Below are 56320 nucleotides of genomic sequence, written 5' to 3'. Positions count from 1 at the left end.
GAGGAGCTCGCCATGAGTGAAACAGCCCAGGCCAAGGAAAAGCTGGCAGCGGATTTCCGCGCCGTGATGGACGACATCGACGCGCTGATGACGGCCACGACCAACAAGGCAGACGGCGAGGCCCGAGCCTTGCGCGCACGCATCCAGGACCAGCTGGCCGGTGCCAAGGAAAAGCTGCTGGACGCCCAGCACGAGGCCGTGCAGCGCGCCAAGGACGCAGCAGCCGCCACCGACGACTACGTGCACGCCAAGCCCTGGCAGGCCATTGGCGTGGCGGCGGCGGTGGGCTTGGCTCTTGGTGTGCTGATCGGCCGCCGTTGAAGCCGGCGAGAGTCACTTGACTGACTCGAAGGAACCCGTCTCCGGGCCGCTGCGGCGGCTCGGCACGTCGCTGCTGACGCTGGGGCGCATCCGGCTTGAACTGCTGGCCATCGAGGCGCAGGAGGAGAAGGAGCGCATCGCCGGCCTTGCCTTGTGGGCCGTGCTCGCGGCGCTGCTGGCGGGTTTCGGCCTGCTGATGCTGCTGCTGCTCATCGTCGTGGCGCTGTGGGACAGCCATCGCCTGCTGGCCCTGGCCGCTGCGACGGCGGTGCTGCTCGCAGCGGCGGCGGTGGCGCTTGCCAAGCTCAAGGGGCTGCTGGCCCAGCCGACAACGCTGTTCCAGTCGAGCATCGCCGAACTGCGCGAAGACGCGGATGCACTCCGCCGCCGGCCGTGATTCCGCGCATTCCCCAGGACCCGCAGCAGCGCGCCGAGCGCAAGGCCAATCTGCTGCTGGCCTCCGAGCTGCTGCGCGGCCAGGTGCAGCGGGATGTGAACGACCTCGGCGAGCGGGGTGATGGCCTGGTCAACCGTGTGCTGACCGTGCGCGGCTGGCTGTCCGACCCCACGGTGCTGGCGGTGGCCGGTGGCGGCGCGGCCTTCTTTGCCGCAGCGGGGCAGAAGCGGCGCGGCCAGTTCTGGCGCGGGCTGCGCTGGGCCTGGCTGGCGTGGCGGCTGCTGCGACGGCGCTGAGTCAGCCTTCGGCGTCCAGCCGCTTCATCCGCTCGCTCTGCCAATAGACATCGTCTCCGCCCAGCCCATCGAGGTTGGCGCGGTTGAGCACGCGGCTCAGCACGAAGAGCAGGTCGGACAGGCGGTTCAGGTACTGGCGCGGCGCGGCGCGAACGGTCTCGCCGGCGGCCACGGCGAGGACGGCGCGTTCGGCGCGACGGGCCACCGTGCGGCAGACATGGGCGATGGCCGCGCTGCGCGTGCCGGCCGGCAGGATGAATTCCTTCAGGCGCGGCAGGTGCTCGTTGTAATGGGCCAGCGCCTCGTCCAGCCGCAGCACGGCAGCGTCCTTCAGCAGCTCGCCGCCGGGCCAGGAGAGTTCGCCGCCGAGGTTGAACAGCTCGTGCTGGATCGTCACCAGCAACTCGCGGATGTCGTCGGGCAGCGGCTCGGCCAGCAGCACGCCCAGGTGGGAGTTCAGTTCGTCGACATCACCCATGGCCTGCACGCGCAGGTGGGTCTTGGGCACGCGGCTGCCGTCGGAAAGACCGGTGGTGCCGTCGTCGCCGGTGCGGGTCGCGATTTGAGAGAGGCGGTTGCCCATGGCGGTCAGCTGGAGTGCGAAACCGCCATTCTCGTCAGTGCCGGCGGCCGCCGCTGCGGTGGAAGGCGGGCTTGTGCACGGGCGCGTCGTGGGGCTTGAAGCCCTGGGCCGGCGTCCAGCGCGGCGCGGGGGGCGCGTCATGCGGCGGCGGTGGCTCGCCGAAGACATCGCGCCAGCGTGCTGCCAGCACGTCGAAGCGCGTGGCGCCGGCAACGATGAGGACGATGGCGGCGATCAACAGCAGCCAGGTCAGGGTGGGGTCCATGCAGATCTCCCGGGGTTGGCGGTGGGGTGATGCTGGCACCGCGAGGCGGGCGCTGCAACACAATCTTGGCCATCGCCCGTGGAGCCGCTCGTGAACGCGCCCGAACAACACTTCTCCTCCGCCCCGCCGCTGCCCGCCGCCTTGATCGATGCGCTGCGAGCTGAGTTCGCCGAGCGTTGCTCGACGGCACTGGCCGTGCGTGAGCAGCACGGCCGCGATGAGTCCATCTTCGATGTGCCGCCGCCGCAGGCCGTCGTGTTCGCCGAGAGCGAGGCCGAGGTGGCGCGCGTGGTGGCCTTGTGCGCCGAGCACCGCGTGCCCGTCATCCCCTATGGCGCGGGCTCGTCGCTGGAAGGCCATCTGCTGGCCGTGCGGGGCGGTGTCAGCCTGGACGTGTCGCGCATGAACCGCATCCTGCGCATCGACGCCGAGGACCTGACCGTGACCGTGCAGCCCGGCGTCACGCGCAAGGCGCTGAACGAGGCGCTCCGGCACGAGGGCTTGTTCTTTCCCATCGACCCCGGCGCCGATGCGTCCCTCGGCGGCATGGCCGCCACGCGCGCCAGCGGCACGAACGCGGTGCGCTACGGCACGATGCGGGAGAACGTGCTGGGGCTGCGCTTCGTCAGTGCTAACGGCGAAGTCGTGCGCACCGGCTCACGCGCGAAGAAGAGCAGCGCTGGCTACGACCTGACGCGGCTGCTGATCGGCAGCGAGGGCACGCTCGGCGTCATCACCGAGCTGACCGTCAAGGTGCACCCGCTGCCCGAGGCCGTATCGGCGGCGGTGTGCTTCTTCCCCAGCATCGACGCGGCCGTGCGCACGGCCATGCAGATCATCCAGATCGGCGTGCCCATCGCCCGCTGCGAGCTGCTGGACGCGAACGCGATCAAGGCTGTGAACGCGCACGACAAGCTGGGGCTGAAGGAGGCGCCCATGCTGCTGATGGAGTTCCACGGCAGCGAGGCCGGCGTGGCCGAGCAGGCGGCGACCGTGCAGGACGTGGCGGCCGACCACGGCGGCGAGGCTTTCGAGTGGGCCACCACGCCCGAAGCCCGCACGCGGCTGTGGACGGCGCGCCACCACGCCTACTTCTCGGCCCTGCAGACGCGGCCCGGCTGTCGCGCGCTGACGACCGATACCTGCGTGCCCATCTCCCGCCTGGCCGAGAACATCAATGCCAGCGTCACCGAGGTCGAAGCCGCCGGCCTGCCCTACTTCATCGTCGGCCATGTGGGTGATGGCAACTTCCACATGGCCTATCTGCTGGACCCGCATCTGCCCGAAGAGCTGGCGACGGCCGAGCGGCTGAGCGCGCAGATGGTGGCGCGCGCCATCGCGTTGGAGGGCACGTGTACCGGCGAGCACGGCATCGGCCTGCACAAGCAGGGTTTCCTGCTCGACGAGACGGGGCCAGAGGCGGTGGCGGTGATGCGGTCGGTGAAGGCGGCGCTGGACCCGCTGGGCATCCTGAATCCCGGCAAGATCTTCCCGCTCTAGACGAGCCGCGAGGTAGCCGATGGCGGTTTTGGTATCGATCCCACGAAACATTTCATCGCGACCGATCTTTTAGCCGTTTCATGGGAGGCCGTGGCGGACTAAGCGCAAGTGAGCACCGCGTCAATCCGGGAAAAGAGAGTGCCCGTTTGATTGCGCTACCAGAAAATGGTGCGCAACGATAAAAACCGGAGACGCGCTTGAAGAACCTGTCCATCGCCTGTCTCGTCTGGGGTGTGGCGTTTGCCGGCCTTGCCGCAGCATCACCGCAAGCCGAGGCGGACGCCCAGGCTCGCCAGATCGTTTCAAAGCTGACGCTCGACGAGAAGACCGAGCAACTGCTCAATGGCGCGCCGGCCATCCCGCGCCTGGGCATCCCGGCCTACAACTGGTGGACGGAGTCGCTGCATGGCGCCTTCGGCCCGGGTGCCACGACCAACTTCCCGCAGCCCGTGGGCCTGGCCGCGAGCTTCAACGACCGGCTGATGCACGACGTGGCGGCCGCCATCAGCACCGAGGTGCGGGCCGTCTACGCGCTGGGGCGCCACAAGCCCAACCCGAACAAGATCGGCGGCGCGCTCAACACCTGGTCGCCCAACATCAACATCTTTCGCGACCCGCGCTGGGGGCGGGGCCAGGAGACCTATGGCGAGGACCCTTTCCTGACGGCCCAGCTCGGCAAGGCCTTCGTGCACGGCATGCAGGGGCCGGACCCGACGCGGCCGCTGGTCACCGCCGCGCCCAAGCACTTTGCGGTGCATAGCGGGCCGGAGTCGACGCGGCATTCGGTGGACGTGTGGGTGTCGATGCAGGACCTGGAAGACACCTACCTGCCCGCCTTCCGCGCCGCGATGGTGGATGCGCAGGCCGGCTCCATCATGTGTGCCTACAACCGCGTCAACAGCGAGCCCGCCTGCGCCAGCCACAGCCTGCTGGTGAAGACGCTGCGCGAGGACTGGAAGTTCACCGGCTATGTGGTGTCGGACTGCGATGCCGTCGTCGACATCCATGCCAATCACAAATACGCCCCCGATGCCCCGGCGGGCGTGGCGTTGGCGTTGAAGGCGGGCGTGGACAGCGAATGCAACGGTGCGACGCTGTCCAACACGCCCGGCCTGGGCGAGCGCTACAAGCAGGCGCTGGCGCGCGGCTACATCCGCGAGGCCGACATCGACACGGCGCTGGTGCGCCTGTTCTCGGCCCGCATCCGCGTCGGCGACCTGCCGGGCCTGGCCGAGCGCCAGTTCCCAGCGGGCAACCGCATCAACGCGACCGATCACCGCGCGCTGGCGCTGCGCTCGGCCATCGAGGGCCTGGTGCTGCTGAAGAACGACGGCGTGCTGCCACTGAAGGCGTCGGCGCGCATCGCCGTCGTCGGCCCGCTGGCGGATGCCCGGCGTGTCATGCGCGGCAACTACTCGTCGGGCCAGACCGGGCCGACGCTGACGGTCGCCGAGGGCCTGCGCCAGCAGTTCCCGGCGGTCACGCTGGTGCCGTTCGGCCCGACCATCACCGACGGCGACCCCGTGCCGGCCAGCGCCTTCGTCGCGCCCGACGGCAGCCCGGGGCTGCGCGCCAGCTACTTCAACCTGCAGCCTGGCTCGCCCAGGGAGCCGGGCAAGCGCCGCTTCCAGGCCAAGGCCTTTGCCAGCCACGGCGTGACGCAGATCGACTCGCGCGCAGGCGACTTCGCCGAGGCCGGTGACGTGACGCGCACGGTCTGGACGGGCTTTTACGTGGCGCCCGAGACCGGCAGCTACCGGTTGGGCATTGCGGGCGTGAAGGGTCATGTGCGTGTGGCCGGCCGCGACGTCACGCTGGCCAAACGCCCGACGCGCTGGGCCGAGCCCGTGGCCTTGACGCAGGTGGACCTGAAGAGGGGTGAGCGCTATGCGCTGCAGTTCGAGACCGAGTCCGGCGTGGGCGCGCCTCCCGGCATGATCTGGAAGCGCGTCTCGCGCCAGCCGCTGGCCGACCTGCGCGCGGGCGTGCAGGGTGCCGATGTGATCGTCGCCGTTGTTGGCCTCACGTCCGACCTGGAAGGCGAGGAGATGCCCGTCAAGATCGACGGCTTCACGGGCGGCGACCGCACCAAGATCGACCTGCCGGCCGATCAGCGCGCCTACCTGCAGGAAGTGGCCAAATCGGCCAAGCCGGTGGTCGTGGTGAACCTCAGCGGCAGCGCCATCGACCTGTCCTGGGCCCATGCCAACGCGGCCGCCGTCATGCAGGCCTTCTATCCCGGCGAGGGCGGCGGCCAGGCCATCGCGCAGGTGCTGGCCGGCGCGGCCAACCCCGCTGGCCGCCTGCCGGTCACGTTCTACAAGAGCGCGGACGACCTGCCGCCCTTCGACGACTACCGCATGGCCGGCCGCACCTACCGCTTCTTCGACAAGCCGGTGGTCTATCCCTTCGGCCACGGGTTGAGCTATTCCAGCTTCCGCTACGAACCCGTCAAGGTGGAGGTGAACGACGACGGCAAGGCGCCCAGCCTGGTGGTGAGCACGGCCATCACCAACACCAGCGCGCGCGACGGCGACGAGGTGGCGCAGCTCTACCTGGTGCCGCCGCGCTTCGAAGGCAGCCCGCGCCTGGCGCTGCGCGGCATGCAGCGCCTGCACCTGAAGGCCGGCGAGCGGCGCGAGGTGAGCTGGCGGCTGGAGGCGCGTGACCTCAGCTTCGTCGACCGCGACGGCGTGCGCCAGGTCATGCCCGGCAGCTATGGCCTCAGCGTGGGCGGCGGCCAGCCGGACACCGGCGCGCCGTTCGAGCGTGCGAGCTTCTCGCTGGCGCAGCGGCTGACGCTGCCACGTTGATTCCCCCCCATCCAAACAAGGCAACTCCCATGCGAACACTGCGTTCCACCCTTCTCGCTGCCAGCCTGCTGCTGGCCGCCACCACCGGCGCCGTCGCGCAGGACGGCACCATCTATCCGCTCGCGGCCATCGCCGAGCCCAATGCCATCAAGCTCGGCACCGGCGGTGTCGCCAACCAGCCGGCGTCGGAGAGCTGGTTCAAGCAATGGGGCGAGCCCATGGTGCGCAACGTCACTACAGCCACGCTGACGCCTTATCTGCCCGCACCCGGCAAGGCCAACGGCGCGGCCGTGCTGGTGGCGCCGGGCGGTGGCTTTCGCTGGCTGTCCATCAACAACGAGGGCTGGAAGGTGGCCCAGGCGCTGGCCGACAAGGGCATCGCGGCCTTCGTGCTCAAGTACCGCCTGCACCCCACGCCCGACACGGTGGACGCGTTCAAGCAGTCCATGGACCGCATGTTCTCCTCGTTGAACGACGCCCCGGGCACTCCCCGCCCGGCCATGCCCAGCCTGGACAACCAGCTCGCCGACGCCGAGGCCGCCTATGCCCTCATCGTTTCGCGCGCCAAGGAGTGGGGCGTGGACACCCAGCGCCTGGGCATGATGGGCTTCTCCGCCGGCGCGGGGCTGACGATGCACAGCACGCTGAACTCCAAGACCATGAAGCTGGCCTTCATCGCGCCGATCTACGGCGGCATGGGCCCGGTGGACGTGCCCAAGGACGCGCCGCCGATGTTCACCGCCATCGCGGCCGACGACTTCCTGTTCAAGGGCCAGTTCGGCGTCGTCAAGTCCTGGTTCGACGCGGGCAAGCCCGTGGAGTTCCACCTGTACCAGAACGGCGGCCACGGCTTCGGCCTGGGCTACCCGGGCAACACGGCCAACGGCTGGTTCCCGGTGTTCCACCACTGGCTGGATGTGAACGGTTTCCTGAAGGCCAAGGCGGCGCAGTAGGGGGTCGGCCGGGCGCGTGCCCGCCTTGCATGGCGCCAGAATGCGGCGCATGCAACGCCGCACCCACCTCTCGCTCCTCGCCGGCCTGGCCGTCGCGCCGCTGGCCACGCCCGCCCTCGCCGCCCCGCAACCCGACTTCGCCGCGCTGGAGCGCAGCGTGCAGGGGCGGCTCGGCTTCTTCGCCATCGACACCGGCAGCGGCCGCACGCTGGGCCACCGGGCCGACGAGCGCTTCTCGATGGCCTCCACCTTCAAGATCCTGCTGGCCGCGCGCGTGGCCCAGGGCGTGGAGGGCGGGCGCTGGACATGGGACGACGAGGTCTCTCTGCACAAGAGCGAGCGCATCGCCCACTCCCCCGCCTTCGACCGCCTGCTGCCACGCGGCCGCGCGACGCTGGCGCAGCTGGTGCAGGGCATCGTCGTGGAGAGCGACAACCCCTGCGCCAACATCCTGCTGCGCCACTGCTGCGACTCGCCCGCCGGACTGACGATGTGGCTGCGCCAGCAGGGCGACGAGGTCACGCGGCTGGACCGCTGGGAGCTGGACCTGAACGAGAACGCACCCGGCGACCCGCGCGACACCAGCTCGCCGCGCGCGTTCGCGAAGACGCTGGGGCACCTGCTGCTGGCCGACGGCCTGACGCGTTCCAACCAGGCGCGGCTATGGGCCGACCTGCAGGCCTCGCAGACCGGCCTGAAGCGGCTGCGCGCTGGCGTGCCCGATGCGGGCTGGCGCGTCATCGACAAGACCGGCACGGGCTATCGCGGCGCGGTCAACGACGTGGGGCTGGTGTTTCCGCCGGACGGCCGCTCGCCGTGGGTGGTCGTTGCGCTGCAGTCGGACTCTCGTGCGTCGACCGATGCGCTGTCGGTCGTGCTGGCCGGTGCGATGGCCGAGATGGTCAAGGCCTGGGGCTGAGACGCTTCGTTGCGCGCCTAAGCATCGGCGGCGCCTGGCGTCGCACAGTGGCGGTTCATCGAGAAGAGGAGCCGTCATGCCCGCCATCACCTGCTTCATCCGCTACGAGATCGACCCGCTGCAGCGCGAGGCTTTCCGCCGTTATGCCGAGAACTGGGGCCGCATCATCCCGCGCCTGGGCGGCCGGCTGCTCGGCTACTGGCTGCCGTGGGAGGGCACGAATCACGAAGCCTGGGGCCTGGTCGGGTTCGACTCGCTGGCCGACTACGAGGCCTACCGTGCGCGGCTGAAGGCCGACCCCGAGGCGCGGGCCAACTTCGAGTTCGCGCAGGCACAGTGTTTCATCCGGCGGGAGTGGCGCACTTTCTGTGAGGATGTGCGGCCATGATCGCCGTCATCTTCGAAGTCCAGCCCACCGCCGAGGGCCGCCAGGCCTACCTCGACCATGCTGCGGCATTGAAGCCGCTGCTGGAGCGCAGTGACGGCTTCATCTCGGTGGAGCGCTTTCAGAGCCTGACGCAGCCGGACAAGCTCTTGTCGCTGTCCTTCTGGCGCGATGAAGACGCGGTGCGCGGCTGGCGCGAGATGGAACGCCACCGCGAGGCGCAGGCGGCCGGGCGGGGTGGTTTGTTTGCGGACTACCGGTTGCGCGTGGCCCATGTCGTGCGCGACTACGGCTTGAATGACCGCGAGCAGGTGCCGCGTTGACCGCTGCGCAGCCTCGCCTGGCCCGCGTCGCGGCTGCGATTGCCGACCCGACGCGGGCACGCGTGCTGGCCCTGCTGCTGGACGGCCGCCTGCACACGGCGGGCGAGCTGGCCACGCATGCGGGCGTCACGGCTGCGACGATGTCCGCCCACCTGAAGCTGCTGGTCGACGAAGGCCTGGCGCGCGTGCGGCCGCAGGGGCGGCATCGCTACTTCGGCCTGGCCGATGGCGACGTGGCGCATGCGCTGGAGGCGCTGCTGCGCGTGGCCGATGGGCGCGACGCCGAGCCCGCAGCCGATGTGCGCCGCTGGCAGAAGCCCGCGATGCGCGGGCTGCGGCATGCGCGCAGTTGCTATGGGCATCTGGCCGGCGAGTTGGGCGTGCGGCTGCATGATGTGCTGCGCTCGCGAGGCTGGGTCGAACGGGCGGGCAGCGCCGAGCGGCTGACGGTCAAAGCGCGCGAGGCGCTGCAGGCGCAAGGACTGGCACCTCTGGACTCGGCCACCCCGTCAGCCGGCCGGGCGCTCTACCCCTGCGTGGACTGGTCCGAGCGACGCGAGCATTTCGCGGGCGCCGAAGCCGTGGCATTGATGGAGGCGCTGCTGTTGCGCGGTTGGCTGCGCCGTCATGACACGTCGCGCGAACTGGTTGTGACGCCGACGGGCCAGCGGGAGTTCGTCGACGGGCTGCTGGCGGGTTGAGCCGCGCGCGGCCCGACGCCGCAGCCGCGTTGGCGCAGAGCTTGCTATTCATGCGGCGCCACCATCCGCCGCATCCGCATGCCCATCTATCCCCGTCTTCCTGCCGCCCTGCTCGCGGGTTTGTTCTCCGCGCCCGCACTGGCCGCCGAGCAGGTCCCGGTCGCCCAGATCAGCGCCGGCGACACCGCGTGGCTGCTCAGCGCCACCGCGCTGGTCCTGCTGATGACGCTGCCGGGCCTGGCGCTGTTCTATGCCGGCATGGTGCGCAAGAAGAACATCCTGGCCGTCATGGCCCAGACGCTGGCCTGCGCCGCGCTGGTGACCGTGCTGTGGTTCGCCTGCGGCTACAGCCTGGCGTTCGAGCCGGGGCCGGCCGGGCTGGAGCGCTGGATAGGCGGCCTGGGCGGTGCGGGCCTGGGCAATGTGCTGCATGACAAGGCGGCCGGCCTGGTCAGCGTGCACCCGCTGATGCCCAGCGTGCCGGCGGCGGTGTTCGCGCTGTTCCAGCTGAGCTTCGCCATCATCACGCCCTGCCTGATCATCGGCGCGGTGGCCGAGCGCATGCGCTTTGCCAGCCTGCTGGCCTTCCTCGGGCTGTGGTCGCTGTTCGTCTACGTGCCGGTGGCGCACTGGGTTTGGGCGCCTCAGGGCTGGCTGGCCCAGCTGGGTGCGCTGGACTTTGCCGGCGGCACGGTGGTGCACATCAATGCCGGCGTCGCGGGCCTGGTGGCCGCCTGGATGCTGGGCCCGCGCGTGGGCTTCGGCCGAGCTGCGCTGACGCCGGCCAACCTGGCCTACACGATGGCGGGTGCCGGCCTGCTGTGGGTGGGCTGGATGGGCTTCAACGGCGGTTCGGCCGGCGCGGCGGATGGGCGGGCCGGCATCGCCGTCCTCAACACCCAGGTTGGCGCCGCAGCCGCCGCCCTGTCGTGGATGGCGGCGGAGTGGGTGACGCGGCGCACGCCGACGCTGCTGGGCCTGTGCAGCGGCGCCGTGGCCGGCCTGGTGGCCATCACGCCGGCCTGCGGCTTTGTGACGCCGGGGTCCGCCGTGCTCATCGGCGTGGTGGCCGGCGCGGCCTGCTACTGGGGCGCCACCGGGCTCAAGCACTTGCTGCGCGCCGACGACTCGCTGGACGTGTTCGGCGTGCACGGCGTGGGCGGCATCGTCGGCGCATTGATGACCGGCCTGCTGGCGGACCCGCGGGTGGGCGGCGTGACGGGTTCACTGGGCACGCAGGCCGTCGCGGTGCTGGCCACGGCGGCCTTCAGCGCCGTCATGACGGCGGGCCTGCTGGTGCTGGTCTACCTGCTGCTGGGCGGGCTGCGCGTGGACATTGCCCGTGAGCAGCAGGGGCTGGACCTCAGCCAGCATGGCGAGCAGGTGGCGTGATGGCGAGCGACAGCGAGAAGCTGGCCGTGGCCGCCCACCTGCACGTGCTCATGCGGCGCAAGATGGGCCGCGTGACCGACGTGGAATGGCTGGTGCGCAACGCGGACTACGCGCGGGAAATCATCCGCCTGGCCTGCCAGCAGGCGGAGCACCCGGAGGTGGCCGATTGGGGCGCAAGGCTGGGCGCCATGCTGTTCCCCAAGGCGCCGCCGTCGGCCCCGGCGCCGGTGACCGCCAGTCCCAAGGCGGTCCCTGCGCTGCGCTACGTCGGCGGCTTGCGCTGAACCGGGCTGGTTCGGCCCGCCGCCCCCGCCGGCAGAATCCCGACTTTGCTCATCACTCGGGACTCACACCATGGCTTGGCTGTTGCTTGTCGTCGCTGGCCTTCTGGAAGTCGGCTGGGCCATCGGCCTGAAGTACACCGAAGGCTTCACGCGCCTGTGGCCCACGGTGGGGACGGTGGGTGCCATGGTGCTCAGCATCGGGCTGCTGGGCGTGGCGATGAAGACGCTGCCCGTGGGCACGGCCTATGCGGTCTGGGTGGGCATCGGTGCGGTGGGCACGGCGGCGCTGGGCATCCTGCTGCTGGGCGAGGTGGCGAGCGTGGGCCGGCTGGTCAGCCTGGGGCTGATCGTCGCCGGCATCGTCGGGCTGAAGCTGGCGTCCTGAGCTTCAGCCGTGCTGCGCCGGCACGTTCCAGCGCCGCGTCACGTCACCGCGCTGGTTGACGCTTTCCAGCTGCACGCCGAAGCCCCACAGCCGGCCGACGTGCTTGAGCACTTCCTGTGCGTTGTCGTGCAGCGGGCGGTTGAGGTGTTGCACATGGCGCAGCGTCAGCGACCGGTCGCCGCGCAGGTTGACGTTCCAGACCTGGATGTTGGGCTCGCGGGTGGAGAGGTCGTACTGCCTTGAGAGCGCCTGGCGCACGTGGCGGTAGCCGCCTTCGTCGTGGATGGCGGAAATCTCGTATTCGCTCTTGGCCTCGTCGTCGAGGATGGAGAAGAGGCGGAAATCGCGCATGATCTTCGGGCTCAGGTACTGGCCGATGAAGCTCTCGTCCTTGAAGTTGCGCATCGCGTGGTCCAGCGTGGGCAGCCATTCGCTGCCAGCGATGTCGGGGAACCAGTCGCGATCCTCGTCCGTCGGGTTCTCGCAGATGCGGCGGATGTCGGTGTACATCGCGAAGCCCAGCGCATAGGGGTTGAGGTTGGCGCCCGGGTGCTGGTAGACGACGTTGGTGTGGGACTTGAGCCACTCGATCATCATGCCGTCGCTCAGGTAGCCGTCGTCGTACATCTGGTTGAGCAGCCGGTGGTGCCAGAAGGTGGCCCAGCCTTCGTTCATGACCTGGGTCTGGCGCTGCGGATAGAAGTACTGCGCGATCTTGCGCACGATGCGCACGATCTCGCGCTGCCAGGGCTCCAGCAGCGGCGCGTTCTTCTCGATGAAGTACAGCAGGTTCTCCTGCGGCTCGTCGGGGAAGCGGCGGCTCTCGGCGGCTTCGTCGGGGCGGTCGGGCTTCCTGGGCAGCGTGCGCCAGAGGTCGTTGATCTGCGACTGCGCATGCTGTTCGCGGTCCTTCAGGCGCGCGCGCTCTTCAGCCAGCGACAGCTTGGCGGGGCGGCGGTAGCGGTCCACGCCGTGGTTCATCAGCGCATGGCAGCTGTCCAGCAAGGTCTCGACGGCGTCCAGGCCGTGGCGCTCCTCGCACTCGGCGACGTAGTTCTTCGCGTAGACGAGGTAGTCGATGATGGACGAGGCATCCGTCCACATGCGGAACAGGTAGTTGCCCTTGAAGAAAGAGTTATGGCCGTAGCAGGCGTGGGCGATGACCAGGGCCTGCATGGCCAGCGTGTTCTCCTCCATCAGGTAGGCGATGCAGGGGTCGGAGTTGATGACTATCTCGTAGGCCAGGCCCATCTGGCCGCGCTTGTAGTTGCGCTCGGTGGCGATGAACTCCTTGCCGTAGCTCCAGTGCCGGTAGTTCACCGGCATGCCGACTGAGGCGTAGGCGTCCATCATCTGCTCGGAGGTGATGACCTCCAACTGGTTGGCATAGGTGTCCAGGCCGAAGCGCTGGGCCGTCTGCTTGATGACGGCGTGGTATTCCTCGATGAGGTCGAAGGTCCAGTCGTTGGGCGAGGGCAGTGGCTGGCTGGGCCGGGTGGCCAGCGGCTTCATGCGCTGCAGCGGCACGTGCTGGCGGCGGTCGGCCATGCCGCGCGGCGGCGTGGCGGCGCGTTCCGGGTGGCGGCGATCCTCTTGGGTGCTCATGTGCTGGCCCCCTCTTTCTTGAAAAGCTCACGGAAGACGGGATAGATCTGCGAGGCCTCCACGGCCTTGCGCATCGCGAAGTGGCGCGTGTCTTCCTGCAGCTTCTGGTATTCCTCCCACAGGTTCTGCTCGGGCTCAGCCACCTGCACATAGGCGAAGTAGCGGCACAGCGGCAGGATCTTGTCGGCCAGCAGCTCGCGGCAGCGGCCGCTGTCGTGGTGCCAGTTGTCGCCGTCGCTGGCCTGGGCGCCGTAGATGTTCCACTCGGTCGGCGAGTAGCGTTCCTTGATGATCTGCTCCATCAGCACGAGCGCCGACGAGACCACGGTGCCGCCGGTCTCGGTGGCGTGGAAGAAGTTCTGCTCGTCGACCTCCTGCGCCTGCGTGTGGTGGCGGATGAAGACGACGTCGATCTTCTCGTAGTGCCGCGTCAGGAACAGGTAGAGCAGGATGAAGAAGCGCTTGGCCAGGTCCTTGCGGCTTTCGTCCATGGAGCCGGACACGTCCATCAGGCAGAACATGACGGCGCGCGTGGTCGGCACCGGCACGCGCACGCGCGAGCGAAAGCGCAGATCGATGGGGTCGAGAAAGGGGATGGCCTGCAGGCGCTCGCGCAGGTGCTGGATGCGCTCGCGCGTCTCGGCCAGCAGGCGTGGCGTCTCGGGGCGGTCTTCCTTCAGCAGTTCCTGTTCGCGGGCCTCCAGCTCGTGCAGCTCGCGGCGCTTGTCCATGCCCAGCGCGATGCGCCGGCCGAGCGCGCCGCGCATGGAGCGCACGACGTGCAGGTTTGTGGGCGTGCCGTCGGACGAGTAGCCGGCGCGCTGGCTCTTCCACTCGGGCGTGTCAGCCAGCGTCGTGCGGGCGAGGTTGGGCAGGGCCAGGTCATCGAAGAAGACCTGCATGAACTCTTCCTTGCTGAGGTGGAAGACAAAGTCGTCCTCCCCCTCGCCCTGGTCGCTGGCCTGCCCGCCGCCGCCGCCACCGCCCTGCCCACCTTTGGGCTTGGCGACGCGGTCGCCCTTCACATACTCGGTGTTGCCGGGGCGGACGACCTCGCGCACGCCGCCGTCACCGTGGCCGAAGACGGGCTCGCTGAGGTCCTTCTTCGGGATGCGGACTTCCTCGCCGCGCTCCATGTCGCGGATGCCGCGACCGTCCACCGCGCGCTTCACCGCCTCACGGATCTGGTCCTTGTGGCGGCGCAGGAAACGCTCGCGGTTGCCGATGGACTTGTTCTTGCCCGACAGCCTTCGATCAATGATCTGTTGAAGCGACATCGAGCGCCTGCTTTCTTAACTGCTCTTCCTCACGCGCAGATACCACTCGCACAACAGCCGCACCTGCTTGGCCGTGTAGCCCTTGTCCACCATGCGCTGCACGAAGTTCTCGTGCTTCTTGGCGTCCTCGGCGCTGGCCTTGGCGTTGAAGCTGATGACGGGCAGCAGCTCCTCGGTGTTAGAGAACATCTTCTTCTCGATGACCGTGCGCAGCTTCTCGTAGCTGGTCCACAGCGGGTTCTTGCCCGCGTTGTTGGCACGCGCGCGCAGCACGAAGTTGACGATCTCGTTGCGGAAGTCCTTGGGGTTGGAGATACCCGCCGGCTTCTCGATCTTCTCCAGCTCGCCGTTCAGCGAGGCGCGGTCGAAGACCTCGCCGGTGTCGGTGTCGCGGTACTCCTGGTCCTGAATCCAGTAGTCCGCATAGGTCACATAGCGGTCGAAGATGTTCTGGCCGTACTCGGAATAGCTCTCCAGATAGGCAGTCTGGATCTCCTTGCCGATGAATTCGGCATAGCGCGGCGACAACTGCTCCTTGATGAAGCCGACGTACTTCTCCTCCAGCTCCTTGGGGAACTGCTCGCGCTCGATCTGCTGCTCCAGCACGTACATCAAATGCACCGGGTTGGCGGCCACCTCCGCCGAGTCGAAGTTGAAGACCTTGGAGATGATCTTGTAGGCGAAGCGCGTGCTGATGCCGCTCATGCCTTCGTCAACACCGGCGTAGTCGCGGTACTCCTGGAAGCTCTTGGCGCGCGGGTCGGTGTCCTTGAGGTTGTCGCCGTCGTAGATCTGCATCTTGGAATACAGCGACGAGTTTTCGGGCTCCTTCAGTCGCGTCAGCACGGCGAACTGGCTCATCATCTTCAGCGTGCCGGGGGCGCACTTGGCCTCGGCCAGCGACGAGCCGCGGATCAGCTTCTCGTAGATCTTGACCTCTTCGCTGACACGCAGGCAATAGGGCACCTTGACGATGTAGACGCGGTCGAGGAAGGCCTCGTTGTTCTTGTTGTTGCGGAAGGTCTTCCACTCGCTCTCGTTGCTGTGCGCCAGCACGATGCCGTCGAAGGGAATCGCGCCGAAGCCCTCGGTGCCCTTGTAGTTGCCTTCCTGCGTGGCCGTCAGCAGCGGGTGCAGCACCTTGATGGGCGCCTTGAACATTTCGACGAACTCCAGCAAGCCCTGGTTGGCCAGGCACAGGCCGCCGGAGTAGCTGTAGGCGTCGGGGTCGTCTTGCGCGTAGGTCTCGAGTTTGCGGATGTCGACCTTGCCGACCAGCGAGCTGATGTCCTGGTTGTTCTCGTCGCCCGGCTCGGTCTTGGCCACGCCCAGTTGCCTGAGCACGCTGGGGAAACGCTTGACGACCTTGAACTTGCGGATGTCGCCGCCGAACTCTTCCAGCCGCTTGACCGCCCAGGGGCTGAGGATGCGGTTCAGGTAGCGGCGCGGGATGCCGTAGTCGCGCTCCAGCAGCGGGCCGTCCTCGGCCGGGTCGAACAGGCCCAGCGGGCTCTCGTTCACCGGCGAGCCGGCGATCGCGTAGAAGGGCACGTGCTCCATCAGCTGCTTGAGCCGCTCGGCGATGGAGCTCTTGCCGCCGCCCACGGGGCCCAGCAGGTAGAGGATCTGTTTCTTTTCCTCCAGGCCTTGCGCGGCATGCCTGAAGTACGACACGACCTGCTCGATCGCCTCCTCGAGCCCGTAGAACTCGGCGAAGGCCGGATAGATCTTGATGGTCTTGTTGGCGAAGAGGCGCGACAGCCGCGGGTCGTTCCGCGTGTCGAGCATCTGCGGCTCGCCGATGGCCTGCAGCATGCGCTCGGCTGCCGTGGCGTAGGCAAGAGGGTTTCTCTTGCATTCGGCGAGGTAGTCCTCCAGGGAGAGCTCCTCGACCTTCGTGCGCTCGTAGCGCTTCGCAAAATGGCTGATGACGTCCATGCCGGTCTCCTGCGGTTTGAACTCCACAGGGCCGCGAGCACGATCCGTGCCCATGGTCAGCTGGGGGGTTCTGATCGCGCCTCAACTGCAAGGCGCCATCAGAACTCTCCACTCCGTTGATCGGCAGCTTGGGCCTGCCGATGCGTCGTCAATCTCAAGAATAAGCTGCTGTCCGCCCACCAACAAAGGACATGGTCTTTTGGTTGACAGGGCCGGTCCAGCATACGCCCGCGTTTCAGGCAAGACCTGGCACTTCTCGGGCAAACCACACAAACACGGGGGCCTTGTGGTGCCCCTCACACAAGGGTGAAGAAGTGTTGCTCGGGCAGCGCCCGGCAATGCACCGGCACGCAGGTCTTACGTCACCGAACCCGGCGTTGGATGCATGCCCTTGGCCTAGCCGCCGCGCAGCTTTTCCAGCAGGCCGGACAGCGCATCGAGCGAGTCGAAATGGATGGCCAGCTCGCCGCTCTGGCCGCGCTTGCTGCGCTTCTTTACGCGCACCTCGACGGTGGCGCCCAGCGCGTCTGCCAGCTCTTCTTCCAGACGCAGCACGTCGCGGCTCTTGTCGTTCTTCACGCGCAGCAACGGCGTCTGGCGTGCGGCGCCCTGATGCTTGGCGACCAGCTTCTCGGCCTCGCGCACGCTGAGCTTCTTGGCGGCGATCTCGCTGGCTGTGGTGATCTGCGTGGCGCCGTCCAGCGGCAGCAGCGCGCGGGCGTGACCCATGTCCAGGTCGCCGGCCATCAGCATGTTCTGCACCGGCGCGGAAAGGTTCAACAGGCGCAACAGATTGCTTGCCGCGCTGCGTGAACGACCCACCGCCTGCGCCGCCTGCTCATGCGTCAGGCCAAACTCGTCGGTCAGGCGCTTCAGGCCTTGCGCCTCTTCCAGCGGGTTGAGGTCTTCACGCTGGATGTTCTCGATCAGCGCCATCGCGGCGGCCGACTCGTCGGGCACCGCCTTCACCAGCACCGGCACCTCGCGCAGGCCCGCAAGTTTTGCGGCACGGAAGCGGCGTTCGCCGGCAATGATTTCGTAGTTCACCCCGCCGTTCGGCGCGATGGGCCGCACGAGGATGGGCTGCATGATCCCCTGCGCCTTGATGCTTTCGGCCAGCTCGTACAGCGAGCCCTCGTCCATGCGCGTGCGCGGCTGGTACTTGCCGGCCTGCAGCTGTTCCAGCTTCAGCACGGAGGGCAGTTCGGTGGTGGGTGCCTCGCTGACCTTGGGGCCGAGCAGCGCTTCCAGTCCGAGGCCGAGGCCTTTGGGTTTCTTGGTGACCATGGGCCGGATTGTCACAGGCCAAGCAGCAGCGCCCGGCCCTCGGGCCAGTCACCCAGCCCGGACTCGGCATTCAGGTGGCCGCGCGGCCCGGCGATGACGACGCTGCTGCCCCAGTCCGCTGCCATCTGCGTGCTGCGCTCGGCGGCGCCGAAGGGGTCGTCGCTGCTGATGACGGTGATGCTCGGAAAGGGCAGGCGCGGGCGGCGGATGGGGCGCCAGTTGTGCAGCTGCGGCGGCATGTCCTCGCGCTCGGTGTCTGGCGGGGCGACGAGCAGGGCGCCTTTCACTCGCGCCGTGTGCTGCGAATGCTCGGCCCAGCTGGCGACCAGCTGGCAACCCAGCGAGTGCGCCACCAGCAGCGCCGGCGCGTCGTCCTGCAGCAGCACCTCGTCCAGCCGCGCCATCCAGTCGCCACGCCGGGGCCAGTCCCAGTCATGCTGCTCCACGCGCAGGTCACCGTGCAGGCGCTCCCAGCGACTCTGCCAGTGGTCGGGGCCGGAGTTCTGCCAGCCCGGCAGAAGGAGTACGCGAGATGGATTCATGGTTTGCCCTTATCCTTTGCGGCTCGATTTTCAGCGGTTGGAGCAGCGGCGATGACGTTCAAGGTGTTTGTGGATGGCCAGGAAGGCACGACCGGCTTGCGGATTCACGAGTACCTCGCGGCCCGCAGCGACATCGAGGTGTTGAAGATCGATGCCGACAAGCGCAAGGACCCGGCCGAGCGCTCGCGCCTGCTGAACGCCGCCGACGTGGCCTTCCTGTGCCTGCCCGACGTCGCCTCGCGCGAGGCAGCGTTCATGGTCAACAACAGCAACACCTGCCTCATCGACGCCAGCACCGCCCACCGCACGGCGCCGGGCTGGGCCTTCGGCCTGCCGGAGCTGGCGCGCGGCCAGCGCGGCGCCATCCAGGCTTCCAAGCGCATCGCCAACCCGGGCTGCCACGCCAGCGCTTTCATCCTGGCGGTGCGGCCGCTGGTGGACGCTGGCCTGTTGCCGCGTGATGCGGCCGTCAGCGCCACGTCCATCACCGGCTACTCGGGCGGCGGCAAGTCCATGATTGCCGACTACGAGCAGCAGCCGCTGCCGGCCCACCTGCAGGCGCCGCGCCCCTATGCGCTGGGGCTGAAGCACAAGCACCTGCCCGAGATGGCGGCGCACACCGGCCTGGCGAACCCGCCGGTGTTCATGCCCGTCGTCAGCAGCTTCTACAAGGGCCTGGCCGTCAGCGTGCCGCTGCACCTGAGCCAGCTCAAGGCCGGCACGACGCCCGAGCAGATTCAGGCGGCACTGGCCGCGCACTACGCCGGCGAGCGCTTCATCAGTGTCCAACCACTGCGCGAGGGGGAGGCCGGCGCCTTCGACGTGCAGGCCTGCAACGACACGAACCGTGTCGACATCTTCGTGTTCGCATCGGACTCGCAAGTGCTGCTGATCGCGCGCCTGGACAACCTCGGCAAGGGCGCCAGCGGCGCGGCGGTGCAGAGCATGAACGTGCACCTGGGCTTGGAAGAAAGCCTCGGCCTGGTCTGACGGTAAACGTGACGTTGCGCGGGAGCGCAGCGTCGCGATACTGCGGGCCGTCTTCATGAAGAGGGCTGCCCGTGAGCACAGCCGCCAGACCGATTGGGAACCGCCGACCGCCGCCCGAACATGAGCGGCTGCTGGAAGCGGTGCACATCGCCCGCCCCGGCGACACCCTGGGCCTGGCCCTCGCCAGCGTGGACACCCGCTCCCGCCAGAGCATGGCCCAGCAGGCGCTGCGCTGGACCTATCTGCTGCGCTCCCGCCAGCGCTGGCTGCGCGACGCCAAGGTGCGCGACCAGCACCAGGTCACCGCCGCCGAGACGCTGCGCATCCTGGGCCTGGAGCCGGACGACCTGCTGGCGCTGGGCGAGGCGGACTCGCTGGTCGTGCGCGTGCCTTACCGGCACGAGGCCCTCTGCTGGGAGGGGCGCATCTTCCCGTGGGAATACGTGCTGGCCGCCGCCACGCGCGAGCAGCGCCGCGCCGCCGCCGACGGCCCCAGGCCGCTGACCGTCATTCGCGAGCTGCAGGTACAGCACGAGGTGGAGGGCGATTGGCAGCCGGTGCCGCGCGAGGCCGTCGTGTTCCCGGCTTGGAAGGACTTCCGCGTGCTGGTCGTCAACGCGCTGCCGACCGAGCTGTGCGAGCGCTGGACGGTCGACGCCGAGCTGAAGAACCTCGCCGCCGCACTGCCGCCCGATGTGCCGGCGCCGCGCGTGCTGAACTACCCCAGCCTGGAGGAGCTGACCGCCGAGCTGGCCGCGCGGCCGCCGCATCTGCTGCATGTGGCGGGCATGGACAGCCACCAGGGCCTGCGCGAAGTGGGCTCGCTGATCGGCAAGACGGCACTGGTCGAGGCGCCCGACGCCGACGGTGCCGACGCGCCCAGCCGTGTGCAGTTCATCGACGACCTGCTGGCCGATTCGCGCCGTGTGCTGGACGGCCTGTTGCTACGCGGCGGCAAGGGCTACCCGCGGCTGGTGCATGCGCAGGCGCTGGCCATCGCCGTCGCCAAAGCTGTCGGCAGCACGCCGCCCTACCTGACGACGCTGAACGTCTGGAACAGCGCCGCGCGACTGGCGCCCATGCTGATCGCCGAAGGCGCCTCGCGTGCGGCGCTGGGCTTTCAGGACGCCTTCGAGGACTCGCTGGCCGAGTACGCGATCACGCAACTGCTGCGCCAGCTGTTCGTCACCGGCTTTGACCTGCCCAAGGCCTTCGCCAAGGTGTGGGAGGAGGTGAGGGCGCTGCCCGAGTCCGTCGACGCGACCGGCGTGACGCTGTGGCTGGACGGGCCGGTTTTCGTCGACCCCGCCACGAAGGCGGCGCATGCAGCCCATGGCCTCGCGCTGGTCGACAGCGCGCGCAAGCCCGCCTCGGCCGAGGTGCGCTGCGCGATCGAGCCCTTCCCCGAGCTGAACTACGCCGTGCTGCACAACGCCCAGCCGCTGTTCCGCCGCTTCGTGCTCAGCTGCGACGCGCCCGGGCAGGCCGAGCCGCTGGATGTGGAAGTGGCCGTGCACATGGGCACCGAGGAGGCGCGCTACGAGAAGCGCGTCGTCATGCAGCACGAGCGCGAGAACCTCACCAAGGACATCCATGTGCCGCTGACGGCCGACGTGGCGCGCGGCGTGCACGAGGCCATCAACACCAGCCTGCAGGTGCGTGTGCGCCAGGGTGGCCGCGTGCTGTATCACGACAGCCACCGCCTGCGCCTGCTGCCGGTGGACCAGTGGCGCGACAACCGCCGCGACGGCCAGTGGCTGCCCTCCTTCGTGCTGCCGCGCGACCCGGCGGTGGTGGGCGCGGTGTCGCAGTCGCAGCGCTACAACCGCGTGCTGCGCGACGACCCGACGGCCGGCTTCGAGGGCTATCAATGCGTGCCCGACAGCGCCGTGACCGCCAGTGGCCGCATCGACGAAGAGCTGCTGCGCGGCGTGGACCGCCAGGTCGAGGCCATCTGGGCCACGCTGCTGCACGACTGGCAGCTCGGCTACATCAACCCGCCGCCCAGCTACAGCAAGCAGCTGGACTCGCAGCGGCTGCGCATGCCCAGCACCGTGCTGGCCGACCGCGCCGGCACCTGCATCGACCTGGCCCTGCTGTTCGCGGCCTGCCTGGAGCTGGTGGACATCTATCCGGTCGTCTTCCTGCTCGAAGGCCATGCGCTGCCGGGCTGGTGGCGCCACCCGTCCTTCCGCGAGGAATACATGCAGATGACCGGCAACTACAGCGGCGCCGTGCAGGCCGACGCCAGCGGCAGCTCCGCCGCCAATGCGCAGACCGTGCCCTGGCATGCCGGGCGAGCGAGCTGGGACGAGGTGCGCGGCCTGATCCTGGACCGCAAGCTGGTGCCCATCGAGACCGTGCGGCTGACCGAGCACTGCGGATTTGTCGAGGCCATCGAGTCGGGCGTGGAGGCGCTCAGCGACAGTGCGGACTACGACTCCATGCTGGACATCATCACGGCGCGGCAACGGCAGATCACGCCGTTGCCGTTGTTGAGGGACGAGCAATGACCGCCGCCAGCCAGACGCTGTGGGCCCAGGTCGGCGACCGGCTCGACGTGCCTGCACCGAGTGGCGAGGCGGCGCGCGCGCCCATCCAGCAACGCCGCCGCCGGGGCTTCGATGCGAGCGCTGCAGACGGCCGCGCCGCCGTGCGCCTGCTGCGCGACGATGGCCTGCTGCGCTGGGTCTACGAGCCGCCGGTGCGCCAGCTCGGCACACAGGGCCGGCGCAGCTGGCGCGCGTTCTCGCCCGAGTCGCGCGAGACGGTGCAGCGCATCGCCTTCCCCGAGCTGGGCGCCAACCAGCTGACCGACGCGCTGCGCAACCTGGACCGCCGGCTCAACCCGGTGCTCACCGAGTTCAAGGCGCCCAGCGAAGGCCTGCGCCGCTGGAACGGCCAGGCCTGGGCGCCGCTCGCGGCCGGGGAGCTGGCCGCGTTGACGGGCCGCGTGCTGGTGCTCGTGCACGGCACCTTCAGCGCCAGCGCGATGTACGCCAAGGAGTTCACCGCCACGGTCGATGGTGAGACGCTGCTGCAGCGCCTGGCCGACGCCAGCGGCACCTACAAGGCGGTGCTGGCCTTCGACCACCCGACGCTGAGCGTCGCGCCCTGGCTCAATGCGCTGGCCCTGCGAGACGCCTTGGCGCCCTGCCCGGCCGAGTTCGACTTCGTCGGCCACAGCCGCGGCGGCCTGGTCATCTCCTGGCTGCTGCGCATGGCGCCGGAACTGCGCGCCCGCCAGGCCTTGTTCGTCGGCTCGCCGCTGGCCGGCACATCGCTCGCAGCGCCCGACAAGCTGCGCCAGGCGCTGGACACGCTGGCCAGCTTTGCCGATGCGGTGTCGGAGGTGTCATTCAAGGCCGGCAAGGCCGCGCCGCCTGGGTTGCAGGTGCTGGCATTGGGCGTGGGTGGCCTGGCCTGTGTCTTGGGCAAGGTGCTGGAACTGGGCGCCCGCACGCCGCTGGTCGATGCGGCGGTGGGCCTGGTGCCCGGCCTGCTCGCGCAAGGACGCGTCAACAACAACCTGGAGCTGGCGCAGCTCTACCCGCTGCCGGCCAGCACCGAGGTGCGCGCCATCGGTGGCAGCTTCATGCCGGCCGAGGCCAACGAGCCGCTGTGGAAGTTGTGGAAGCGCGTGACCAACCTGAAGAGCCAGGCGATGTACTACGGCGCGGACTTGATCTTCGACCAGCCCAACGACCTGGTCGTGGACAGTGCGTCGATGAACCAGTTGGGCGACCTGACGCTGGCGGCGCCGCATTGGGAGGATTTGGGTGTGAGTGCGCAGACGCATCACACGAATTATTTTCAGGATTTGAGGGTGTTGGATTGGTTGGATAGAAGGTTGAGGTAAACCATGGGTGAATCCAGTGATGAGGATTCTCAAACCGGTGTTGACCAACTCCGCAGAGCAGTTGCTTTTTTCTCCGGAGCCAGCAAGTGTGAAAGAGAGAAGTGGGTTTGCCGAGAGTTGCTTCGCAGTGCTGGCGTGGAGTTCGCTGAGTCTGAGGTGACATCGTCCGCGAATGAACCTCCCGATGTTTGCTTCAGAACAGCGCGCTTTGAAGTAAAGGAAATACTTGATCCTGGGCGTGAGCGCCACAGAGAGTACAAGGAGGCGCTGGTGGAAGCACTCGCCAATGGTGGGGTTCCCAATGAGCAGATCGGGTACTCGCCGAAAGACATCACGCCTGTCGGTGTCGGTGAACTGATCAAAGCCAAGCTTGCGGAGCTTGCCAATCACTACGCGCCGGCGGTCAGAACCAATCTTGACGCCTTGCTTTACGTCAATCTGACCGAGCACTGGTTGACTGTTGGACCTATGCCTCAACCGCAAACGTTCGCTCAATATGGCTGGCGTTCTGTATCGGCAGTGTATGGAGGCCGCCATGCCTTATTTTTCGACGCAACAACGAGCGCACCAGAGTTTCTGCGCGCCCGTGTGGGGACGGTGCTCACTGAGATTGTTGAGGACGCGTGATTTGGCAAAGGCAGTGAACCTCCACTCGCCAACTATCGTGCGGCCCGGTGGCCTTTGGCCTTGTGCGCCTCAGCCCGGTAGGTTGGGGTGAACGCAGTGAACCCCAACAACGCGTATCGGCAGCGCGACGCGCCGTTTGGTTTGCCTCCGGCGTTGGGGTTCGCCGCAGCTCACCCCCAACCTACGAGTGACAGCGGCTGAGACGCCTCAGCGCCGCAACTGAGCAGACGTGAACCGCCGCCCCGCCAGCGACAGCTTGGTGGTGGCGCGGATGTCGTCCGAGCCGGCGCCGAGCTGCACTTCATACGTGCCGGGCGCGATCACCCATTGGCCGGTGGCCTCGTCGAAGGTGGCCAGCAAACGTGGATCGATCTTGACCGCGCTGGTGCCGGTCTCTCCCGGCTTCAGCTTTAGCTTGTCGAAGCCCACCAGGCGTCGAGGCGCTTCCCACTTGGCGCTGTGCGGCGCGCGGATGTAGACCTGACCCACCGAGGCGCCCTCGCGCTTGCCGGTGTTCTTGACGGAGAACTTGACCGTCACCTGCGCCTTGGCCTGGCTGGCCTGCAGGCCGCCCAGCTCGAAGCTCGTGTACGACAGCCCATGCCCAAACGCGTACAGCGGCTTGTGCCCCTGCAGGTCGAACCACTTGTAGCCCACGGCCGCGCCTTCGGTGTAGCGCACCGTGAACAGCGGGCCTTCAGACTTGCCGGTGATCTTCGGGCGCACGAGTTGGTCCGCGCTGGCGGGGAAGGTCAGGGGCAGGCGGCCCGACGGGTTGACTGCGCCTGTGAGCAGCCGGGTGATGGCTTCGCCGCCTCTGGCGCCCGGGTAGAAGGCCGCCAGGATGGCCTTCACGTCCTTGTGCCAGGGCATCAGCACGGCGCCGCCGCTCTCGACGACGACGACGGTGTTCGGGTTGGCCTTGGCCACCGCGCTGACGACGGCGTCCTGGTTGCCGCCCAGGCTCAGCGACGGCGCGTCCAGCGACTCGGCCGTCCACTGGTGGACAAAGACGATGGCGACATCCGCGGCGGCGGCGGCCTTGGCCGCAGCGTCGACGTGGGTGCCGGCATCGAAGGCGAACTGCGTCGCCGGCAGCTGTTGCTGCAAGGCCTTCATCGGCGACGACGGCTCCCACACCTGCGTCAGCCAGCCGCCTGGGCCCAGGCCCGGCACGGCGTTGCCGCCGATGGGCGTGACGACGGCGGAGCCACCGCCGGAAAGCACGGCCTTGTCGGCGTAGCTGCCGATGATGGCCACGCGCTTGGGTGCGGCGCTCGGGGCCAGCGGCAGCATGCCGGCCTCGTTCTTCAGCAGCACCAGCGACTGCTCAGCCGCCGCCTGCGAGATCAGCGCATGGGCGGCGTAGTCGATGGCCCCGGCCTTGATGGGGTGGTCCACCACGCCCTTGTCGAACATCGCCCAGAGGATGCGCCGGGCCATGTCGTCGATGCGGGCCTTGGGCACGGAGCCGTCAGCGACGGCGTCCTTCAGCGGCGCGGCGAAGTAGGGCACCTTGTCGAAGGGGAAGCCGGACTGCTGGTCCAGCCCGCCGTTGGCGTCCTGCACGGTCGAGTGCACGGCGCCCCAGTCGGACATCACGTAGCCCTTGTAGCCCCAGTCGCCCTTGAGCACGCCGTTCTGCCACTTGTCGTTCTGGCAGGCGTAGACGTCGTTGATGCGGTTGTACGAGCACATCACCGAGCCGGGGCTGGACTTCTCGATGGCGAGCTCAAAAGCTAACGCGTCGCTCATGCGCAGCGCCGGCTCGGAGATCTGCGCGCTCACCAGCGTGCGGCCGGTCTCCTGCGCGTTGATCAGGTAGTGCTTGACCGTGGAGATGATGTGGTTGGCCTGCACGCCGCGGATCAGCCCGGCGCCCATCTCGGCGGCGAGCAGCGGGTCTTCGCCGGTGTATTCGAAGTTGCGGCCGTTCTGCGCCTCGCGCGCCAGGTTGACGCCGCCCGCGAGCATGACGTTGAAGCCCGACAGCCGCGCCTCCAGGCCGATCATCTTGCCGCCAGCCTCGGTCACGCGCGGGTCCCAGCTGGCGGCGGTGGCCAGGGACGAGGGCAGGGAGGTGCGCTCCAGATAGGGGTTGCGCACGCCGATGGAGGCGTCGGTCTGGAACTGCGCCGGGATGCCGAGGCGCGGGATGCCGGGGATGTAGCCGGCCGAGCCGGGGATCACGGTGGCCTTCAGCTCCCGGGTGTTCACGCCGGGGATGACGCTGGCGTCGATCTGCGCCAGCTGGTCGCCCGAGGCGTAGCCGAACAGCAGCAGCAGCTTCTCCTCCAGCGTCATGGCCTTCAGCACCAGCTCGGTCCGCTGTGCCGAGGTCCTGGCCTTGTCCATCCAGGGCTGGGCGCTGCCGGCGGCGAGCAGCGGCGGCGCGGCGGTGCACAGGGCCAGCGAAACGGCCGTGGCCAGCAAGGAAGCGTGCAGTGTTTTCATGGCGGGCGGCGCTCCCCGCGCGGGCGTGGAAGCGATTCCAAAAATGTGGGTAGCGGCGCGGACTCTAGCTGCACGCCAGCGTCTGCGGGTGGCTGCCGGCCCCCGCGTTTTCCCGCCTGGCCGGGCTTACTGCGCCACCAGCTCCACTCGCCGGTTCCTGGCCTTGCCGGCGTCGTCGCCATTGCCGGCCACGGGCGCCAGGCTGGCCAGCCCCTTGGGTGCGAGGCGCTTGGCGTCGACCTTGTATGGCGCCGCTGTCAACGCCGCGACGACGGCCTGGGCACGGGCCAGGCTGAGCTTCTCGTTGGCGTCGAAGCTGCCGACGTTGTCGGTGTGGCCGACGATGTACGCCTTCAGCGCCGGCTGGCTTTTCAGCAGCTCGGCCATGGCGTCGAGCTGGGCCTTGGACTCGGGCTTCAACTCGGTCTTGCCGGTGTCGAAGAACAGGCCTGTCAGCGTGACGCGGCCTTCCGCCGCGAGGCCGGCCTGCAGCGCGGCCGGGTCGACGCTGACCTGGCCCGTGGCCATGGCCTTGGGTTCGACGACCTGCAGGTAGGTGGCGACATAGCCGGTTTTCGCATTGGCGGCCACGGAGGTGTAGAGCAGCACCGTGGCCTCCTGGCCCGGCTTGCCCAGCGTGCCGACCAGCATGCGGCCCTCGTCGGAGTTGAGGGCCGAGGTCAGCGCGTAGCTCCGGCCGCCGGGCGCCTCGATGTAGGCCTTGGCCCAGTTCATGCCCTTGTTGGGATCGAACTGCCGGGCCCATGAGAGGTAGAGGTCGTAGCAGTCGCGCTCGCAGACGAAGCGCTTCTTCAGCCCGGCCTGGCTCAGCGCCTGTTCGTAGTTGCGCCAGACCTCCAGCGACGACTTGCCCTGCGGCGCGATGTAGAGCAGCCGCGTGACCTTGCCTTCGAGGCTGATGACGTCGGCGAACTTCTGCTTGTCGCGCTTGTTCACTTGCGCAGATCCCGGCAGCTCGGCGGCGTCCCACTCGGCCACGCGCTGGCCGGCCAGCCAGGAGCCGGCGAAGCGCTTGATGAGCGGGTGGTCGGCGCCGCCTGCGACGTCGGCCGGTGGGGTGTTCGCCAACGCGGCGGTGGCGAGGCTGAGGGCCGGGATGAGGGCGAGGAGCTGGCGAGGCAGGTTCATGCGACGGGGCTGAGGTTGTGGTGACGACGGAGGCGCGATGTTGACGCGGCGCTGTGACCCGCCGAGTCGGCAACCACCTGCAAACGTGGGAGCCGGGCGTGTCAGCGTTGTGCCAGTTCGTAACGAAGCTCGATGCAGGCCTCGCGGCGGAACTCGGTGGCGATGCGGTCGACGAGGCGCGCGGGCAGGCGCTCCAGCAGCCGGATGCAGGCGTTGTTGCGCGCGTCGGTCTGGGCGTGGATGCGGGCGACAGGCGTCTGGTCGAACACGAGGGCGATGGCCTCGCGCACCGCAGCGCTGGCGATGCCCCGGCCCTGCGCCGCGCGGGCCAGCGTGAAGCCGAACTCGGCCGCTATGCCGTCGCTGTGGATGTAGACGCCCAGGTCGCCGAGCAGTTGATCGGTTAGCTCGTCGGCAATGCCGAGCTGCGTCCACTCGCCCGGCCGGAAGAGTGGCACGGCGGCCATCTCGTTCAGGAACGCCAGAGCCTCGGCGTCGGACCTGGGCAGCCAGCCCTGCCAGCGGCCCACGTCGGGATCGTTGCGGTAGGCCTGGAAGGCGGCGAGGTCCGTGGGTTCGAGGCGGCGGAGCTTCACACCAACTCTTGCTCGGGGCTGCGGTAGTGGTAGCGATAGGCGAACACGAAGCCCATGCGCGTGTAGAGCCGCTTGGCGACCTCGTTGTCGCTGCCCACCTGCAGATAGGCCTGGTGCGCGCCCTGGGCGTGGGCGAGGGCGAGCAGCGCGCGGCACAGGCGGTCGGCATGGCCTCGCCGCTGCACGGCCGAGGCGATGTCGTAGAGGCCGACGATGTCGCCGTCGACGACCATCTGGCCGCAGGCGAGCAGGGCGCCAGCCGCATCGTTGAGCGCAAAGCCTTGGTAGGTGACCGGGGCGTTAGCGATGCGCTCGGCGTGGGCCGCGATGGCTTTCGCCGATGAGCCGCGCAGCGTGCCGACGAGGGTGGCGTAGGCGGGCGCATCGAGGGCCTGGAGGGCGACCGGCGCGGGGTCGGGGGTCAGCGAGTCCAGCACCATCACGTCGGCCGCGTCGAAGGCATTCCAGCCCTTGGCGGCGAGACGCGCGTCCAGGTCGGCGGGCTGGCTCCAGGGCGTGACGCGCACGGCCAGCGGCAGGCCGGCGGCGTCGTAGGCCTGTTTGCAGCGGGCCAGCAGGTCGTCCAGCGGCAGCGTGCCCTCTCGCAGCGCATTGATGCAGCGGGAGCGCTTGGCCTTGCCCGGTGACAGGCGGATCAGCCAGCCGTCGATGTCGGCTTGCTGGGGCGGGGCGCTGGCGTCGAGGCCGGCGAGTTCGGCGCGGAGGGCGAGGGCGTCAAGCATCGTTCAACAAGGTGGCTGGATCGCGCCAGACACAGCGCCACTCCGGCAGCGACACCCCGCCGAACGGCGGCGCCATGCTCTGCTCGGCGAACTCGGCGCCCATGCGGGCGTAGAAGCGCTTGGCGGGTTCGTTGGCGTCGAGCACCCAGAGGAAGCAGGGCCGGGTGTGCTCGGTGCCCAACTGCTTCGCCACGGCCTGCAGCAACCGGCGACCGATGCCGTCGCCCTTGTGTTCCGGGAGGACGTGCAGGTTGTCGATCAGCGAGCCCCAGACGGGGTCGTGGTGCAGCAGCACGTAGGTGAAGCCGATCATCTGGCCTTTGGCGTCTTCCGCCACGACGCCAAAGGCCGGCGCGGTGGCAGGGCCTTGCAGGCGCTCGCGCCAGACGGCCTGGCGGTCGGCGACGACCTGGTTGTCCAGGAAGTCATCCGTCAGCATGCCGCGATAGGCACTGCGCCAGCTGGTGGCGTGCAGGGCGGCGACGGTGTCGGCGTCTTCGGCCCGCATCGGGCGCAGCGTGACGAGGCTCACCGCATCGTCTCGATGCGCGCCACCATCTCCTTGGCGAAGTCGACGAAGGCGATGGCGCCCTTGGAGGACGGGTCGAACACCACGCCCGGCAGCCCGTAGCTGGGCGCCTCGGCCAGCCGCACGTTGCGCGGGATGACGCTGTCGAACACCTTGTTGCCGAAGTGGGCCTTGAGCTGCTCGCTGACCTGCTGCTGCAGCGTGATGCGCGGGTCGAACATGACGCGCAGCAGGCCAATGATCTGCAGGTCCGGGTTGAGGTTGGCGTGGATCTGCTTGATGGTGTTGACCAGGTCGGTCAGGCCTTCCAGCGCGAAGTACTCGCACTGCATGGGCACGATGACGCCGTGGGCGCTGCACAGGCCGTTCAGCGTCAGCATGGACAGCGACGGCGGGCAGTCGATGAGGATGAAGTCGTAGTCCTGGCCGGCCTCGGCCAGCGCAGCCTTCAGCCGGGCCTCGCGGCGCTCCAGCGCGACCAGGTCCACCTCGGCGCCGGCCAGTTCGCGGTTGGCGCCGAGCACGTCATAGCCGGCCTTGTCGGCGCGGATCTTGGCCTCTTGCAGCGTGGCGGATTCCAGCAGCACGTCATAGACCGTCAGCTCCAGCTTGCGCTTGTCGATGCCGGAGCCCATGGTGGCGTTGCCCTGCGGGTCCAGGTCGACGACGAGGACGCGCTGGCCGATCTGCGCCAGGCCGGCGGCGAGGTTGACGGTGGTGGTGGTCTTGCCGACGCCGCCCTTCTGATTGGCGATGCAGAAAATCTTGGCCATGGGTTCCAGTTCTCGGACTGCCGGCATCGTACCGGGGAGAGGACGGGGCGCCTCTCGGGCGCGACCCGTGAAGTGATCTCAGCGAGGCCGCATCCAGATGATGCAGCGCTGGGCGTCCAGGCCCGGGACGGCCAGTTGTTCCACGTGAAACACGTCCACGTCGGCGGGCAGAGCGGCGATCTCGTCGGCTGGGTGCTGGCCCTTCATGGCCATCCACACAGCGCCTTCGGCCAGCAGTTGACGGGTCAGGCTGGTGAAGTCGACCAGCGACGCGAAGGCGCGGGAGGTGATGACACCGAAAGACTCCGCCTTCAGCTGCTCGACGCGGCTGTGCACGCCGTGCAGGTTGGGCAGCTTCAGCTCCGCCGCCACCTGCTGGATGAAGGTCGCCTTCTTGGCGACGGCGTCCACGCAGCTCACGTCAGTGCCAGGGAAGCAGATGGCGATGACGACGCCCGGCAGGCCGCCGCCGGCACCCACGTCCATCAGCCGGGCCGGCGCGCCGTGGCGCTGCAGCGGTGCGATGACGGACAGGCTGTCGATCAGGTGGTGGCTCAGCATCTGTGCCGGGTCACGCACGGCGGTCAGGTTGTAGACCTTGTTCCACTTCTGCAGCAAGGCCAGGTAGGCCAGCAGCTGGTCGAGTTGGGCGTCGCTGAGATCCAGGCCAAGTTCGCGGGCGGCGCTTGCTAGCGTGTCCTTCATGCCGCTTCCGCCTCAGCCGTGAACCCCTTGAACTTGCCCTTCTTCAGGTGCACCAGCAGCAGCGAGATCGCGGCCGGCGTGATGCCGGAGATGCGCGACGCCTGGCCCAGGGTCTCGGGGCGGTGCTTGTTCAGCTTCTGCCGCGCCTCGAAGGAGAGGGCGTGGACGAGGCCGTAGTCCAGCTCGTCGGGCAACTTCAGGTGCTCGAAGTGGGCGGCGCGGGCCACGTCGTCGACCTGCTTGTTGATGTATCCGGCGTACTTGGTGCTGATCTCGACCTGCTCGGTGACGAGGGCAGCCAGCTCCGCGCCCAGTTCGGCGTTCAGTGTTTCACGTGAAACACCCGCCTCGGGTCGTGCAATCGCAGCCACCTCCGCCACTGTGTCGAACACGACGCCCGGCCGACGCAGCAGATCGACGAGCGTGTACTCCCGCTCCAGCGCCTTGCCCACCAGCCGCTCTGCGTCCGCCGCCGGCAGGATGCCTGCGTGCACCCAGGTGCTCTTCAGCTTCTCTGTTTCACGTGAAACAGCGTCGCGCTTGCGATTGAATGCGGCCCAGCGCTCGTCGTCCACCAGGCCCAGTTGGCGGCCGGTCTCGGTCAGGCGCGCGTCGGCGTTGTCTTCGCGCAGCTGCAGGCGGAACTCGGCACGGCTCGTGAACATGCGGTAGGGCTCGGTGACGCCCTTGGTGATGAGGTCATCCACCAGCACGCCCAGGTAGGCCTGGTCGCGCGCCGGCGTCCACGGGCCATCGCCACGCACCTGCAGCGCGGCGTTCAGGCCGGCGAACAGGCCCTGCGCCGCCGCCTCCTCGTAGCCGGTCGTGCCATTGATCTGGCCGGCGAAGAACAAGCCCTGGATGACCTTGGTCTCGAACGAGGCCTTCAGGCCGCGCGGGTCGAAGTAGTCGTACTCGATGGCGTAGCCGGGGCGCAGGATGTCGGCGTTCTCCAGGCCCGGCATGCTGCGCACGGCGGCGAGCTGGATGTCGAAGGGCAGGGAGGTGGAGATGCCGTTGGGGTAGAACTCGTGCGTCGTCAGGCCTTCGGGCTCCAGGAAGATCTGGTGCGAGTCCTTGTCGGCGAAGCGGTTGACCTTGTCCTCGATGCTGGGGCAGTAGCGCGGGCCCACGCCCTCGATGACGCCGGTGAACATCGGGCTGCGGTCGAAGCCGCTGCGGATGATCTCGTGCGTGCGGGCGTTGGTGTGCGTGATCCAGCAGGGCACCTGCTGCGGGTGCATCGCCTTGTTGCCGATGAAGCTGAACACCGGCACCGGGTCCAGGTCGCCCGGCTGCGCCTCGCACTTGCTGAAGTCGATCGTGCGGCCGTCCAGCCGCGGCGGCGTGCCGGTCTTCAGGCGCCCCTGCGGCAGTTTCAGCTCCTTGAGCCGCGCCGACAGCGACACCGCCGGCGGGTCGCCCGCGCGGCCGGCGGCGTAGTTCTGCAGGCCGACGTGGATGCGGCCGTCCAGGAAAGTGCCCGCCGTCAGCACGACGGCGCGGGCGCGGAACTGGATGCCGGCCTGCGTGACGGCACCGACGACGCGGTCGCCTTCCACCATCAGGTCGTCCACCGCCTGCTGGAACAGCTGCAGGTTGGGCTGGTTTTCCAGCATGCGCCGGATGGCAGCCTTGTAGAGGATGCGGTCCGCCTGGGCGCGGGTGGCGCGCACGGCCGGGCCCTTGCTGCCGTTCAGGATGCGGAACTGGATGCCGCCTTCATCCGTGGCCAGCGCCATCGCGCCGCCGAGCGCGTCGACCTCCTTGACGAGGTGGCCCTTGCCGATGCCGCCGATGCTAGGGTTGCAGCTCATCTGGCCCAGCGTCTCGATGTTGTGGGTCAGCAGCAGCGTCTGCGCGCCCATGCGCGCCGCGGCCAGCGCGGCCTCGGTGCCGGCATGGCCGCCGCCGACGACGATGACGTCGAATTCTTTCGGGTACAGCATGGTCGATTACTCCAGCAGTTCGGTGGGCAGGCCCATCGCACGGGCGGCGGCGGCCTGGCGGCGGTCGGCGGTGACGAACATGTCGGCCCGCGCCAGCCACGCCGCACCCACATGCAGCGCGTCCATCGCGCGCACGGGCGCGGCGTACAGCGCCCGCACGGCGGCGCGCTCCAGCTGCGGCGTGAACGGCAACACCTCGATGTCGGCAAAGCTGCGCTCGATCTCCTCTCCCGTGCCGTGCAGCGAGTCGCCGGGGAGCGGCGCCTCCCGCTGCAGACGGGCAATGGCCGAGTGCAGCTCCAGCTTGGTGTGCGGTGCCGCGACGATCGCGTCAGCTTTTTGCACCCAGGCCAGCACCGCTTCGCGGCCGGCTTCGGGCAGATAGCGCTTCAGCAGCGCCGAGCTGTCGAACAGGATGCGCATGGTTCGCTCGCTCACAGGGGCGACTGCTCGCGCTCGTCCAGCAGCGCCTTCACCGCCGAATAGCCTGCCGGCAGGCTGATCAGCGGCTCGAACGGCCGCTTCCAGCTCGGCACGTGCACAGGGTCAGCGGCCTTCTCCACGACCGGCACCAGCTCCGCCACCGGCTTGCCATGGCGCAGGATGCGCACGGTCTCGCCCTGTTCCACCAGGTCCAGCATGGCGGACACGTTGGCGCGGAATTCACTCAATGGCAGGCTGTGCATGTGAATTTGTACAAATCTACGAATTTGCACATTTTAGGCCTGCGCCGACAATTGCGCCATGGACTGCCGCCCCCACTGCGCCGCCTGCTGCATCGCGCCGTCGATCAGCTCGCCCATCCCCGGCCACCCGAATGGCAAGCCGGCGGGCGTGCGCTGCGTGCAGCTGGACGATGAACTCCGCTGCCGCATCTTCGGTCGGCCCGAGCGGCCGGCCGTGTGCGGCTCGCTGCAGCCGGACGAGTTGATGTGCGGCGACAGCCGCGAGCAGGCGATGCGCTGGCTGGGCTGGATGGAGAGCGAGACGGCGCCCGCTCAGCCCGGCTGAGGCTGGGCGCCACGAAGCCGGCCGAAGCGCGCTCGCCAGGCCACCGCACGCGGGTGGTCCCAGTACTTGTCGAAGAAGTAGTGCAGCACCGTGTTGGCCAGCGGCTCGACGAAGGTGACGGCGCCGGCCACCGCAACGCTGCCGGTCAACGCATAGGTCACCGTGAACGAGGTGCCGAGGTGGAGGAAGCCGAAGCTGACGGTCTTGGCCATGGTGTCTATCGCCTGGTTAAATCGAATAGCCAAATGCTAATGATTCTCATCGGCGACGGCCAATCGGTTGCGCCTATCCCGCCGTTAGGCTCGGCGGCATGACGCCCCTGGAAACCCCGCCACCGCCCGGCAGCCTGCTCGCCCGCCTTGCCAAGGAGCGCTGCGCGTTTGCGGATGCCTACACGCTGTCGTTCCCGCGCACCGTCGGCCTGGCCGAGTTCGTCGAGGCGTTCTACACGACGCGCCTCTTCAAGCTGGAGCGCGCGTTGCTCGCGCTGTTCGGCAAGCCGTCCAGCGACGCGATGGCGCGGGCCGTGGCGCGGGGTGAAGGCCAGCGCATCGCTGTCTGGACCGTCCAGGCGCGCGAGGGCGACGAGCTGCTGATGCACGAGGACAGCGGCGCCACGCGCTCCTGGTTCAAGGCGCAGGCAGGCGAGGGCGGCGGCACGACGCTGTGGTTCGGCTCGGCCGTCGTGCCGCGCCAACGTCAGGCCAATGGCGAGGCGCGCATGGGCGCGGTCTTCCACGCGCTGCTGGGCTTTCACCGCTGGTATTCGCGGGCGCTGCTTGCCGCAGCCGCCAGGCGACTGGCGCGTTAGCCCTTGGTGCCCTTGCCGCTGACCTTCTCCGTCACTGGCTGCTGGGTCGCCAGGTCCTCGATCCAGGCTTCACAAGCCTCCGCCGTGATACGCCCCGCCACCCGGTAGCCCTTGCCCGCCTCGGGCGTGAAGGCCACGTCGCCCTCGGCGCGGCAGGTCGGGTTCGTCAACGCCAGGATGGGCGCGGCGTACTGCGTGGCGGCCTGCAGGCGCACGCGGGCCGGGCGCAGCGGCAGCTCGTTGGTCAGCGCCACCGGCGCCACCGCAAAGCCGCGGCCCTGGTTGGCACGCACGACCGCCATGCTGGTGCTGGACAGGCGCCGGCCGTCCACCTGCGTCATCTCGAAGACGTGCAGCAACTGGCCGCTGACCTGCACGGCCTGGTCGGCCACGTTGGCGGTGGGGCCGGTGTAGTCCGGCGGCGTGGCGGGTTCGAAGCTCGTACAGCCGCCCAGCAGCAGCGCCAGGCCGACGGCGGTGAGGCCGGCCCTCATCGCGCCACCGCCGCGCGCATGGAACGCGCCACATAGAACAACGTGACCACCGTCAGCACAACGCCCACGACGACGCTCGGCATCACCTGGGCCCAGCGCAGGCCTTCGCCCTTCAGCACGGCCAGCATCAGCGTGTTCTGCGCAAGACCTGGCACCCACAGGTACCAGGGCGCATCGCCGCCCGGGTTCAGCAGGGTGACCATGGGCGCCAGGCTGACGGCGGTGATGACCAGCGTGCTGCCGGCCTGGGCTTCCTTGAAGGTCTTGGAGCGGATGGCCAGCGCCATCAAGAGCCCCGACAGGCCGGCGGCCAGCGGGATCTGCAGCAGCCAGAAGGCCAGCACCTCCTCCATGCCGAACTGGAACATCGCCTGCAGGCTGTCGCTCTTCAGCAGCCACTGCGCCGGCACAAAGCTCACGCTCGCCAGCAGCGCCACCGCCATGCCCAGCAGCGCCACGGCGCCCCACTTGCCGGCCACGATGGCGCCATGCGGCGCCGGGTTCATCAGCAGCGGCTCCAGCGAGCCGCGTTCGCGTTCGCCGGCGGTGCTGTCCAGCGCCGCAGTCAGCGCGCCGTAGAGCACCGCCATGATGATGAACATCGGGATGATGCTGGTGATGCGCGTCGCGCGGGCCTGCACGCTGGCGAGGTCGCGCTCCTCGATGTCGATGGGCTTGAGCAGCTCGACCGACACGCCGCGCATCGCCAGGTTCAGCGCCGAGCGCTCGTTGTTGAAGCCCCAGAGCAGCCCCTTGATGGCGCCGATGCCGCCGCTGGCGCGCTGGTTGGCGCTGTCGCCGACGACCTCCACCGTGGGCGCCTCGCCGGCCAGCAGCTTGGCCTCGAAGTCGGCCGGCACGACCAGCACCGGCTCCAGCAACGTCGTCGCGCGCAGCCGGGCCTCGTAGTCGCTCGGTGCGTCCTTGATCGTGTAGGTCTGGCGCTCGATGAAGTTCTTCAGCGTCGGCGCGTTGGCGATGCCGACGGCCATGATCTCGCGGCGTTCGGCGCGCTCCTCGAACGAGGCGATCAGGCTGGACAGCGCGGCCAGCAGCAGCGGCCCCATCAGCACGGCGGGGATGAGGATGCGCAGCAGCGTGCGGCGGTCGCGCAGGCCGTCCGAGAGTTCCTTGGCAAAGACGATCAATGCCTGTTTCATGCCGCCACCTCTTGTGGGAATGCGAGCTTCACGAAGGCGTCCTCGAAGCGGGTTTCGCCGGCCAGTTCCAGCAGCGCCGGCACGCTGCCGTGCGCCACGCTGCGCCCGTGGGAGACGACGACGACCTCGTCGCAGAGCTGCTCCACCTCCTGCATGATGTGCGTGGAGAAGACGATGCATTTGCTGCCGCCTTCCGGGCTGCGCAGCCAGCGCAAGGCCTCACGGAGCGCGCGCGTGGCCAGCACGTCCAGGCCGTTGGTGGGCTCGTCCAGCACGATGTTCGCGGGGTCGTGCACCAGTGCGCGGGCCAGCGCCGTCTTCATGCGCTCGCCCTGGCTGAAGCCCTCGGCGCGGCGGTCCAGGATGGCCTGCATCTCCAGCAGCCGCGACAGTTCCTCGGCACGCGCGTTCGCGGCCTCTGGCGTCATGCCGTGCAGGCGGCCGAAGTAGGTGATGTTCTCGCGCGCACTCAGGCGGGGGTACAGGCCGTGCGCGTCGCCCAGGATGCCCATGCGCGCCAGCGCCTTCAGCGGCGCGTCCTTGACGACGATGCCGTCGCAGGCGATGTGGCCGCTGTCCGGCGCGAACAGGCCGGCCAGCATGCGCAGCGTCGTCGTCTTGCCCGCGCCGTTGGCGCCCAGCAGGCCGGTGATGCGGCCATTGGCGGCCGTCACGCTGACGCCTTGCACGGCATGCACGACGCGCTTGGCGCCACGCTTGAACAAGCCGCCGCCGGTGTTGGCGATGAACTGCTTGTGAACGTCTCGGATCTCGATCATTTCGCCGTCCCTCCCTGGACGGGCTGGAAGGCAGTCGGGCGCGGGATGCGCATCGCGCAGGCGGCCTCCTGCGGCAGCGCGGCCGCATCGGTCTTGGCGTCGATGAAGCGGAACATCACGTCCCGCACGCAGCCGACGGCCATCACGCCGTGGCCGGCCTCGGGCACCACCAGATGCTGCACGCGCGCCGGCTGGCCGGCGCCAAGCGCCTTGGCGATGCGCTCGCCGTGGCGGGCCGGCGTGACCGGGTCGGCGCCGCCGCTCATGACGAGCACGGGGCTGGGCGCGGGCGGCACTGTGTAGAACGCCGCCGGTACGTCGCCACGGGGCCAGGTCTTGCATACGCGGGCATACATGTCGGCGTCGATGCGGCCGTAGTCGGCGCCCGGCGCGTCAGTGGCCTGCGCCAGGCGCGGCACGTCCTCGGCGCAGATGACGGAGAAGTGCATGCCCATCGCCAGCTTCATGCCCTTGCCGCCGCCGAAGGCCGAGGTCAGGCCGAACAGGCCGTCGAAGCGGCCGTCGCGCGCGGCGGCCTGGATGGCGGCGGGCAGTGCTGAGGCCAGTGGCGGCTGGTACAGCGGCCCCCGCACGGCGCGCAGCAGCAGATCGCGGTCGACGCTGAACTGCTCGGGCACGGCGGTCAGCGGCTGCTGCACCGTCACCGCGCGGGGCAGGGACGCCAGCAGCTTGGCCCAGTCGGCACGCAGCGTCGGGTGGGTCTTGGCATGCGCGTCGAACAGCTTGTCCAGCGCGGCCTGCGTGTCCGGCGAGAAGCTGGCCGGCAGCACCATGTCCGGCGGCGCCACACCGTCGATGATGCTGCGCCGGACCTTGGTGGGGAACTGGCGCAGGTACTCCAGCGCGGCCCGCGTGCCATAGCTGCCGCCGATGAGGTTCCATTGCGGAACGCCGAGTGCTTCGCGCACGGCGTCCATGTCCTGCATGGCGATGGTCGTCGTGAAGAAGCGCAGGTCACCGTAGGGCAATTTCTCCAGCGTCGCGCGGCAGGCGTCCAGCCGCTTCATCTGCGCGGCCGTGTCGAGCTGCTCGGTGATGGGCAGCTTGCTGTCGTCCGGGCAGTCCAGCGGCGCGGACTTGCCGGTGCCGCGCTGGTCGATGAACACCAGGTCGCGCCGGTTGCCCAGCCGGGACAGCCGCTGCAGCACGCGCGGCGCCACGTTGATGGCGCTCTGGCCGGGGCCGCCGGCCAGCATCAGCACGGCGTCGGGCTGCTTGTTGCGCGCCATTGCGGGCACGACGAGGTAGTGGATATCGACCTTCGCGCCGTCCGGCCGCGCCGGGTCCAGCGGGCGTTGCAGGCTGCCGCACTGCAGCTCGTTGGGGATGCCGGCTATGCGGCAGGGCTTCAGCGGCGTGGCCGCGTGGGCCAGCGGCGCGATGAGCAGGGCGGCGGCGAGCGCAAGGGCGCGCCGGGCGGGGAAGGGCATGAAGGGCTCCAGGGACCGGATGGCCGCGAGTATCCGGGCCGCCGCCCGCGCCGCGACGCGGCCGGTGTTGGCTGGCAGCCTGGTGCGCATGAATGGCCCCAGACGCGGGTTGAATGGCGGCCCATGTTCGAATACCTTCCGTCCAGCGGCCCCGCCGCGATGAAAGGCCATGCGTGCAGACACTCGACGAGATGCGTGACCGTTGCCTGCTGACCGATGAGCAGCATGCCGAGATCGGTGCCTGGGTCAGCCAGGCGCGCACCCCCGAGGCCATCATGGCCATGCCCGAGGGCCTGTGGCGCACGCTGGAACTGGCCAGCGTGCTGATGGACGTGGACACGGACCTGCGGCGCGAGCCGCAGCTCGGCGACGCCCCTTGAGTCTGGCTCAGGCCTTGGGCTTCATCAGCCCCTGGCATGCCGACCTGGCCTTGGCATCGCTGCCGTCCAGCTTGCCGCAGACGCCGTCCAGCTGCGCCTTCAGCCGGCCCACCGCCGCCGCCTGGGTGGGGTTCTGGTTCCAGCTGCCCAGCAGCGTCGCCACGCGCTTGAGCGACCGCTCGCTGCGCTCGTAGAACGCGCCCGGGTCCTTCTCGGCCTCGGCGAACAGCTGCGCGGCGGCCTTCTCGATGCGCGGCGTGTCTTCCGGGCTCAGCTCGATCAACGCGGCGAAGTAGCCCGAGCCCCATTGCAGCCGCGTGGCCGGGCCCTCGCTCTTGTTGAAGGCCTCCTCGTACCAGCGCAGCGCATCCGCCTTGCGGCCCTGCTTCTTGGCATTGCCGCCGAGCTGGCTCATCAGGTAATACGGCGAGTGGCTGCGCGCCAGCGCCGCCGTCAGCAGCGAGTCGCTGTCCTTCCACAGCCCGGCGCGGCCCAGCAGGTAGGCGGCCTGCGTGATGACGGCCTGACGCTCGTAGCCATCGGTGATCTCGCGGTTGGCGCGCGTCGTCTGGTCGCGCGCCTCGGTTTGCAGCGCGCTGGGGACGGTCTTGGGATGCGGCTCGTCCTTGGCCGTGTCCAGCCGCGCCAGTTCGATGCGGGCCTGCAGCGCGTTCAGGCGGTCGGCGCGGGAAAGTGACGTGTCCGCGTTCAGGCGCTTCAACGCCAGGTCGTACTCGCTGACCAGCGCCGTGCGCGCCTCGCCGGCCGTGGGCGCCAGCGCCTTGACGAGGTCACGGGCCTCGTTGCCCAGCACGTCCATCTGCGCGCGGGCCTGGGTCGGGTCCGCCAGCACGGCGCGCAGCCTTGGCAGTTGGGCCGGGTCGGCCGCCTTGCCCTCGGCCAGCGCGCCAATGGACTTCAGCCACAGCCGCGTCGTCGTCTCCGGGTCTGCGCCGTCGCTGGCCTTGGCCAGCTGCGTCAGCGTGGCGGCGCGCTCGGTCACCGGCAGCAGTTGCTGCTCGTCCGTCTCCCAGCCGTAGAAGCCCAGCAGCCGCCATTCGTTGGCGCTGAGTTTCTTTCCGGCCCTCGCATCGGCCAGCACTGACTTGACCGGCCGGCCGCTGGACAGGCCCAGCTGCAAAACCTTCATGACCTGGGCTGCGTCGGCCTCGCCGGGCAGCCGGGTGATCTCGTTGCCGCTGGGGTTGAACAGGATCAGCGTCGGGTAGCCGCGCACCTTGAAGCGCGTGCCCAGCTTCTGCGCGCCGGGCCCGTCGCCGTCGATGCCCACGGCCACGAAGGCCTTGCTCTGCTCGATGAAGTCGGCGCGGTTGAACAGCGTTGCCTTGAGCTGGTTGCAGGGCGGGCACCACTTGGCGCCCCAGTACAACAGCACGGGCTTCTTCTCCGCCTTGGCCTGGCTGAAGGCGCGGTCGATGTCGGCATCGGCCGCAGCGGCCTGCCAGGAGACGCCGGGGCCGGTGCTGGCGCGGGTGACGGGGGCGGCGGCGAGCAGGAGTGCGCTCACCAGGGCGGCCAGGACGGGAGAAGAGAGGGTGTGCTTCATCGGGCCTGCGGGGTCGATGGTGTCGAGGCCGCCATTGTTCAGTAATCCAGCGTGCGCTGCCGCCGCCAGGCCAGCGGCGTCATGCCGGTTCGGGCGCGGAAGGCGGTCGAGAAGTTGCCCGGCGTGCGAAAGCCCACCTCATAGGCCACCGCGTGCACGCTCATGGACGTGCGCTCCAGCAGCTGCAGGCTGGCGCGGATGCGCTGCGCGCTGATGTAGGCCTGCAGCGTCATGCCCGTGTGTTGCCGGAACAGGTCGCACAGCCGCCGCCCGCCCACGCCCACGGCGCGCGCCAGCTCATCCGCGCAGGGCAGCGCGCTCAGCTGCGCGTCGATCAAGGCCTTGGCGGCGGCGACGAAGGCGCCCTCGGGGTCGGGCGAGCTGGGCGCCGCAGCCGCCGCGCCGCGCAGGTGCACCTGCACGCGCGCCAGCACCTCGGCCGGCCACAGCGGCTTGCAGATGTAGTCCACCGCGCCCACCTCCAGGCCACGCACGCGGTCGGAGGGCTCGGTCAGCGCCGACACGAACAGCACCGGGATGTCGGCGGTCAGCGCATCGGCCTTGAGCAGGCGGCAGGCGACGAGGCCGTCCACCACACCGGGCAGGCAGGTCTCCATCAGGATCAGGTCGGGCCGCTGCCCCTGCGCCCGCTGCACGCCGCCGAGCCCGTCGGTCGCGAACGACAGCGTGAAGCGCTCGCTCAGCAGTGCGGTCACCGGCTTCAGGTCGCTCAGCTCGCCGGCCACCAACAGCACGCGTTGGCGGCGTGCATGGGCTGCTGCAGAACAGGGCGTGGGCGAGACAGTTTGGGGCATGGCTCCTGTGGAATCGTGCACAGCCGGGCGATCGTAGTCATCTCATTTACAGAATGGAAAACTTTTCCAGCAGTTTGTGAAAAGCACCCCACGGCCGGCGCGCAAGCATGCGAACTGGTTTGTCAGCGGGAGATACCAAGTGCGACCCACCCATCCAGCAAGGCATGGTCTTTCGGCTCAACGAATCTCCCGTCACGGCGAGCGACGCCCAAGACCTGTCGCCTGCGCAGTGGCCGCGCTGATGGCCCTCGCGGCCTGGAGCGCCGGCGCGCAGACCGCGCCCGATGCCGGCCAGCTGATGCAGCAGAACCAGCGCAAGGCGCCGGTGCTGCCCCGGCCGGGCGAGGGGGCCCAGGTGGCCACGCCACCGCCCACGCTGCAGGTGGCCTCAGGGGCCAAGGTGGCGGTCAAGTCCTTCAGGTTCCAGGGCAACACGATGCTCAGCGATGCGCAGTTGCAGCGCACCGTGACGGGCTATCTCGACCGCCCGCTGGACTTCAAGGAGCTGCAGGAGGCCACCGCGCTGGTGGCCAAGCGCTACACGGCGGCGGGTCGGCTGGCGCGAGTCTTCCTGCCGGCGCAGGACGTCACCAACGGCGTCGTGACGCTGCAGGTCATGGAGGCGCACTACGGCGGCACGCAGGTGGAGCAGAGCGGGCAACACCTGGCACCCGAGCGCGCCATGGCGATGCTCGAACAGGGGCAGCAGCGCGGCCAGGCGCTGGACCTGGTGGCGCTGGACCGCGCCCTGCTGCTGGTCGGCGACCTGCCGGGCGTGCAGGCCAGCGCCAGCCTGGTGCCGGGTGACAGCACCGGCCAGACGGCCGTGCGCCTGAGCCTGCGCGACACCCCCACGGTGACGGGCGAGGTGGGCGTGGACAACGCCGGCACGCGCTCCACCGGCGAAGCGCGCCTGAATGCCTCCATGGCGTTGAACAGCGCGCTCGGCATGGGTGACCTCTTGCTGGCCCAGGCCAGCGTCAACCGCGGCAGCAGCTTTGTGCGGCTGGGCGCGTCCATGCCGGTCGGGCTGTCGGGCACGCGGGTCGCGCTCAGCGCCAATGCGCTGCGCTATCGCCTCGTCGGCAGCGACTTCGAGGCCCTCGCGGCCCGCGGCACGTCCCGCGCCTGGGGCCTGGACATCAGCCATCCGCTCGTGCGTTCGCGCGACCTCAACGTGCTGCTGCAAGGCGGGGTCGAGAGCAGGCAGTTCCACAACAAGGCCAACGGTGCCGATGTGTCGGTCTACGACTCGCAGGTGTGGACCGTCGGCGTCAGCGCCAATGCCTTCGACGACTGGGGCGGCGCCGGCGTCACGACCGGCTACCTGGGCGCCCAGTCCGGGCGGCTGGACCTGGGCGGCTCGCCCAGCCAGGCCTTCGATGCGGCCGGCCCGCGCACCCATGGCAGCTTCCGCAAGCTGCGCTACCAGTTGGCGCGCCAGCAGGCGCTGGTGGGTGACTGGTCGGCCTATGTGGCGCTGCAAGGCCAGTGGGCCAACCGCAACCTGGACTCGTCGGAGCGCTTCTATCTCGGCGGCCCGCAAGGCGTGCGCGCCTACCCGGTCAGCGAGGGCGGCGGCGCCACGGGCCAGCTGGTCAACGTCGAGCTGCGGCTGCGGCTGGGCGGCGGCTGGCGAGTGGCCGGCCTCTACGACTGGGGCCGGGTCCGCGCCCATGTCGACGAGAACTTCCTGGGGGCGACGGCGCCCAACAAGTATTCGCTCAAGGGCGCGGGCCTGAGCGTGGACTACGCCAGCCCGGGCGGCACGGAAGTCAGCGCGGTCTGGGCGCGCCGTATCGGCGACAACCCGCTTGCCGACCCGCAGGGCCGCGACCTGGATGGGTCGCTGGATCGCAACCGCTTCTGGCTGCTGGCCAGCCAAACGTTCTGAGCCCGAGGAGGACACCATGCACGAACATGCCAGCCTGAACCGCATCTTCCGCCTCGTCTGGAGCGCCGCCCAGGGTTGCTGGGTCGCCGTCCACGAACACGCCCGCGGCCGCAGCAAGGCCGGCCGCAGCGGCCGTCGCTTGCGCGCCATCGTCACGCTGCTGGCGCTGGCCGCCGGCGGGTCGGGGGCGTATGCGCAGACGATCGCGGCGGCGCGCCCCGCCGCGCCCGCAGCCAACGCCTTGCCGCAGGGCGGCCAGGTCGTGGCCGGTCAGGCCAGCCTGCAGCAGAGCGGCGCCAACCTGGTCGTCAACCAGTCCACGGCGCGTGCCGCTCTCGACTGGACCAGCTTCGACATCGGCGCCAACGCCAGCGTGCGCTTCGCGCAGCCCGATGCGTCCAGCGTCGCGCTGAACCGCGTCACCGGCGGCGCGCCCAGCCAGATCTTCGGCCGCCTGAGCGCCAACGGCCAGGTCTTCCTGACCAATGCCAGCGGCGTCTATTTCAGCCCGACGGCCCAGGTGGATGTGGGCTCCTTTGTGGCCAGCGCGAACAGCATCGGCCTGGCCGACTTCATGGCCGGCCGGCTGGTTTTCGAGCGCGCCGGCAGCACCGCCGCCGTCGAGAACGAGGGCAGCATCACGACCGCGAACGGTGGCTATGTGGCCTTGCTGGCGCCCGAGGTGCGCAACAGCGGCGTCGTGCGCGCGCAGGCGGGCACGGTGGCGCTGGCGGCCGGTGAGGCCGTCGAGCTGCAGTTCGACGGCGGCAGCCTGGCCCGGCTGCGCGTGACGCCGGCCGACATCGCCACGCTGATCGAGAACCGCCATGCGGTGCTGGCGCCGGACGGCCAGATCCTGATGTCGGCCCGCGCCGCGCAGACGCTGCAGGGCAGTGTCATCCGCAACAGCGGCGAGCTGTCGGCCAGTAGCCTGGTGGCCAAGGGCGGCCGCATCGTGCTGGAGGCCGACCATGTCGACATCGCGGCCGGCTCGGCCATCAGCGCCACCGGCGCGATCGGCGGCGGCCGAATCAACCTGGGCGGCAACTACCAAGGCGTGGGCGACCTCTGGAACGCCACCACGACGAAGGTCGCCGCTGGCGCCAGCATCGACGCCAGCGCCACGCGGCTGGGCGATGGCGGCACGGTGATCGTCTGGTCCGACGACCGCACCCGCTTCGACGGCGGCATCGCCGCGCGCGGCGGCGCGCTGGGCGGCAATGGCGGCCTCATCGAGACCTCGGGCAAGCGTGTGCTGAATGTGCGCACCGGCGTGGCCGATGTCAGCGCCGCCAAGGGCAAGGGCGGCACCTGGCTGCTGGACCCGAACGACCTGACCATCGGCGCGGTCGCCGACAGCAATGTCGGCGGCAGCTTCAACACCACCGACGACGACGCCTTCCTCAGCACCGCCTCGCTGGCGGCGGCGCTGACGAACGGCTCCAACGTCGTCGTGATGACGAACAACGCGGGCACCAACACGGGCGTCGGCGACATCACGGTGACCGGCGCCATCACCACCGCGCTGGCCAGCGCGCAGTCGGCCACGCTGACCTTGGCGGCCCAGGGCAGCATCAACTTCCAGGCGGGCGGCTCCATCAGTTCCGGCGGTGCCGACCGCTCGCTGAACGTCAACCTGCACGCCGGCACCGTGCTGGGCGGCGGCTCGCCGGGCACGGTGAACAGCGAAGTCTCGATGGCCGTCGGCTCGACCATCGACACCGGCCAGGCCGGCAACCTCGCCGCCGTCGCCAAGGGCGATGTGACGCTGGCCGGCCTGACGGTGGGCGGCTCGCTGACCGCGACGACCAACAACGGCGCGTTCTCGCAGGTCGGCGCGGCGACCGTCGCCGGCACCACCACGGTCAACGCCGGCACTGGCGAGGTGGCACTGAACAACGCCAGCAATCAGCTCGGCGGCGCGGTCAGCTCCACGGGCACCGGCGCGGTCACCATCCGCAACGGGCTGGCCACCGTGCTGGGCGCCATCGGCTCGGCCGGCAGCGGCGCGGCGAGCCTGGATGTGATCAACACCAACGCGGCCGTGACGCAGACCGCTGCGGCCTACGTGGCCGGCGAGACCACCGTCGCGGCCGGCTCCGGCGGCGTCAGCCTTGCTAACGCGTCGAACCAGCTGACCGGCGCGGTCAACTCGACCGGCTCCGGCGCGGTGACGCTCGCCAACGACATCGCCACCAACCTGGGCACCATGGGCACCAGCGGCGCCCCGGTGGCCAGCCTGTCGGTCACGACGACGAACGACAACGTCAGCCAGAGCGGCACCTCCTACGTGACCGGCGCCACCACCGTGGCGGCCGGCACGGGCACGGTGACGCTGACCAACACCGGCAACCAGCTGGCCGGCGCGGTCAGCTCCACCGGCACCGGCGCGGTGACGCTGCGCAATGCGGTCAGCACCACGCTGGGCGCCATCGGCGCGCCGGGCAATGGCGCCGCCAGCCTGACCGTGCGCAACAGCAACGGCAGCATCACGCAGAGCGGCGCGGCGGTTGTCGCCGGCGCCACCTCGCTGCGCACCGACACCGGCGGCGCCATCACGGCCAGCCACGCCGGCAACCAGTTCATGGGCGCCATCACGACCATCGGCACCGGCGCGGTCACGCTGTTCAACAACGGTGCCACCACGCTGGGCCAGATCGGCAGCAGCGGCAGCCGCGCGAGCAGCCTGGCAGTCAGCACCGACGGCGGCGCGGTCACGCAGGGCGGCGCGGCGTTTGTGGACGGCACGACCACGGTCAGCGCCGGCGCGGGCGCGGTGACGCTGGACAACGCCAACAACAAGCTCAACGGCGCGATCAGCTCGACGGGCACGGGCGCGGTCACGATCGCCAACAGCCAGGCCACGACGCTGGGCCAGATCGGCGCGGCGGGCGGCGGCAATGCGGCGGCCAGCCTCACGGTCACGACGGTCAACGATGCCGTCGGTCAGAGCGCCAGCGCGTTTGTCGCCGGCACCACCACCGTCAACGCGGGCGGCGCGGCCGTGACGCTGAACGACGCCGGCAACCAGCTGGCCGGCGCGGTCGGCTCGACCGGGCGCGGCGACGTCACGCTGGTCAACACCGTGGCCACGGTGCTCGGCCCCATCGGCGCGTCGGGCGCCGGCAATGCGGCGGCCAGCCTCACGGTCACGGCCACCAACCAGACTCTCACGCAGAGCGGCGCCGCGCTGGTGGACGGCGCGACGACCGTCAGCACCGGCTCGGGCGCCGTGACGCTGACGAACGCGGGCAACACGCTGGTCGGCGCGGTGGGCGTCACCAACACCGGCAGCGCGAACGTGTCGTCGACCGGCGCTTTAGGCATCACCTTCAACGGCAGCGGCACCACCGCCGCCACGGCCAGCGGTGCGCTGACCGCTACGCTGAACGGCACGGGCGCCACCACGCTCGCCGGCAACGGCGTGACGCTGTCGGGCACGGCCAGCAGCCTGGCCAGCACCAGCACGGGCACCACCAGCATCGGCGCTACCACCGTGGCCGGCAATGCGAGCCTGAACAGCACCGGCGCGGTCACGCAGAGTGCGGCACTGACGGCCGCCGGCCTTGAGCTCGTCGGAGACGGCTCCGTCACGCTGACGAACGCGGGCAACAACATCACCACTGTCGCAGCGTCCACCGGCTCGGGCGACATTGCGCTGGTCAACAGCGGCGCGCTGGCCGTCGGCACGGTCAACAGCGCGGGCATCACGCGCAGCGGCGCGGTGTCTATCAGCACGCTGTCGGGCGACATGACGCTGAACCAGTCAGTTAGCACCACCAGCACCGCCAGCAACGCGGTGGTGCTGAACGCGGCCAGCTCGGCGGCGGCCGGCACGGGCGCAGGCGGTAACGTCATCGTCGGTGGCGGGAGCGTCAGCGTCGGCAGCGGTGGCCGCGCCACGCTGTACTCGGGCACCGTGTCCGGCAGCACCGGCCTGACCGCGCTGGTCGGCAGCGGCAGCGGGCGCTTCCGCTACGGCAGCGACGAGAGCAACACCAACTTCACGGCCGCGCTTGGCACCGGCGTCAACGCGGTCTACCGCGAGCAGCCGACCGTCACCATCACGGCCGACAACCTGACGCGCACCTACGGCACGGCCACTGCGGCCACCACCAGCCTGGGCGGCGTGCAGAGCGGCGACACGGTTGGCCAGATCTTCAGCACCGCGCCGACCGTGGCGGTGGGCGGCACGCTGTCCACCTCGGGCAACCCGGTCGTGGGCGCGCACACGTTGACGGCTTCGGGTGCCGTGGATTCACTGGGTTATGCGTTGAGCTACGCGGCGCCCGGCACCTTGACGGTGAACGCCGCGTCCATCGCCGGCATCACCGGCATCACCGCGGCGAACAAGGTCTACGACACCACCACGGCGGCAACGCTGAGCACGGGCAGCGCCGGCTTCACCGGCATCGTGACGGGTGACGTGCTGACCGTGGCGACTTCCACCGGCGCCTTCGTCGACAAGAACGCCGCGACCGGCAAGACGGTCAACATCACCGGGCTGTCGCTCGGCGGCGCGGATGCCGGCAACTACACGTTGGCCAGCACGACCGCGACGACCACGGCCGACATCAGCCAGGCGACGATGGCGGCCATCACCGGCATCACGGCGGCCAACAAGGTCTACGACGGCAACAACACCGCCACGCTGAACACCGGCGCGGCCGGCTTCACCGGCCTGCTGGGCGGCGACACGGTCAACGTGGCCACCTCGACGGGCACGTTCTCGGACAAGAACGCGGCCAATGGCAAGACGGTCAGCATCACCGGCCTGACGCTGGGCGGCACGGATGCGGGCAACTACAACCTGGCGAGCACCACCGCCAGCACGATCGCCGACATCACGCCGGCCAGCATCGCGGCCATCACCGGCATCACGGCCGCCAACAAGGTCTACGACGGCAACAACACGGCCACGCTGGGCACCGGTTCGGCGGCGTTCACCGGCATGGTCTCGGGCGACGTGCTGAACGTTGCCACGTCCACCGGCACGTTCGCGGACAAGAACGTCGCCAACGGCAAGACGGTGAGCATCGCCGGCCTGTCGCTGGGCGGTACGGACGCGGGCAACTACACGCTGGCGTTGACCACCGCCAGCACCACGGCTGACATCACGCCGGCCACCATCGCAGCCATCACCGGCATCACGGCCGCCAACAAGGTCTACGACACGACGACGGCCGCGACGCTGAGCACGGGCGCGGCGGCCTTCACCGGCATGGTGGGTGGCGATACGCTGACCGTGGCGACCTCCACCGGCGCCTTCGTCGACAAGAACGCCGCCATCGGCAAGACGGTCAACATCACCGGCCTGACGCTGGGCGGCGCTGACGCCGGCAACTACACGCTGGCCGCGACGACGGCCACGACCACGGCCGACATCACGCAGGCGACGATGGCGGCTATCACCGGCATCACTGCCGCCAACAAGGTCTACGACGGCACCAACGTCGCCACGCTGAGCACCGGCGCGGCGGGCTTCACCGGCCTGTTGGCCGGCGACTCGGTCACCGTCGCCACCTCGACCGGCACCTTCGCGGACAAGAACGTCGCCAACGGCAAGACGGTCAGCATCACCGGCCTGACGCTGGGCGGCACGGACGCGGGCAACTACAACCTGCTGAGCACCACGGCCAGCACGACCGCCGACATCACGCCCGCCAGCATCGCGGCCATCACCGGCATCACCGCCGCCAACAAGGTCTATGACACGACCACGGCGGCGACGTTGAGCACGGGCACGGCCGGCTTCACCGGCATGGTGGGCGGTGACACGCTGACCGTGGCGACCTCCACCGGCGCCTTCGTCGACAAGAACGCGGCCACGGGCAAGACGGTCAACATCACCGGGCTGTCGCTGGGCGGTGCCGACGCCGGCAACTACACGCTGGCCAGCACGACCGCGACCACCACGGCCGACATCACGCAGGCCACGATGGCCGCCATCACCGGCATCACCGCCGCCAACAAGGTCTACGACGGCAACGCCACCGCCACGCTGAACACGGGAGCGGCCGGCTTCACCGGCCTGCTGGGCGGCGACACGGTCAACGTGGCCACCTCGACGGGCACGTTCTCGGACAAGAACGCGGCCAATGGCAAGACGGTCAACATCACCGGCCTGACGCTGGGCGGCACGGATGCGGGCAACTACAACCTGGCGAGCACCACCGCCAGCACCACGGCCGACATCACGCCGGCCACCATCGCGGCCATCACCGGCATCACGGCCGCCAACAAGGTCTACGACGGCAACAACACGGCCACGCTGGGCACCGGCTCGGCCGCCTTCACCGGCATGGTCTCGGGCGACGTGTTGACCGTAGCGACCTCCAGCGGCACGTTCGCGGACAAGAACGTCGCCAATGGCAAGACGGTGAGCATCGTCGGTCTGACGCTGGGCGGCACGGACGCCGGCAACTACACGCTGACCAGCACGACGGCATCGACGACGGCCGACATCACACCGGCCACCATCGCGGCCATCACCGGCATCACGGCCGCCAACAAGGTCTACGACACGACGACGGCCGCGACGCTGAGCACGGGCGCGGCGGGCTTCAGCGGCATGGTGGGCGGCGACACGCTGACGGTGGCGACTTCCACGGGCAACTTCGTCGACAAGAACGCCGCCACAGGCAAGACGGTCAACATCACCGGCTTGACCTTGGGCGGCGCCGACGCCGGCAACTACACGCTGGCCAGCACGACGGCGACCACCACGGCCGACATCGGCCAGGCGGCGATGGCGGCCATCACCGGCATCACGGCGGTCAACAAGGTCTATGACGGCAATAGCGTCGCAACCTTGAGCACAGGCGCAACCGGCTTCACCGGCCTGCTGGCGGGCGACACGGTCAATGTGGCCACGTCGACCGGTACATTCGCCAACAAGAACGTCGCCAACGGCAAGACGGTCAGCATCACCGGCCTGACGCTGGGCGGCACGGACGCGGGCAACTACAACCTGCTGAGCACCACGGCCAGCACGACCGCCGACATCACACCCGCCAGCATTGCGGCCATCACCGGCATCACGGCCGCCAACAAGGTCTACGACACGACCACGGCGGCAACGCTGAGCACCGGCGCGGCCGGCTTCACCGGCATGGTGGGCGGCGACACGCTGACCGTGGCGACCTCCACCGGCAACTTCAGCGACAAGCACGCTGCGACTGGCAAGACGGTCAACATCACCGGCCTGACGCTCGGTGGCGCTGACGCCGGCAACTACACGCTGGCCGCCACGACGGCCACGACCACCGCTGACATCACCCAGGCCACGATGGCGGCCATCACCGGCATCACGGCCGCCAACAAGGTCTACGACGGCAATACCGTCGCCACGCTGAACACCGGCGCGGCCGGCTTCACCGGGCTGCTGGCGGGCGACACCGTCACCGTCGCGACCTCCACCGGCAACTTCAGCGACAAGAACGTCGCCAACGGCAAGACGGTCAGCATCACCGGCCTGACGCTGGGTGGCGCCGATGGCGGCAACTACGCCCTGGCGTCCACCACGGCCAGCACCACCGCCGACATCACGCCGGCCAGCATCGCGGCCATCACCGGCATCACGGCGGCCAACAAGGTCTACGACACGACCACCGCCGCGACGCTGAGCACGGGCAGCGCCGGCTTCACCGGCATGGTGGCGGGCGACACACTGACCGTGGCGACCTCAACCGGCAACTTCAGCGACAAGAACGCTGCCACCGGCAAGACCGTCAACATCACCGGCCTGACCTTGGGCGGCACCGATGCGGGCAACTACACGCTGGCCAGCAGCACCGCCACCACCACGGCCGACATCAGCAAGGCCCAGTTGGCGGCCATCACCAGCATCACCGCCGCCAACAAGGTCTATGACGGCAATACGAGCGCGGCGCTGACCACGTCGGGTGCCGGCTTCACCGGCCTGCTGGCGGGCGATGTACTGACCGTGGCCGCCGCCACCGGCACGTTCAGCGACAAGAACGCTGCCACCGGCAAGACGGTCAACATCACCGGCCTGGCGCTGGGCGGCGCCGACGCGGGCAACTACCTGCTGCCCACAGGCGCCACCACGACCACGGCCGACATCACGCCGGCCACCGTCGCGGCCATCACCGGCATCACGGCCGCCAACAAGGTCTATGACGGCAACAACACGGCCACGCTCAGCACGGGCTCGGCCGCCTTCACCGGCATGGTCTCGGGCGACGTGCTGACGGTGGCGACCTCGACCGGCACGTTCTCGGACAAGAACGTCGCCAACGGCAAGACGGTCAGCATCGCCGGCCTGACGCTGGGCGGCACGGACGCGGGCAACTACACGCTGGCGTCCAACACCGCCGGCACCACGGCCAACATCACGCCGGCCAGCATCGCGGCGATTACGGGCATCACGGCGGCCAACAAGGTCTACGACACCACCACGACGGCGACGTTGAGCACCGGCGCTGCGGGTTTCACCGGCATGGTGAGCGGCGACGCATTGACCGTGGCCACCTCGACCGGCAACTTCAGCGACAAGCACGCGGCCACCGGCAAGACGGTCAACATCACCGGGCTGACGCTCGGTGGCGCCGATGCCGGCAACTACGCGTTGGCCGCCACCACCGCGACGACCACGGCCGACATCAGCAAGGCAGCGATGGCGGACATCACCGGCATCACGGCGGCCAACAAGGTCTACGACGGCAACACCGTCGCCACGCTGAACACCGGCGCGGCCGGCTTCACCGGGCTGCTGGCGGGCGACACCGTCACCGTCGCGACCTCCACCGGCAACTTCAGCGACAAGAACGTCGCCAACGGCAAGACGGTCAGCATCACCGGCCTGACGCTGGGTGGCGCCGATGGCGGCAACTACAACCTCGTGAGCACGACGGCCAGCACCACGGCCGACATCACGCCGGCCACCATCGCGGCCATTACCGGCATCACGGCGGCCAACAAGGTCTACGACACGACCACCGCCGCGACGCTGAGCACGGGCACGGCCGGCTTCACCGGCATGGTGGCGGGCGACGCGCTGACCGTGGCGACCTCCACCGGCAACTTCGTCGACAAGAACGCCGCCACCGGCAAGACCGTCAACATCACCGGCCTGAGCCTGGGTGGCGCGGACGCCGGCAACTACACGCTGGCCAGCAACACCGCCACCACCACGGCCACGATCAGCAAGGCCGCGCTGAGCGCCGTCAACGGCATCACGGCGGCCAACAAGGTCTACGACGCCACGACGGCGGCCACCACGAACATCACGGCGTCCACGCTGACGGGTGTGTTGACGGGCGATGCGGTCAACGTCGCCGCCGCCACGGGTACCTTCGCCAACAAGAACGTCGGCACGGCCAAGGTGGTGACGGTTGCCGTCACGCTGGGTGGCGCGGACGCGGGCAACTACTCGCTGCCCGCCAGCACCACCGCCACAGCCGACATCAGCCGGGCGACGCTGACCAACGTGACCGGCATCACCGCGCTGAACAAGGTCGAGGACGGCAACGCCGTCGCCACGCTGGTGACCGACGCAGCGGTCTTCAACGGCAAGTTCGCGGGCGACGTGCTGGCCGTGACCCAGGCCAGCGGCCAGTTCGACAACGCGCGGCCGGGCGCGAACAAGCCGGTGGCCATCACCGGCATCGCCTTCGACGGCGTGGACGCGGGCAACTACACGCTGGCCGACACGACCGCCACCACGACCGCCTCCATCCTGGGCCGGCCGCCCGTGCCGCCGAGCACGTCCAGCGTACCGGTGACCGTCGCACCCGGTGCGCCCGGCAGCGTCAGCGCCGTGCTGAACCTCGGCAACGAGGTGCTGGTGGCCGGCGCGCCGTCCTTCGCCGTCTCGGCGGGCACGGCGGTGGAGATGACGGGCCTGGCCGTCCAGGTGCTGCGCGAGCCGTCGGCGCTGCGCGGTGGCGACTACCAGGTCAGCGTGCCGCGTGCGCTGGCGGGGCAGGGCTTCGCCTTCACGTTGCCGATGAGCCTGCGCGGGCTCATCCAGCAGGTGGCGGGTACGGTCCGCGTGACCCGGCCCGACGGCCGGCCCATGCCCGACTGGCTGCGCTACGACCCCGTGGCGATGCAGCTCATCGCCACGGCGCCGCCTGCCGACGGCCTGCCGCTGCGCCTGGTCATTCACCCGGGCAACCACCAGTCGGCGGAGCTGCTGATCGACCTGCGCTGACCGGGAGCATGGCGGTTCCGCGCCCACCCCGCCTGGACGAAGCCCTGGCCGCGCTGCACCAGCAGGCGCGGCCGGAGGCGCTCAGCGCCATGGCCCGTTTCGGCCTGACCGGCGAGGGCCGGCTGGGTCTGGCCGTGCCGACGCTGCGCGCGCTGGCCCGCGAGTTCAGGCGCGACCACGCCTTGGCGCTGGCGCTGTGGGACACCGGCATCCCCGACGCGCAGATCCTGGCCGGCATGGTGGCCGAACCGGCCAAGCTGACCGTCGCGCAGATGGACCACTGGGTGGCCGGCATGCGCGCCTGGGATGTCTGCGACCAGGCCTGCCTCAATGCCTTCGTCAAAAGCCCGCTGGCCTGGGACGCCATCCCGCGCTGGGCGGTGCGCGAGGCGGAGTTCGAGAAGCGCGCCGGCTTCGCGCTGCTGGCGGTGGCGGCGGTGCACCAGAAGCAGCGGCCGGATGCCGACTTCCTGGCCCGCTTGCCGTTGATAGCAGCGGCGGCCGACGACGAGCGCAACTTCGTCAAGAAGGCCGTCAACTGGGCGCTGCGCCAGATCGGCAAGCGCAGCGCGGATTTGCGTGAGCATGCGCTCACTTTGGCGGAGCGGCTTTGCCGGCGTGAAGAGAAATCGGCGCGCTGGATTGGCAGTGACGCGCGTCGGGAGCTTCAGCGAATCTTGTCGTAGTCCCAGCCCGGCCCGCCAATCTGCTGCAGGCGTCGCGGGCGGGGCCGCCAGTCGGGTGACAGCAGGCTTTCCTGCGGGGCGATGCCATCGGCGTCGACGCGGGCGATGTCCAGCAGTGTGGGCATCAGGTCGGTGTGGCTGACCGGCGCCCTGGCGTGCGCCGACAGCGCCGCCCAGGCCGCAGGCCAGCGCCGGCGGTAGGCGTCGTTCGCCCAGAAGAACAAGGGCACCGTCGTGTCCGCCTTCGAGGGGTCGGCCAGTGCATGCATGAAGCGCTGGCGCTCGTCGTCGAAGAGGTTCTCGCCGTGGTCGGAGGTGTAGACCAGCAGGGCCGGCTGCGGGTCGGCCCGCAGGCTGGTGATGACCCGCATCAGGAAGCTGTCCAGCGCCACCAGCGTGTTGTCGTAGGAGTTGATGGTCTCGGCCTTGAAGCGGGGGCCTGGATGGCCGCTGACACCGACATCGGTCAACGTCGGCCTGAACTTGCGCGCCTGCGCGTCGTACTGTTCGTCGTAGGGAAAGTGGCTGCCGGTCATGTGCAGCGCGATGAACTGGCGCGGCCCGGCCTGGCGCAGCAACGCGTTGAAGGGCGGCAGCAAGGCGGTGTCCATGCGCAGCAGCAGCTCATACATGCCGTCCGAGAAGTCCGCCACGTGGGCGTCCCGGAAGAGGTCGGAGATCTCCTGGTTCGACAGCCAGCCGGTGTGATACCCGGCCTCCCGCATCGTGCGGACCAGGCCACCCTGGCGGCGCGCGTCGATGGCCCGGCCGACGATGCCGGGTACGGCCGCGTCGGTCCAATGCGCCGTGGAGGCGACATCGCGGAACAGCAGCAGCTCGTCGCGGATCGCAGACAGGCCCGGCGTCGTGTCCCGGGCATAGCCGTAGATGCCGAGGTGGTCGGGCCTCACGGTCTCGCCGATCACCAGCACCAGATGCAGCGGCTCGTCCGCAGACCCCGGGCGCGGCCGGCCATTCAGCGAGGTCGTCCGTGGCGCGCGGCGGGCTTGCTCCATCACCCGCTGCACGCTGGACACCAGGTTCAGCGGGAAGACCTGGTCCACGGTGTCCCGCTCGAAGAAGGCCGGCAGGCTGAGCTGCTGCGGCACGGCCTGCTTCAGCAGCAAGGACGCACTGGCCGCTCCGAGCAGCATGGCGAGCCAGCCTTTGCGCTGGCTGGGGCTCCAGTGCCAGCGGGCATCGACCTGCCATGCGGCCAACGGGTAGGCGAGGGCCAGCGCCGCCCAGCCGACGAGCCAGCCGCCAAAGCCGCGCAACACCTGCAGGCTCTGGGCGGGCGAAGTCTTCATGGCCGCCGCCACCAGCGCATCGCCCGGCGCGCTGCCGAAGTTCAGGCAGAGATAGACATAGGGCGGCAGCAGCAGCACGGCCGGCGTCCACAGCAGAAAGGCCATGCGCAGGCTGCCCAGCAGCGCCGGTCCCATGGCCAGCAGCCAGAAGGACAGGCCCAGCACGGCCAGGCGCTCGCGCATATCCAGCCCGTCACTGCCCAGCGCGACCGCCAGGCCCGGGCTCCAGAGCATGGCAAACAACAGCACCGCCAGCCCACGCTGCCGCAGGGAGGGCTGGAACGATTGGGACGGCGGCATCATGGCGAGCTTACAAAAATGGGGTCAGGTTCGATTTTGTTGGGCGCCTTGCGCCTCGACGGCCGGCCGGAAAATCGAACCTGACCCCATATTCGTATCCCTCTTCAGGGGGAGGCGAGGGGGTGGTCGCGGCCGGCATCCCCCTTCGCCCCATCCTCCGGGTGATGTTCGCCGAAGGTTCCGGCGCCGATGCTGAGGGTGTGACGTTCTTCACGACGTTCAAGCCACCCCACCGGAGCCCGCCATGCAACTCTTCAGCGTCTCGCCGCAGCCCTCGCCCGTCGCCAAGCTGGCGCAATTGCACCCTGCGGAGCCGGTGCCGCAGCAGGAACAGGAGCCGATGACGCTCAAGAGCTGCGGCTGGTACGACTCCAGCTTCGAACTTGCCGCCGGCCTGGAAATCTCCGAGCAGGACGACGATGTGCTCTACCAGCTCTGCCAGTTCTGCCTGCACTGAACCTACAACCGGCACGCCAGCGTCGTCCCCTGCAGGATGGCTCGCTTCGCATCCAGCTCGCCGGCCTCCAGTGCGCCGCCGATCAGGTGCACGCTGACGCCCGCCGCCTGCAACGGCGCCTCCAGCTCGCGCAGCGGCTCCTGGCCGGCGCACAGCACGATGGTGTCGGCCGCTATCAGCTGCGCATCGGCCCGCTTCTGGCCGTAACTCACCCACAACCCCTCGGGCGTGATCTGCTCGTAGTTGACGCTGGCCAGCATGTCGACGTTCTTCATCTTCAGCGCCGCGCGGTGAATCCAGCCCGTCGTCTTGCCCAGGCCCGCGCCCGGCTTGCCGGCCTTGCGCTGCAGCAGCGTGATCTGGCGGGTCGGCGCTTCGGGCGCGGGCCGCAGCAGCCCGGCGCGCACCTGCTCGGGGTCGCCCACGCCCCAATGCTTGCGCCAGGCAGCCGGGTCCAGCGTCAGCGAATGGCCGGCCTCCAGCAGGTA

At 69.5% G+C, this 56320-nt stretch carries 50 protein-coding genes (1 of these 50 running past the window's edge); 24 read left to right on the top strand and 26 right to left on the bottom strand.

The window, feature by feature from the left end:
* The first annotated feature begins 12 nt into the window (after positions 1-12).
* From ACG00Y_RS09985 to ACG00Y_RS09975, 3 genes are read left to right on the top strand one after another with little or no spacing between them, the layout of a single operon-like run.
* Positions 13-321, top strand: coding sequence for an ElaB/YgaM/YqjD family protein (locus ACG00Y_RS09985; RefSeq protein ID WP_394478344.1), 309 nt, complete (start codon positions 13-15; stop codon positions 319-321).
* Positions 322-337: 16 nt separating this feature from the next.
* On the top strand, positions 338-718 hold the full coding sequence (locus ACG00Y_RS09980; protein ID WP_394478342.1) for a phage holin family protein: 381 nt from the start codon (positions 338-340) through the stop codon (positions 716-718).
* Positions 715-1014 (top strand): hypothetical protein, encoded by a 300-nt coding sequence (locus ACG00Y_RS09975; protein WP_394478340.1) that lies wholly within the window; start codon positions 715-717, stop codon positions 1012-1014. The genes ACG00Y_RS09980 and ACG00Y_RS09975 overlap by 4 nt, the downstream gene beginning before the upstream one ends.
* A gap of 1 nt (position 1015) precedes the next feature.
* Here ACG00Y_RS09975 and ACG00Y_RS09970 read toward each other — a convergent pair whose 3' ends face one another.
* On the bottom strand, positions 1016-1597 hold the full coding sequence (locus tag ACG00Y_RS09970; protein WP_394478339.1) for a cob(I)yrinic acid a,c-diamide adenosyltransferase: 582 nt from the start codon (positions 1595-1597) through the stop codon (positions 1016-1018).
* Between the two features lie 34 nt (positions 1598-1631).
* Complete coding sequence (locus ACG00Y_RS09965; protein WP_394478337.1) at positions 1632-1862, bottom strand: hypothetical protein; 231 nt, start codon at positions 1860-1862, stop codon at positions 1632-1634.
* Between the two features lie 90 nt (positions 1863-1952).
* Between ACG00Y_RS09965 and ACG00Y_RS09960 the strand changes: the two genes are divergently transcribed.
* From ACG00Y_RS09960 to sugE, 10 genes are all read left to right on the top strand, one after another.
* On the top strand, positions 1953-3362 hold the full coding sequence (locus ACG00Y_RS09960) for an FAD-binding oxidoreductase (RefSeq protein WP_394478335.1): 1410 nt from the start codon (positions 1953-1955) through the stop codon (positions 3360-3362).
* Positions 3363-3559: 197 nt separating this feature from the next.
* Positions 3560-6175: a glycoside hydrolase family 3 C-terminal domain-containing protein gene (locus ACG00Y_RS09955; protein WP_394478333.1), complete on the top strand. Its 2616-nt coding sequence runs from the start codon at positions 3560-3562 to the stop codon at positions 6173-6175.
* Positions 6176-6204: 29 nt separating this feature from the next.
* Complete coding sequence (locus ACG00Y_RS09950; protein WP_394478332.1) at positions 6205-7128, top strand: alpha/beta hydrolase; 924 nt, start codon at positions 6205-6207, stop codon at positions 7126-7128.
* A 49-nt stretch (positions 7129-7177) separates the two neighbouring features.
* Complete coding sequence (bla, locus tag ACG00Y_RS09945; RefSeq protein ID WP_394478330.1) at positions 7178-8047, top strand: class A beta-lactamase; 870 nt, start codon at positions 7178-7180, stop codon at positions 8045-8047.
* 76 nt (positions 8048-8123) lie between these two features.
* Entirely contained in the window at positions 8124-8435 is a 312-nt protein-coding gene (locus ACG00Y_RS09940; protein WP_394478329.1) for an NIPSNAP family protein, read from the top strand.
* Complete coding sequence (locus ACG00Y_RS09935; protein ID WP_394478327.1) at positions 8432-8755, top strand: antibiotic biosynthesis monooxygenase family protein; 324 nt, start codon at positions 8432-8434, stop codon at positions 8753-8755. Before ACG00Y_RS09940 ends, ACG00Y_RS09935 begins: the two co-directional genes overlap by 4 nt.
* The gene (locus tag ACG00Y_RS09930) at positions 8752-9456 is read left to right on the top strand and encodes an ArsR/SmtB family transcription factor (RefSeq protein ID WP_394478326.1); all 705 of its coding nucleotides are present in this window, start codon (positions 8752-8754) and stop codon (positions 9454-9456) included. The genes ACG00Y_RS09935 and ACG00Y_RS09930 overlap by 4 nt, the downstream gene beginning before the upstream one ends.
* Positions 9457-9534: 78 nt before the next feature.
* Complete coding sequence (locus ACG00Y_RS09925) at positions 9535-10848, top strand: ammonium transporter (protein ID WP_394478324.1); 1314 nt, start codon at positions 9535-9537, stop codon at positions 10846-10848.
* The gene (locus ACG00Y_RS09920; protein ID WP_394478323.1) at positions 10848-11132 is read left to right on the top strand and encodes a hypothetical protein; all 285 of its coding nucleotides are present in this window, start codon (positions 10848-10850) and stop codon (positions 11130-11132) included. The genes ACG00Y_RS09925 and ACG00Y_RS09920 overlap by 1 nt, the downstream gene beginning before the upstream one ends.
* A gap of 70 nt (positions 11133-11202) precedes the next feature.
* Positions 11203-11517, top strand: a complete 315-nt coding sequence (sugE, locus tag ACG00Y_RS09915) for a quaternary ammonium compound efflux SMR transporter SugE (RefSeq protein ID WP_394478321.1) — start codon at positions 11203-11205, stop codon at positions 11515-11517.
* A 3-nt stretch (positions 11518-11520) separates the two neighbouring features.
* Here sugE and ACG00Y_RS09910 read toward each other — a convergent pair whose 3' ends face one another.
* From ACG00Y_RS09910 to ACG00Y_RS09890, 5 genes are all read right to left on the bottom strand, one after another.
* Positions 11521-13065 (bottom strand): SpoVR family protein, encoded by a 1545-nt coding sequence (locus ACG00Y_RS09910; protein ID WP_394478601.1) that lies wholly within the window; start codon positions 13063-13065, stop codon positions 11521-11523.
* Between the two features lie 53 nt (positions 13066-13118).
* Entirely contained in the window at positions 13119-14399 is a 1281-nt protein-coding gene (locus ACG00Y_RS09905; protein ID WP_394478319.1) for a YeaH/YhbH family protein, read from the bottom strand.
* A 15-nt stretch (positions 14400-14414) separates the two neighbouring features.
* Positions 14415-16337, bottom strand: coding sequence for a PrkA family serine protein kinase (locus tag ACG00Y_RS09900; protein ID WP_394478317.1), 1923 nt, complete (start codon positions 16335-16337; stop codon positions 14415-14417).
* A 396-nt stretch (positions 16338-16733) separates the two neighbouring features.
* Entirely contained in the window at positions 16734-17624 is an 891-nt protein-coding gene (locus tag ACG00Y_RS09895; RefSeq protein ID WP_394478316.1) for a ParB/RepB/Spo0J family partition protein, read from the bottom strand.
* Between the two features lie 11 nt (positions 17625-17635).
* The gene (locus ACG00Y_RS09890; protein WP_394478315.1) at positions 17636-18166 is read right to left on the bottom strand and encodes an RBBP9/YdeN family alpha/beta hydrolase; all 531 of its coding nucleotides are present in this window, start codon (positions 18164-18166) and stop codon (positions 17636-17638) included.
* A gap of 51 nt (positions 18167-18217) precedes the next feature.
* Between ACG00Y_RS09890 and argC the strand changes: the two genes are divergently transcribed.
* The 4 genes from argC to ACG00Y_RS09870 all read left to right on the top strand — a co-directional run bounded on the left by argC (position 18218) and on the right by ACG00Y_RS09870 (position 23642).
* Complete coding sequence (gene argC / locus ACG00Y_RS09885; RefSeq protein WP_394478313.1) at positions 18218-19156, top strand: N-acetyl-gamma-glutamyl-phosphate reductase; 939 nt, start codon at positions 18218-18220, stop codon at positions 19154-19156.
* A 71-nt stretch (positions 19157-19227) separates the two neighbouring features.
* The gene (locus ACG00Y_RS09880) at positions 19228-21669 is read left to right on the top strand and encodes a hypothetical protein (RefSeq protein WP_394478311.1); all 2442 of its coding nucleotides are present in this window, start codon (positions 19228-19230) and stop codon (positions 21667-21669) included.
* Complete coding sequence (locus ACG00Y_RS09875) at positions 21666-23015, top strand: esterase/lipase family protein (RefSeq protein ID WP_394478310.1); 1350 nt, start codon at positions 21666-21668, stop codon at positions 23013-23015. Before ACG00Y_RS09880 ends, ACG00Y_RS09875 begins: the two co-directional genes overlap by 4 nt.
* Positions 23016-23018: 3 nt before the next feature.
* Positions 23019-23642 (top strand): DUF1780 domain-containing protein, encoded by a 624-nt coding sequence (locus ACG00Y_RS09870; RefSeq protein ID WP_394478308.1) that lies wholly within the window; start codon positions 23019-23021, stop codon positions 23640-23642.
* A gap of 207 nt (positions 23643-23849) precedes the next feature.
* On the opposite strand, the gene ACG00Y_RS09865 is transcribed toward ACG00Y_RS09870, so the two are convergent.
* From ACG00Y_RS09865 to ACG00Y_RS09820, 10 genes are all read right to left on the bottom strand, one after another.
* Entirely contained in the window at positions 23850-26096 is a 2247-nt protein-coding gene (locus tag ACG00Y_RS09865) for a beta-glucosidase family protein (RefSeq protein WP_394478306.1), read from the bottom strand.
* Between the two features lie 126 nt (positions 26097-26222).
* A complete protein-coding gene (locus tag ACG00Y_RS09860; RefSeq protein ID WP_394478305.1) occupies positions 26223-27245 on the bottom strand; it encodes an OmpA family protein in 1023 nt (340 codons plus the stop codon).
* Positions 27246-27346: 101 nt separating this feature from the next.
* Positions 27347-27841, bottom strand: coding sequence for a GNAT family N-acetyltransferase (locus tag ACG00Y_RS09855; protein ID WP_394478303.1), 495 nt, complete (start codon positions 27839-27841; stop codon positions 27347-27349).
* Entirely contained in the window at positions 27838-28584 is a 747-nt protein-coding gene (locus ACG00Y_RS09850) for a GNAT family N-acetyltransferase (protein WP_394478302.1), read from the bottom strand. Before ACG00Y_RS09850 ends, ACG00Y_RS09855 begins: the two co-directional genes overlap by 4 nt.
* Entirely contained in the window at positions 28577-29116 is a 540-nt protein-coding gene (locus tag ACG00Y_RS09845) for a GNAT family N-acetyltransferase (protein WP_394478300.1), read from the bottom strand. Before ACG00Y_RS09845 ends, ACG00Y_RS09850 begins: the two co-directional genes overlap by 8 nt.
* Positions 29113-29886: a ParA family protein gene (locus ACG00Y_RS09840; protein WP_394478298.1), complete on the bottom strand. Its 774-nt coding sequence runs from the start codon at positions 29884-29886 to the stop codon at positions 29113-29115. The genes ACG00Y_RS09845 and ACG00Y_RS09840 overlap by 4 nt, the downstream gene beginning before the upstream one ends.
* 78 nt (positions 29887-29964) lie before the next feature.
* Positions 29965-30591, bottom strand: coding sequence for a 16S rRNA (guanine(527)-N(7))-methyltransferase RsmG (gene rsmG, locus ACG00Y_RS09835; protein ID WP_394478297.1), 627 nt, complete (start codon positions 30589-30591; stop codon positions 29965-29967).
* Positions 30588-32540, bottom strand: a complete 1953-nt coding sequence (gene mnmG / locus ACG00Y_RS09830) for a tRNA uridine-5-carboxymethylaminomethyl(34) synthesis enzyme MnmG (protein ID WP_394478295.1) — start codon at positions 32538-32540, stop codon at positions 30588-30590. Before mnmG ends, rsmG begins: the two co-directional genes overlap by 4 nt.
* 6 nt (positions 32541-32546) lie before the next feature.
* On the bottom strand, positions 32547-32963 hold the full coding sequence (locus tag ACG00Y_RS09825; protein WP_394478294.1) for a type II toxin-antitoxin system VapC family toxin: 417 nt from the start codon (positions 32961-32963) through the stop codon (positions 32547-32549).
* A gap of 11 nt (positions 32964-32974) precedes the next feature.
* Positions 32975-33211 carry a type II toxin-antitoxin system Phd/YefM family antitoxin gene (locus tag ACG00Y_RS09820; protein ID WP_394478293.1) on the bottom strand — a complete coding sequence of 79 codons (237 nt, stop codon included), beginning with the start codon at positions 33209-33211 and terminating at the stop codon, positions 32975-32977.
* 73 nt (positions 33212-33284) lie between these two features.
* Between ACG00Y_RS09820 and ACG00Y_RS09815 the strand changes: the two genes are divergently transcribed.
* A complete protein-coding gene (locus tag ACG00Y_RS09815) occupies positions 33285-33551 on the top strand; it encodes a YkgJ family cysteine cluster protein (protein ID WP_394478292.1) in 267 nt (88 codons plus the stop codon).
* Here ACG00Y_RS09815 and ACG00Y_RS09810 read toward each other — a convergent pair.
* Positions 33539-33763, bottom strand: a complete 225-nt coding sequence (locus tag ACG00Y_RS09810) for a DUF2061 domain-containing protein (protein ID WP_394478291.1) — start codon at positions 33761-33763, stop codon at positions 33539-33541. The genes ACG00Y_RS09815 and ACG00Y_RS09810 overlap by 13 nt on opposite strands.
* 98 nt (positions 33764-33861) lie before the next feature.
* Here ACG00Y_RS09810 and ACG00Y_RS09805 point away from each other — a divergent pair, with 98 nt between their 5' ends.
* A complete protein-coding gene (locus tag ACG00Y_RS09805) occupies positions 33862-34362 on the top strand; it encodes a hypothetical protein (RefSeq protein WP_394478289.1) in 501 nt (166 codons plus the stop codon).
* On the opposite strand, the gene ACG00Y_RS09800 is transcribed toward ACG00Y_RS09805, so the two are convergent.
* The 4 genes from ACG00Y_RS09800 to ACG00Y_RS09785 are packed head-to-tail and all read right to left on the bottom strand — an operon-like array spanning position 34359 to position 38336.
* The gene (locus ACG00Y_RS09800) at positions 34359-34856 is read right to left on the bottom strand and encodes a hypothetical protein (RefSeq protein ID WP_394478288.1); all 498 of its coding nucleotides are present in this window, start codon (positions 34854-34856) and stop codon (positions 34359-34361) included. The genes ACG00Y_RS09805 and ACG00Y_RS09800 overlap by 4 nt on opposite strands.
* Positions 34853-36016, bottom strand: a complete 1164-nt coding sequence (locus tag ACG00Y_RS09795; protein ID WP_394478286.1) for an ABC transporter permease — start codon at positions 36014-36016, stop codon at positions 34853-34855. The genes ACG00Y_RS09800 and ACG00Y_RS09795 overlap by 4 nt, the downstream gene beginning before the upstream one ends.
* Positions 36013-36795, bottom strand: a complete 783-nt coding sequence (locus tag ACG00Y_RS09790) for an ABC transporter ATP-binding protein (RefSeq protein ID WP_394478285.1) — start codon at positions 36793-36795, stop codon at positions 36013-36015. The genes ACG00Y_RS09795 and ACG00Y_RS09790 overlap by 4 nt, the downstream gene beginning before the upstream one ends.
* The gene (locus ACG00Y_RS09785) at positions 36792-38336 is read right to left on the bottom strand and encodes an alpha/beta fold hydrolase (protein WP_394478283.1); all 1545 of its coding nucleotides are present in this window, start codon (positions 38334-38336) and stop codon (positions 36792-36794) included. Before ACG00Y_RS09785 ends, ACG00Y_RS09790 begins: the two co-directional genes overlap by 4 nt.
* An 83-nt stretch (positions 38337-38419) precedes the next feature.
* Between ACG00Y_RS09785 and ACG00Y_RS09780 the strand changes: the two genes are divergently transcribed.
* Positions 38420-38626, top strand: a complete 207-nt coding sequence (locus ACG00Y_RS09780; RefSeq protein ID WP_394478281.1) for a hypothetical protein — start codon at positions 38420-38422, stop codon at positions 38624-38626.
* A 7-nt stretch (positions 38627-38633) separates the two neighbouring features.
* On the opposite strand, the gene ACG00Y_RS09775 is transcribed toward ACG00Y_RS09780, so the two are convergent.
* Both ACG00Y_RS09775 and ACG00Y_RS09770 read right to left on the bottom strand, forming a co-directional pair.
* Positions 38634-40193: a thioredoxin family protein gene (locus ACG00Y_RS09775; RefSeq protein ID WP_394478280.1), complete on the bottom strand. Its 1560-nt coding sequence runs from the start codon at positions 40191-40193 to the stop codon at positions 38634-38636.
* Between the two features lie 38 nt (positions 40194-40231).
* Positions 40232-41008 (bottom strand): response regulator transcription factor, encoded by a 777-nt coding sequence (locus tag ACG00Y_RS09770; protein ID WP_394478278.1) that lies wholly within the window; start codon positions 41006-41008, stop codon positions 40232-40234.
* A gap of 241 nt (positions 41009-41249) precedes the next feature.
* Here ACG00Y_RS09770 and ACG00Y_RS09765 point away from each other — a divergent pair, with 241 nt between their 5' ends.
* The 3 genes from ACG00Y_RS09765 to ACG00Y_RS09755 are packed head-to-tail and all read left to right on the top strand — an operon-like array spanning position 41250 to position 53765.
* Positions 41250-42902 (top strand): ShlB/FhaC/HecB family hemolysin secretion/activation protein, encoded by a 1653-nt coding sequence (locus ACG00Y_RS09765; RefSeq protein ID WP_394478277.1) that lies wholly within the window; start codon positions 41250-41252, stop codon positions 42900-42902.
* Positions 42903-42918: 16 nt separating this feature from the next.
* Positions 42919-53079 (top strand): YDG domain-containing protein, encoded by a 10161-nt coding sequence (locus ACG00Y_RS09760; RefSeq protein ID WP_394478276.1) that lies wholly within the window; start codon positions 42919-42921, stop codon positions 53077-53079.
* An 8-nt stretch (positions 53080-53087) separates the two neighbouring features.
* Complete coding sequence (locus ACG00Y_RS09755) at positions 53088-53765, top strand: DNA alkylation repair protein (protein WP_394478275.1); 678 nt, start codon at positions 53088-53090, stop codon at positions 53763-53765.
* Here ACG00Y_RS09755 and ACG00Y_RS09750 read toward each other — a convergent pair.
* The gene (locus ACG00Y_RS09750; RefSeq protein WP_394478273.1) at positions 53747-55378 is read right to left on the bottom strand and encodes a phosphoethanolamine transferase; all 1632 of its coding nucleotides are present in this window, start codon (positions 55376-55378) and stop codon (positions 53747-53749) included. The genes ACG00Y_RS09755 and ACG00Y_RS09750 overlap by 19 nt on opposite strands.
* A 241-nt stretch (positions 55379-55619) precedes the next feature.
* Here ACG00Y_RS09750 and ACG00Y_RS09745 point away from each other — a divergent pair, with 241 nt between their 5' ends.
* Positions 55620-55832: a hypothetical protein gene (locus ACG00Y_RS09745; RefSeq protein ID WP_394478272.1), complete on the top strand. Its 213-nt coding sequence runs from the start codon at positions 55620-55622 to the stop codon at positions 55830-55832.
* A gap of 2 nt (positions 55833-55834) precedes the next feature.
* On the opposite strand, the gene ACG00Y_RS09740 is transcribed toward ACG00Y_RS09745, so the two are convergent.
* Positions 55835-56320 carry the 3' portion of an oxidoreductase gene (locus ACG00Y_RS09740; protein ID WP_394478271.1) on the bottom strand. The gene runs 1575 nt beyond the window's last position, so 486 of the gene's 2061 nt are visible here — the last part of the coding sequence; its start codon lies beyond the right edge, outside the window — the gene reads right to left on this strand; the stop codon is at positions 55835-55837.

The sequence above is a fragment of the Pelomonas parva genome (assembly GCF_043555835.1).
Taxonomy (GTDB): Bacteria; Pseudomonadota; Gammaproteobacteria; order Burkholderiales; family Burkholderiaceae_C; genus Pelomonas; species Pelomonas parva.
The sequence above is the reverse complement of the archived record's forward strand: the minus strand, read 5'-3'. Positions and strand labels throughout refer to the sequence as shown.

Excerpts from the sequence above, each read along its gene's own strand:
- ACG00Y_RS09985 (WP_394478344.1), top strand. The coding sequence starts at position 13 with ATGAGTGAAACAGCCCAGGCCAAGGAAAAGCTGGCAGCGGATTTCCGC.
- ACG00Y_RS09970 (WP_394478339.1), bottom strand. The coding sequence starts at position 1,597 with ATGGGCAACCGCCTCTCTCAAATCGCGACCCGCACCGGCGACGACGGC.
- ACG00Y_RS09965 (WP_394478337.1), bottom strand. The coding sequence starts at position 1,862 with ATGGACCCCACCCTGACCTGGCTGCTGTTGATCGCCGCCATCGTCCTC.
- ACG00Y_RS09950 (WP_394478332.1), top strand. The coding sequence starts at position 6,205 with ATGCGAACACTGCGTTCCACCCTTCTCGCTGCCAGCCTGCTGCTGGCC.
- bla (WP_394478330.1), top strand. The coding sequence starts at position 7,178 with ATGCAACGCCGCACCCACCTCTCGCTCCTCGCCGGCCTGGCCGTCGCG.
- ACG00Y_RS09940 (WP_394478329.1), top strand. The coding sequence starts at position 8,124 with ATGCCCGCCATCACCTGCTTCATCCGCTACGAGATCGACCCGCTGCAG.
- ACG00Y_RS09935 (WP_394478327.1), top strand. The coding sequence starts at position 8,432 with ATGATCGCCGTCATCTTCGAAGTCCAGCCCACCGCCGAGGGCCGCCAG.
- ACG00Y_RS09925 (WP_394478324.1), top strand. The coding sequence starts at position 9,535 with ATGCCCATCTATCCCCGTCTTCCTGCCGCCCTGCTCGCGGGTTTGTTC.
- ACG00Y_RS09920 (WP_394478323.1), top strand. The coding sequence starts at position 10,848 with ATGGCGAGCGACAGCGAGAAGCTGGCCGTGGCCGCCCACCTGCACGTG.
- sugE (WP_394478321.1), top strand. The coding sequence starts at position 11,203 with ATGGCTTGGCTGTTGCTTGTCGTCGCTGGCCTTCTGGAAGTCGGCTGG.
- ACG00Y_RS09910 (WP_394478601.1), bottom strand. The coding sequence starts at position 13,065 with ATGGCCGACCGCCGCCAGCACGTGCCGCTGCAGCGCATGAAGCCGCTG.
- ACG00Y_RS09905 (WP_394478319.1), bottom strand. The coding sequence starts at position 14,399 with ATGTCGCTTCAACAGATCATTGATCGAAGGCTGTCGGGCAAGAACAAG.
- ACG00Y_RS09900 (WP_394478317.1), bottom strand. The coding sequence starts at position 16,337 with ATGGACGTCATCAGCCATTTTGCGAAGCGCTACGAGCGCACGAAGGTC.
- ACG00Y_RS09895 (WP_394478316.1), bottom strand. The coding sequence starts at position 17,624 with ATGGTCACCAAGAAACCCAAAGGCCTCGGCCTCGGACTGGAAGCGCTG.
- ACG00Y_RS09890 (WP_394478315.1), bottom strand. The coding sequence starts at position 18,166 with ATGAATCCATCTCGCGTACTCCTTCTGCCGGGCTGGCAGAACTCCGGC.
- argC (WP_394478313.1), top strand. The coding sequence starts at position 18,218 with ATGACGTTCAAGGTGTTTGTGGATGGCCAGGAAGGCACGACCGGCTTG.
- ACG00Y_RS09875 (WP_394478310.1), top strand. The coding sequence starts at position 21,666 with ATGACCGCCGCCAGCCAGACGCTGTGGGCCCAGGTCGGCGACCGGCTC.
- ACG00Y_RS09870 (WP_394478308.1), top strand. The coding sequence starts at position 23,019 with ATGGGTGAATCCAGTGATGAGGATTCTCAAACCGGTGTTGACCAACTC.
- ACG00Y_RS09865 (WP_394478306.1), bottom strand. The coding sequence starts at position 26,096 with ATGAAAACACTGCACGCTTCCTTGCTGGCCACGGCCGTTTCGCTGGCC.
- ACG00Y_RS09860 (WP_394478305.1), bottom strand. The coding sequence starts at position 27,245 with ATGAACCTGCCTCGCCAGCTCCTCGCCCTCATCCCGGCCCTCAGCCTC.
- ACG00Y_RS09850 (WP_394478302.1), bottom strand. The coding sequence starts at position 28,584 with ATGCTTGACGCCCTCGCCCTCCGCGCCGAACTCGCCGGCCTCGACGCC.
- ACG00Y_RS09840 (WP_394478298.1), bottom strand. The coding sequence starts at position 29,886 with ATGGCCAAGATTTTCTGCATCGCCAATCAGAAGGGCGGCGTCGGCAAG.
- rsmG (WP_394478297.1), bottom strand. The coding sequence starts at position 30,591 with ATGAAGGACACGCTAGCAAGCGCCGCCCGCGAACTTGGCCTGGATCTC.
- mnmG (WP_394478295.1), bottom strand. The coding sequence starts at position 32,540 with ATGCTGTACCCGAAAGAATTCGACGTCATCGTCGTCGGCGGCGGCCAT.
- ACG00Y_RS09825 (WP_394478294.1), bottom strand. The coding sequence starts at position 32,963 with ATGCGCATCCTGTTCGACAGCTCGGCGCTGCTGAAGCGCTATCTGCCC.
- ACG00Y_RS09815 (WP_394478292.1), top strand. The coding sequence starts at position 33,285 with ATGGACTGCCGCCCCCACTGCGCCGCCTGCTGCATCGCGCCGTCGATC.
- ACG00Y_RS09810 (WP_394478291.1), bottom strand. The coding sequence starts at position 33,763 with ATGGCCAAGACCGTCAGCTTCGGCTTCCTCCACCTCGGCACCTCGTTC.
- ACG00Y_RS09805 (WP_394478289.1), top strand. The coding sequence starts at position 33,862 with ATGACGCCCCTGGAAACCCCGCCACCGCCCGGCAGCCTGCTCGCCCGC.
- ACG00Y_RS09800 (WP_394478288.1), bottom strand. The coding sequence starts at position 34,856 with ATGAGGGCCGGCCTCACCGCCGTCGGCCTGGCGCTGCTGCTGGGCGGC.
- ACG00Y_RS09795 (WP_394478286.1), bottom strand. The coding sequence starts at position 36,016 with ATGAAACAGGCATTGATCGTCTTTGCCAAGGAACTCTCGGACGGCCTG.
- ACG00Y_RS09790 (WP_394478285.1), bottom strand. The coding sequence starts at position 36,795 with ATGATCGAGATCCGAGACGTTCACAAGCAGTTCATCGCCAACACCGGC.
- ACG00Y_RS09785 (WP_394478283.1), bottom strand. The coding sequence starts at position 38,336 with ATGCGCACCAGGCTGCCAGCCAACACCGGCCGCGTCGCGGCGCGGGCG.
- ACG00Y_RS09775 (WP_394478280.1), bottom strand. The coding sequence starts at position 40,193 with ATGAAGCACACCCTCTCTTCTCCCGTCCTGGCCGCCCTGGTGAGCGCA.
- ACG00Y_RS09770 (WP_394478278.1), bottom strand. The coding sequence starts at position 41,008 with ATGCCCCAAACTGTCTCGCCCACGCCCTGTTCTGCAGCAGCCCATGCA.
- ACG00Y_RS09765 (WP_394478277.1), top strand. The coding sequence starts at position 41,250 with ATGGCCCTCGCGGCCTGGAGCGCCGGCGCGCAGACCGCGCCCGATGCC.
- ACG00Y_RS09760 (WP_394478276.1), top strand. The coding sequence starts at position 42,919 with ATGCACGAACATGCCAGCCTGAACCGCATCTTCCGCCTCGTCTGGAGC.
- ACG00Y_RS09755 (WP_394478275.1), top strand. The coding sequence starts at position 53,088 with ATGGCGGTTCCGCGCCCACCCCGCCTGGACGAAGCCCTGGCCGCGCTG.
- ACG00Y_RS09750 (WP_394478273.1), bottom strand. The coding sequence starts at position 55,378 with ATGATGCCGCCGTCCCAATCGTTCCAGCCCTCCCTGCGGCAGCGTGGG.
- ACG00Y_RS09745 (WP_394478272.1), top strand. The coding sequence starts at position 55,620 with ATGCAACTCTTCAGCGTCTCGCCGCAGCCCTCGCCCGTCGCCAAGCTG.